The organism is Salinispora cortesiana (assembly GCF_000484695.1).
GTDB classification, from domain to species: Bacteria; Actinomycetota; Actinomycetes; order Mycobacteriales; family Micromonosporaceae; genus Micromonospora; species Micromonospora cortesiana.
In genome coordinates this window covers 57,672-108,186 of sequence record NZ_AXVR01000009.1, presented here as the reverse complement: position 1 = coordinate 108,186, position 50,515 = coordinate 57,672, and the positions used below count along the sequence as shown (strand labels likewise).

The following is a 50,515-nucleotide window of genomic DNA, read 5'->3' as shown; positions in this document are numbered from 1 at the left end:
ACACACCGACCGCGGGTCGCAATTCCGAAGCCGGAAATTCGTCCACGCCCTCCACCAGCACCACATGACCGGATCGATGGGCAGAGTCGGCGCCGCCGGCGACAACGCCGCCATGGAATCCTTCTTCGGCCTGCTACAGAACAACGTCCTCGACCGCCGAACCTGGACCACCCGCCAACAGCTCAGGACCGCGATCGTGACCTGGATCGAACGGACCTACCACCGCCGCCGACGCCAACGAACCCTGTCCCGGTTGACCCCTATCGAGTACGAGACCACCATGACCCCACCGGCCAGTCAGGCCGCGTAACTGGAACTGTCACCCATCGGTGCAGCAGACCCGTTCGAAGTGAAAGCCTCTCACATAGACAGTCACTCGAAGTCATCAAGAAAGCGGCGCAGACATGGACATGACAGGTGCCAAGTGGCACAAGTCGACTTACTCGGGTGCTAACGGCGGATCTTGCGTGGAGGTGGCAAACAACCTTCCCGGCGTCGTGTTCGTACGGGACACCAAGGACCGAGATGGTGGCAGCCTCCGTTTCAACCCCCAGGCATGGCAGGCATTCGTCGCGCAGCTCCCCGAGCAACACTGACCCACCGTCAGCACAAAGGCCCGACTCGCAGGGAGTTGGGCCTTTGCGCTAGCAGCTTCAGCTACTGTGGGCCCCCTCGGACAAGGGCCCAAAGCCCGCAGGTACAGATCACCGCAGTCCACCAGAATGCCTTGGCCAGTGGCGAAGCCTTGCGAATCACGGTCGACATCACGTCACCTCATCGCCTCCATAACCCAATGGAGGCTATCGGGCCCAACGTCTCCGATCGATCGACCATCCGGCGTCCCCGGGGCCCCGAACGGCCCACCTCCCCGTACCGTTCTGCGGCCCGACATGCACCAAGTCGAGCCGCTGCTAACCCAGATCGATGCGGCCCTCCGGCGGCGCTACCAGGCGAGGCTGCTCAGGCACCGGACCGTCGCCGGGGGACGTGTCGGCGGTAGGTGCTGACGGTCGGGTCACCGGCGATCCAGAACCGCCACGGCACGTCGTGCGCCCCGGTGACGCCGACCCGTGGCCCGGCCGCTACGGCCGCTTCCGGCACTGGTTCGAGGGGTGGACGCAGCCGGATTGTGCCGTCGCCGAGCAGGTACTGCCCGTACGCCGAGCGGTCAACGCCCAGTGCGGCGCAGAGCCGGGCCGGTCCCCGGGCGAGGTCGCGGTCGGATCGCGCCGTCTGACGGCGGGACCGGGCCTGGGCGTGGCCGGCGATCACCTCTCCCGCCCGCACCAGCACCGCCGAGGCCTCCCCCGCCGGGCCGGTCACCACGTTCAAGGCCCAGTGCATGCCGTACGTGAAGTAGACATAGACGTGCCCGGATGGGCCGAACATCGCCGCGTTGCGGGGAGTACGCCCTCGGTGGGCGTGCGAGGCCGGGTCCTGGGCGGTGCCCGCGTACGCCTCGACCTCGGTGATGCGCAGGGTGACCTCGCCGGCGCGGAGCTGGGCGCCGAGTAGGCCGCGCGCCGCCGGCACGACCGGGCCGGCGAGCAGGCCCGCCAGCTGCGCGAGACCAGCTGCGGGTTCGGGGTGCGCCGTCACAGCCGCGACGCTACCCCGGGAAGGTGTGGGCTGCCTGAGCAGGCAGCCCACACCTGCGGTGCGCTGGGTCAGCGGGGAACGACCTTTTCGGCGGCCCACTCCCGCCAGCCGGCGAGCTGGTCGGCGGCGGCGGCGAGCTGCTCGGCGACCGGTCCCGGGCCGGTGGAGCCGGGGGTGGTGCGGGCGGCGAGCGCGCTCTGGACCGACAGCACGTCGCGCACCGACGGGTCGAGGTGCTCGCTGACCGCGGCGAGGTCGGCGTCGGAGACCTCGTCGAGCGCGCAGTCCCGGGCCACGCAGAGCGCCACCAGCTGGCCGGTGATCTCGTGCGCCTCGCGGAACGGCACCCCACGACGGACCAGCCAGTCCGCCACCTCGGTGGCGAGCGAGAAGCCCTCCGGTGCGGCGGCGACCAGCCGGTCGGCCCGTACCGTCATCGTGGAGATCATCCCCGCGAGGGCCGGCAGGAGCAGCTCCAGCGTGTCCACCGCGTCGAAGGCGGGCTCCTTGTCCTCCTGCATGTCCCGGTCGTAGGTCATCGGCAGGCCCTTGAGCATGGTGAGCACGTTCACCAGCCCGCCGACGAGCCGGCCGGACTTGCCTCGGGCCAACTCGGCGATGTCCGCGTTCTTCTTCTGCGGCATGATCGACGAGCCGGTGGCGAAGGCGTCATCCAGCTCCACCCAGCCGAACTCCCGCGACGTCCAGAGCACCATCTCCTCGCCGAGGCGGGACAGGTGCACGCCGATCAGCGCGGTGGTGAAGAGGAACTCGGCGACGAAGTCCCGGTCGGCGACGGCGTCCATCGAGTTGGCGAAGGACGTGCGGAAGCCCAGTTCCCGGGCGACCGCCACCGGGTCCAGCGGCAGGCCGGAGCCGGCGAGGGCACCGGCTCCGAGCGGACTAATCGCGGTGCGATGGTCCCAGTCGCGCAGCCGCTGTAGGTCGCGCAGCAGCGGCTGCACGTGGGCGAGCAGCCAGTGCCCGAAGGTGACCGGCTGGGCGGGCTGCAGGTGGGTCATGCCCGGTGTCGCGGTGTCCACATGCCGTCCGGCCTGCTCGACCAACGCCTCGGCCAGCTCGACCAGCGCAGCGGCCACGCCCCGGGCGTGGTCGCGCAGGTAGAGCCGCAGGTCCGTGGCGACCTGGTCGTTGCGGGAGCGGCCGGCGCGCAGCTTGCCGCCGAGCCGGCCGAGCCGCTCCAGCAGCCCCCGCTCCAGCGCGGTGTGCACGTCCTCGTCGTCAACGGTGGGCCGGAACGTGCCGGCGGCGCAGGCTGCCTCCAGGTCGTCCAGGGCCGCCAGGATCTGCCCCAGCTCCTCGGCGTCCAGCAGGCCGGCACCGGCCAGGACCCGGGCGTGCGCCCGGGACCCCGCGAGGTCGTAGGGGGCGAGCCGCCAGTCGAACTGCACGCTCACCGACAGCCGGGCGAGCGCCTCGGCCGGGCCGCCGGCGAAGCGGGCTCCCCACAGGCTGGTCCGGTTGGTGGCTGCGCTCTTCTCGGTCAGGCTCTTGTCGTCCACCCCGCCCATTGTGGCAGCGCTCACTGCGCCCCACCCAGCCGGGCGTCCCGCGCCGCCGACATCTTGCTGGGCAGGCCCCACAGCTGCACGAACCCCTTGGCCAGGGACTGGTCGAAGGTGTCACCGGTGTCGTAGGTGGCCATGCCGAAGTCGTACAGGCTGGCGTCGGAGCGCCGGCCGGTAGCGGTGGCCCGTCCGCCGTGCAGGGTGAGCCGTACCTCGCCGGAGACGTGCTGCTGCGCGTCGTCGACGAAGGCGTCCAGCGCGTCCTTCAGCGGGGAGAACCAGAGGCCGTCGTAGACCAGCTCACCCCAGCGCTGGTCCACGCTGCGCTTGAACCGGGCGAGGTCACGCTCGACGGTGACCGCCTCCAGCTCCTGGTGGGCGGTGATCAGCGCGATCGCGCCCGGCGCCTCGTACACCTCGCGGCTCTTGATCCCGACCAGCCGGTCCTCGACCATGTCCAGCCGGCCGATGCCCTGCGCGCCGGCACGCCGGTTCAGCTCCTCGATCGCCTGGTACGGGGTGACCGGCTTCCCGTCGATCGCGACCGGGTTGCCGGCGTCGAAGGTGATGACGACCTCGTCGGCGTCCCGTGGCTGGGCCGGGTCGGCGGTGTACGAGTACAGGTCCTCGATCGGCGGGTTCCAGATGTCCTCCAGGAAGCCGGTCTCGACGGCCCGGCCCCACAGGTTCTGGTCGATCGAGTAGGGCGACTTCGCCGACACGTCGATCGGCAGCCCCTTCTCCTCGGCGAACGCGATCGCCTTGTCCCGGGTCCAGGCGTAGTCCCGGGCCGGCGCGACGATCCGCAGGTCCGGGGCGAGCGCCCCCAGGCCGACCTCGAAGCGAACCTGGTCGTTGCCCTTGCCGGTGCAGCCGTGCGACACGATGGTGCCGCCGTGCTTACGGGCCGCGGCCACCAGGTGCTTGACGATCAGCGGCCGGGACAGGGCGGAGACCAGCGGGTACCGGTCCATGTAGAGGGAGTTGGCCCGGACCGCGGGCAGGCAGTACTCGGCGGCGAACTCGTCGCGCGCGTCAACCAGCTCGGACTCCACGGCCCCGCAGTCGAGCGCCCGCTGCCGGATTGCCTCCAGGTCCTCACCGCCCTGCCCGACGTCGACCGCCACGGCGATCACCTCGGCGCCGGTCTGCTCGGCCAGGTACGGGATCGCGACGGAGGTGTCCAGCCCTCCGGAGTACGCCAGAACGACCCGCTCAGTCATGATGTGATGCTCCTTTCAGCGTTGTCTTCGCGGCGGGCCCAGCCGGCGAGTTGGTCGCCGAGCGCGGCTCCGCCGTCGGCCTCGCGGGCCACGACGAGGATGGTGTCGTCGCCGGCGATGGTGCCGACGACTTCGGGCAGGCCGGCGCGGTCCAACGCGCTGGCCAGGTATTGGGCCGCACCCGGTGGGGTGCGGAGCACGGCGATGTTGCCGCTGGCGTCCACCCCGTTGAGCAGCTCGCGCAGCAGGCGCACGAGACGCGCCGGCGCGGTCTCGGCCTCCCGCAACGGACGCTGGCCGTCCTCCGGGATCAGGTAGACCCCGCGGCCGTCGCCACCGCGCACGGTGACCGCGCCGAGTTCCTTGAGATCCCGGGAGAGGGTCGCCTGGGTGGCCTGGATACCGTCCCCGGCCAGCAGGTCGCCCAGCTCGGTCTGCGAGTGGATCGCCTTGTCCCGGATCAGCTCGACGATGCGGGCGTGCCGGGCGGCTCGGGTCAGCGGGGCGCTCATGCGCTCTGCCCGGTGGTGCTGCCCGACGCCGGCGCGTCCGGGGAGGTTCCGAGGAGGAACGTCAGCAGCGCCTTCTGGGCGTGCAGCCGGTTCTCCGCCTGGTCGAAGACGGCGCTCTGCGCGCCGTCGAGCACCTCATCGGTGATCTCGTCGCCGCGGTGCGCGGGCAGGCAGTGCAGCACGATCGCGTGCGGCGCGGCGTGTGCGAGCAGCGCGGTGTTGACCTGGTACGGGCGGAAGGGGGTGATCCGGTCCAGCCCGTCGGACTCCTGTCCCATCGAGGTCCAGGTGTCGGTGGCGACGGCGTCGGCGTCGCGGACCGCCGCCACCGGGTCGGTGCCGGTACGCACCGACCCGCCGGTGCCGGCGGCGATCTTCTCCGCCCGGGCCAGCACCGCCGGGTCCGGGCTGAACCCGGCGGGCCCGGCGATCCGGACGTGCATGCCGGCGGCGGCGCCGGACAGCAGGTACGAGTGGCACATGTTGTTCGCCGTGTCGCCCAGGTAGGCCAGCGTCCGCCCGGCGGTGCCGCCGAGGTGCTCACGGATGGTGAGCAGGTCGGCCAGGAGCTGGCACGGGTGGTACATGTCGGTGAGCGCGTTGATCACCGGCACGGTCGCGTGCGCGGCGATCTCGGCGATCCGCTCGTCCCCGTGGGTCCGCAGCACGATCGCCGCCACGTAGCGGGAGAGCACCCGCCCGGCGTCGGCGAGGGTCTCGCCCCGGCCGAGGTGGGTCACCTGGCTGTCCACCACCAGCGGATGCCCGCCCAGTTCGGCGATGCCGACGTCGAAGGACATCCGGGTACGCAGGCTCGGCTTGTCGAAGAGCACCGCCACCGATCGCGGGCCGGCCAGGGGGCGGTATCCGAAGCGGTCCGCCTTCATGCCGGCGGCCAGGTCGAGCACGGTCGCCTGTTCGGCGGGGGTGAGGTCGTCGTCCCGCAGGAAGTGCCGGATCATGCCCTGGCCTCCGTCGTGGTTGGGGTGGTCGGGGTCGGAATTCTGGCCGGTTGGGCCGGCGGGCTGGGGTTGCCCGGGCCCGCCGACCGGGGACCGGCGGCCGGGGTCGAGGCGGCGGCGGCGCGGGTCGGGTCGGGGCCGGCCGGGGTCGAGCCGGCGGCAGCGCGGGTCGCGTCGAGGGCGGCCGGCAGGGCGGCCAGGAAGGCGTCGGCCTGGTCGGCGGTGAGAATCAGCGGTGGGGCAAGCCGGATGACACCCGGCTGCACCGCGTTGGCCAGGAAGCCCGTCTCCCGCAGCGCCTCGACGGTGACCGCCGCGACCGGCGCGGTCAGCACGATCCCGAGCAGCAGGCCGGCGCCCCGCACCTCGGCGACCAGTGGATGGTTGAGCGCCTGGATGCCCCGGCGGAGCTGGTCCCCGACCCGCTCGACGTGGTCGAGCAGCCCGGTGCCGGCGATCGTGGACAACACCGCCAGCCCGGCGGCGCAGCTGATCGGGTTCCCCCCGAAGGTGGTGCCGTGTGAGCCGGGACGCAGCAGGTCGGCCGCGGGGCCGAAGGCGATGCAGGCGCCGAGCGGCAGACCACCACCGAGGCCCTTGGCGAGCGTCACCACGTCCGGTTCGATGCCCTCGGCCTGGTGGGCGAACCAGTGCCCGGTGCGGCCGATCCCGGTCTGCACCTCGTCGAGCACCAGCAGGGCACCGTGCTCGGCGGTGATCCGGCGGGCCTCGGCGAGGTAGCCGGCGGGCGGTACGACGATGCCGTTCTCCCCCTGGATCGGCTCCAGGATCACCATGGCGGTCGCGTCGGTGACGGCCGCCGCCAGTGCGGCGCTGTCGCCGTAGTCGACGTGGGTGACGGCGGTGGGCAGCGGACGGAACGGGTCGGCCTTGGCTGGCTGGCCGGTGAGCGCCAGCGCCCCCATGGTGCGGCCGTGGAAGCCGCCCCGGGTCGCGACGACCTCGGTCCGTCCGGTGAGCCGGGAGATCTTGAACGCCGTCTCGTTCGCTTCGGCGCCCGAGTTGGCGAAGAAGACCCGTCCCGGTCGGCCGGCGAGGGCGAGCAGCAGCTCGGCCAGGGCCACCGGCGGCTCGGCGACGTACAGGTTCGACACGTGCCCCAGCGTGGCGACCTGCTTGGAGACGGCGGAGACCACCGCCGGGTGGGCGTGGCCCAGGGTGTTGACGGCGATGCCGCCGAGCAGGTCCACGTACTCCCGGCCGGTCTCGTCGACCACCACGGCGCCGGCCCCACCGACCAGTGCGAGCGGCGGTGTGCCGTAGCTGTCCATCATGGATTCTTGCCAGCGGTCAAGGAGCGGGCTCATCCGGGAATCACCATTGTTCCGAAGCCTTCCGAGGTGAAAATCTCCAGCAAGGTCGAGTGCGCGACCCGCCCGTCCACGACGTGCGCGGCGGGCACGCCCCCGCGCACCGCCCGCAGGCACGCCTCCATCTTTGGGACCATCCCCGACTCCAGGGACGGCAGCAGCTTCGCCAGCTCGTTCGCGGTGACCTCACCAATCAGGCTGGACCGGTCCGGCCAGTTGGCGTACAGGCCCGGCACATCGGTCAGGACCACCAGCTTGCGCGCCCGCAGGGCGATCGCCAACGCCGCCGCGGCGGTGTCCGCGTTGAGGTTGTGCGGCACTCCGTCCGCATCCGGGGCCACGGTCGAGAGCACCGGGATCCGGCCGGCCTCGAGCAGGTCGGTCACCACCGAGATGTCCGCCGACTCCACATCGCCGACCTGGCCGACGTCGACCGGCCGCCCATCGACGTACGCCGAGCGTCGCACCGCGGTGAACAGACCCGCGTCCTCGCCGGAGAGCCCCATCGCGAACGGACCGTGCGCGTTGATCAGCCCGACCAGTTCCCGGCCGACCTGCCCCAGGAGCACCATCCGGACCACGTTCATCACCTCCGGCGTGGTGACCCGCAGCCCGCCCCGGAACTCGCTGTCGATGCCGAGTCGATCCAGCATCACCGAGATCTGCGGTCCGCCGCCGTGCACCACGACCGGCTTCAGGCCGGCGTAGCGGAGAAAGACCATGTCCGCGGCGAACGCCCGCCGCAGCTCCGGATCGGTCATGGCGTTGCCGCCGTACTTGACCACGACGGTCGAGCCCGCGAACCGGGCCAGCCACGGCAGCGCCTCGATCAGGGTGGCGGCCTTGGCCTGAGCGCCGGTGAGATCCGCGGTGGAGCTCATGCCCGAACCTGCCTTCCGTCTCCGGTTGCGGTGCCGCGCCACGCGGCGATCCTCGTGTTCACGACGAGTACGCCGAGTTTTCGTGCACGTACCCGTGTGACAGGTCGTTGGTCCAGATCGTCGCCGCGGCCGCGCCCGCCTGCAGGTCGATGCAGATCGTCACGTCCATGCCGCTGAGGTCGACCTTGGACCGGTCCTCGGCGGCGGCGCCGCCCCGGCACACCCACACCCCGTTCACGGCCACATCGACCTGCTCCGGCTCGAACGCCGCAGCGGTGGTGCCGACGGCGGCGAGGATGCGCCCCCAGTTCGGGTCGTTGCCGAACAGTGCGGTCTTGACCAGGTTGTTCCGGGCCACGCTCCGGCCCACCTCGACCGCGTCGTCCTCGCTCGCGGCGCCGACCACGTCGATCGTGATCTGCTTGGTGGCGCCCTCGGCGTCGGCGACGAGCTGCTGCGCGAGGTCGTGTGTGACGGCGGTGACCACGGCGGTCAGCTCGGCCTCGCTGGGCACGACGCCGCTCGCACCGCTGGCCAGCAGCAGCACCGTGTCGTTGGTGGACATGCACCCGTCCGAGTCGACCCGGTCGAAGGTCACCCGGCAGGCGGCCCGCAGCGCCGCGTCCAGGGTCTCCGGGTCAGCGACCGCGTCGGTGGTGAGCACGCTGAGCATCGTGGCCATCGCCGGCGCGAGCATGCCCGCGCCCTTGGCCATCCCACCCACGGTGAAACCCGCACCGTGCCCGACCGCGTTCTTCGGCCGGGAGTCGGTAGTCATGATGGCCTCGGCGGCGGCCGCTCCGCCGTCCTGGCTCAACGCCCCGACCGCCGTACCCACCCCGGGCAGGAGCAGGTCCATGGGGAGCCGCTCGCCGATCAGACCGGTGGAGCAGACGGCCACCTCGCCCGCGCCAAGGTCCAATCCGGGGGCGACGGCGGTCAGTACCGCCGCGGTGTGCTCCGCGGTGGCGTGGGTGTCCTGGAAGCCACCGGGGCCGGTGCAGGCGTTGGCACCGCCCGAGTTGAGTACCGCCACGCGAACCAGACCGCCCTGGACGACCTGCTGGGTCCAGAGCACCGGCGCGGCCTTCACCCGGTTGGCGGTGAAGACACCGGCTGCCCCGGCGTGCGGGCCGTCGTTGACGACCAGGGCGACGTCGGCGGCCCCGCTCTCCTTGAGCCCGGCGGACACCCCGGCCGCCCGGAATCCACGGGGAGTCGTGACGCTCACGGGGTAACTCCCCAGACGGACAGGCCGGTGGCCTCCGGCAGGCCGAGCATGACGTTGGCGTTCTGCACCGCCTGGCCGGCCGCGCCCCGACCGAGGTTGTCCAGGCCGCTGACCACGATCAACCGCCCGGCGTCAACGTCAACGGTCGCCTGCAGATGGCAGGAGTTGGAGCCGAGGGTCGCGGCGGTGTGTGGCCACCGCCCCTCGGGCAACACGTGCACGAAGGGCGCGTCCGCGTACGCCTCGGCGAGCACCGCCTGCGGGTCGACCTCGCGTACGGGCACGGCGGTGACGGTCGCGAGGATCCCCCGTGGCATCGGCGCCAGCACCGGGGTGAGCGACAGGCTGGTCGCCCCGGTCGCCTGCTTGATCTCCGGAACGTGCTGGTGCGCGCCGACCCGATACGGCGACAGGTCACCCATGACCTCGCTGGCGAGCAGGTGTGCCTTGGTGCCGCGACCGGCGCCCGAGGTCCCGGAGGCGGCCACCACCACCACGTCGGCGGGCTGGGCCGCGCCGGCGGCGATCAGCGGGGCAAGCGCGAGGATGATGGCGCTGGCGTAACAGCCGGGGTTGGCCACCCGGGTCGCGGCGGCGACCCGCTCGCGCTGACCCGGCAGCTCGGGCAGACCGTAGGTCCACTGCCCGGCGTGGGTGCCGCCGTAGTAGTTGGCCCAGGCGTACGGGTCGGCCAGCCGGTGATCGGCACCGAGGTCGACCACGCGCACCTCCGGCGGCAACTGCGCGGCCAGCGCCGCCGACTCACCGTGGGGCAACGCCAGGAAGACCAGGTCGGCATCGGCCAGGGCCGCCGGGTCGGTCTTGGCCAACACCAGATCCAGCCCGGTCAGCTGCGGGTGCACGGTGTCCAGCCGGTGCCCGGCCTGACTGTGTGCGGTGGCAGCGACCAGGTCGAACTCCGGGTGCCCGGTGATCAGGCGCAGCAGTTCGCCCCCGGCATAGCCGCTCGCCCCAGCGACCGCGACTCGGATCCCCATACCTACCTCCGTATAACAATGCAGGGAAGGTTAGCAGCGACTGCATGATCATACAAAGCATTGCATGGTGATAAGGCCGTGTTCTGAGTCACCGGCCGCCACCTACGGGAAGGGCCCGCGTCGCGATACGCGACGCGGGCCCTTTGAACTGCGGGAAGAGGCGAGGTCTGCCCTCACACGCCGCGGAGAGTAGCGCCGAAGCGCTCCGCGACACAGGCAACCGCTGCGTCCCGCGCCGCGACCGCCTCCTCCACCGTCAGCGTCCGGTCCGGCGCCCGGAAGGTCAGCTTGTACGCCAACGACCGACGACCCGCGCCGAGCTGCTCACCGGCGTACACGTCGAAGAGCCGAACCGACTCCAACAGCGCACCGGCCCCCGCCACCAGCGCCCCCTGCACCTCCGCCACCGGCACATCGGCATCGACCACCAGCGCCACATCGATCAGGGCAGGCGGGAAGGACGAAATCACCGGGGCCTGCCGCACCGGGGCCGCCGGGACCGCGTCCAGATCCAGCTCCATCGCAGCGGTACGGCGGGGCAGCTCCAGCTCGGCGATCACCGCCGGGTGCAGCTCTCCCGCGTACCCGACCGCCACGCCATCCACCACCAGAGACGCACAGCGCCCGGGGTGCCAGGGGGCGCGCTCCACGGCCCGTACCGCCACCCGGTCCTCGGGTATGCCGGCGGCGGTGAGCACCATCCGGGCCGCCGCGACCGCGTCCGCCCAGCCAGCCGGACGTCCCTCGCCCCACCAGCCACCCGGCTCGACCTCACCGGCGAGGACCACGGCGACGTGCCGCGGCTGCTCCGGCAGCACCGCGTCAGCGGCGGCGAACTCCGCGTCCGACGGCCGGTGCTCCACCCCCATCGCCGGCGGAGTGCCGACCTCTGCCCGCGAGTGGAAGACCGTGCCGATCTCGTACAGCGCGAGGTCCCGCTGGCCTCGACCCAGGTTCCGTCGGAGCACCCCGAGCAGCGGGCCGAGCAGCGTCGTCCGCAGCGCCGGCTCCTCCTCCGACAGTGGGTTGGCCAGCCGCACCGCCCGCCGCCGGGCATCATCGGCCGGCAGGCCCAGCTGGTTAGCCAGCTCGACTGCCACAAAGGGCGCGGAGAGCACCTCCACGTACCCCTGGTCGGCGAGCATCCTGGCCACCGCCCGCTGACGCCGCTGCTGCCAGGTCAGGCCCCGACCGGCGGGGGCCACCGGCAGCACCGCCGGTACCCGGTCGTAGCCGTCGAGGCGGACCACCTCCTCGACCAGGTCGGCCGGGTCGGTCAGGTCGGGTCGCCAGGACGGCGGGGTGACCCGGAACGACACCGCGCCACCAGCGGCGACGCCCACCTCACCCGGATCCGCGGCGAGCCGATCCGGGCCGGTCACGACCGTGCAGCCGACCTCGGTGAGCAGGGCAGCCACCCGGTCCGGCGAGTAGGCCACCCCGACCCGTCGAGCTGGCAGATCCGCCGGCATGACCACCGGGGTCGGCGACGACACATGATCAATATCGAGGATCTCCGCACCGGCCGCGCCACCACCATGCTCCACCAGCAGCTGAACCGCCCGGTCGATGGCGACCAACGGCAGGGCCGGGTCAACGCCCCGCTCCCACCGCTTGGCCGCCGCGCTGAACAGCCGGTGCCGGCGGGCCGTGCGCCCCACCATCACCGGGTCCCAGTGGGCAGCCTCGAACAACACGTTGCTGGTCTCCGCGACCACCTCGCTGCTCTCCCCACCCATCACAGCAGCGAGCGAGATCGGGACACCGGCGTCCGCGCCAGCAGCCGGGGCTGGGTTCGGCAGCCCGGCATCACAGATCACCATGTCCTCGGCGACCAGTGTGCGCGCCACCCCGTCCAGGGTGGTCAGCTGCTCCCCCGCCACCGCCCGGCGGACCACCAGCGAGCCGGTAATCCGGTCGGCGTCGAAGGCGTGCATCGGCTGGCCCAGCTCGAGCATCACGTAGTTGGTGATGTCAACCGGCAACGAGAGGCTGCGGATGCCGGCGGTGGTGAGCCGTTGGACCATCCAGGCCGGCGACGGCGCGGCCGGGTTGACACCGCGGACCATTCGCGCCGCGAACCGGTCACAGCCGACCGGATCCCGCACCTCCACCGGATACGCGGGAGACTCGGTTCCGGCCGGGGCGGACGCAAGCCCCGGGTCCCGAAACGGCACCCCGAACGCGTGCGACAGCTCCCGGGCGATCCCCCGCACCGACATCTGGTAACCCCGGTCCGGGGTCAGCTCCACCTCGACCACCACATCATCGAGGCCCACCACGGGGCGGGCGTCGTCGCCCGGCTTGGCGGGGCTGGAATCGGGCAGCACGATGATGCCGCCGTGGTCGTCGCCGAGGCCCAACTCCTTCGCCGAGCAGATCATGCCCTTGGAGTTACGCCCGTACGTCCGGCGCGCCCCGATGGCGAAGTCACCGGGCAGCACCCCACCGGGGAGAATCACCACCACCCGGTCGCCGACCGCGAAGTTGCGCGCCCCGCAGACGATCTCCTGCAACTCACCGGTGCCGTTGGCGTCACCCACGTCCACCCGGCAGAAGCGAATCGGCTTCTTGAAGCCGGTCAGCTCCTCAATCTCCCGCACCTCGCCGACGACCAGCGGCCCGGTGACCGTACCGGCCAGGTCCACCACGGACTCCACCTCGAGACCGAGGCCGACCAGGGATTGCTCGAGGTCGGCTGGGGTCAGGTGGGCCGGTAGGTCAACGTACTCACGCAGCCAACTGACAGAAACTCGCATGACTCAGATCACCGTCTCCGTAACTCGTGCCCGCGCCTACGCGCCGTACCCGAACGCCCGGGTGAACCGGACGTCCCCCTCCACCAGGTCCCGCATGTCGCCGACGCCGTGCCGGAACATGACCGTACGGTCGATGCCCATGCCGAAGGCGAATCCGGAGTAGACCGCCGGGTCGATCCCGCAGGCCCGCAGCACCCGCGGGTTCACCATGCCGCAGCCGCCCCACTCGACCCACTGCGCACCCTTGCGGTGCTCCGGGAACCAGACGTCGAACTCCGCCGACGGCTCCGTGAACGGGAAGTAGTGCGGCCGGAAGCGGGTTCGCGCCTCGGGCCCGAACATCGCCCGAGCAAAGTGGTCCAGCGTGCCGCGCAGGTGCGCCATCGTGATGCCGCGGTCCACCACCAGGCCCTCGACCTGGTGGAAGACGGGCGCGTGGGTGGCGTCCAACTCATCGGTCCGGTAGACCCGGCCCGGGCAGATCACGTAGATCGGCGGCGTGCGGGTCAGCATCGTCCGCGCCTGCACCGGCGAGGTGTGGGTCCGCAGCACCGTGCCGGAGTGCTCCGGCGCGACGTGGAAGGTGTCCATCAACCCCCGCGCCGGGTGGTCCGGCAGGATGTTGAGCGCGTCGAAGTTGGTCCACTCCAACTCGACCTCGGGGCCCTCGGCCACCTCATAGCCCATTCCGACGAAGAAGTCGGTGATCTGCTCCATCAACGTACTAACCGGGTGGCGGGCCCCCACCGGACGCCGGTCGGACGGCAGGGTGACATCCACCCGCTCCTCGACCAGCATCCGCTCGGCCTGCTCCCGCTCCAGTACCTGCGCGCGCGCGGCGTAGGCACTCTCGATCGACCGGCGGGCCTCGTTGACCCGCTTGCCGGCGTCGGCCTTGGCGGCCGGCGGCAACGCGCCGATCTCACGTCGAGCCAGCGACGCCGGGGCCCGGTCCCCGAGGTGGGCCGGGCGCAGCGCGGTCAGCTCATCCGGATTGGCGGCGGCGGCGAACGCCGCCTCGGCGGTGGTGACAGCCTCGGCCAGTGCGGCCGGGTCGAGCAGGGCGACCTGCTTCGGGTCGTACGGGTCGTTGCGGTAGGACATGGCTTACAGGCACTCCCTCACGGCGGCGCCGGCCTTGTCAGGCGGCGAAGCGAGTCTACGGACGCGCGGCTGTGCCGCAGCCCGCCGGTGGGAGTCGTGCGGAGAGCGGGTCAGGCCCGCCGCCCGCCGGCACCGGCGGGCTGGCTAAACGAACGCCGTTTCGCGTTCACGGGCGGCCGCTCTCCTTTGCTGCTGTCTCGATCGCAGTTGTGGCCTCGACCGGGCGCGGGGATGAGGGCCGGCGCTGCGCTCTCGCTGAAGCGTACAGGCACACCGCCGCCGCGGCAGCCAGGTTAAGGCTCTCCGCCCACCCATGCAGCGGTACCCGAACCCGGGCGTCGGCGGCCGCGGTCAGCTCGGCGGGCAAGCCATGCGCCTCGGAGCCAAAGACCCAAGCGGTGGGGGCGGCCAACCGGCCGGCATCAATCAGATCGTCCAGGTCGTCCGCGCCGTATCCGGTGGTGGCCAACACGGCGAGCCCGGCGGCCCGCAGGTCGGCGATCACCTGCAGCGGATCGGGTGCCCGCACCACGTCCACGTGGAACAGGCTGCCCGCCGACGCCCGCACCACCTTGCCGTTGTAGGGGTCCACGGCCGTACCGGCGAAAACCACCGTCTGGGCTCCGGCCGCGTCGGCGGTACGCAGGACCGTGCCGGCGTTGCCCGGATCGCGGATGTCAGCGAGGACGGTGACCAGCCGCGGCGCTCGCGCGAGAGCGGTGGCCAGTGGCAGGTCGAGGTGTTGACAGACGGCGATCAGGCCCTGGGGAGCGACGGTCTCGGCGAGCCCGGCGAGTGCCGCGTCGGTAACCTCGGAGACGGGTAGGTCAGCGGCGGTCGCCTGAGCGGCCAGATCCCGGTACCGGTCCAGGGCGGCCGGCGTACCGAAGAGTTCCAGGACCGTGCCCGGGCGAGCCAGGGCCTCGCGGACCGCCTGCGGGCCCTCGGCCAGGAACCGACCGGTGGCCTCGCGGTCACGGCGGCGGTGCAGTCGACGGGCCGCCACGATCCGTGGGGTACGGGGGGTGAGTGGTCCGGAGACGGCGTCGAGGCGCCTCCCGTGCGGTCGTGACTGCATGGGAGACGCCTCGCGCTGCCGTGGGTGGATCAGGCAGCCTGGGCCCCGGCGCCGCCGGTGCCCTGCTCCGCGACGGCCGCACGGGCCTTCTCGACGATCGCCGCGAAGGCGGCGGCGTCGTTGACGGCCAGGTCGGCCAGGATCTTCCGATCGACCTCGATGCCGGCCAGTTTGAGGCCCTGGATCAGGCGGTTGTAGGTGAGCCCGTTGGCGCGGGCACCCGCGTTGATCCGCTGGATCCACAGCTGCCGGAAGTCGCCCTTGCGGTCGCGACGGTCCCGGTAGGAGTACTGCATCGAGTGCAGCACCTGCTCCTTGGCCTTGCGGTACAGCCGGGAGCGCTGACCGCGGTAGCCACTCGCGGTCGCCAGCAGGGTACGGCGCTTCTTCTGGGCGTTCACAGCCCGCTTGACGCGTGCCATCTCAGCTCCTTCGTTGGTTCAGGTGGCGCGCGTCAGCGGCCGAGCAGCTTCTTGATGCGCTTGACATCCGGCTTGGCCACCTCGACCAGCCCGGTCAGCCGGCGGGTACGGGTGGAGGACTTCTTCTCCAGGTTGTGGCGCAGGCCGGCCTGCTGCTTCACGATCTTGCCTTTGCCGGTCACCCGGACGCGCTTGCCCATCCCGGTGTGGCTTTTCATCTTCGGCATGTGGAACGTCTTCTCCCCTGCTACTCGCCGGCAGTTCCGGCGGGTCCGGCCGCCTCGGCCGGCGGTGCTGCCGCGGCGGCACCGGACTCCCGCTCACCCCGCGGAAGCGCGCCGCCGCGGGCCGCTGTAGCGGCAGCCTTGGTGGCGCGGTGCGGTGCGAGCACCATGATCATGTTTCGACCGTCCTGCTTCGGCGCGGCCTCGACGTACCCCAGCTCCGAGATCTCGGACTCGAGCCGACGCAGGAGCCGGTAGCCCAGCTCCGGGCGGCTCTGCTCGCGACCCCGGAACATGATCGTCACCTTGACCTTGTCGCCCGCCTTGAGGAACCGCACCACGTGACCCTTCTTGGTCTCGTAGTCGTGCGGATCGATCTTCGGCCGAAGCTTCATTTCCTTGATGACGGTCTGCTGCTGATTACGCCGCGCTTCGCGCGCCTTCAGTGCGCTCTCATACTTGAACTTGCCGAAGTCCATGAGCTTGCACACCGGCGGGCGCGCCATTGGCGCAACCTCGACCAGGTCCAGGTCGACGTCCGCGGCCAGCTGAAGGGCGCGCTCCAGCGGGACGATGCCCACCTGCTCACCCTCGGGACCGACCAGTCGGACCTCACGTGCCCGGATCTGCTCGTTCACGCGTGGTTCGACGCTGATGGGGCCTCCTCGAGTCGAGTCTCCTGCATTGCCGACCCGGCGGCTCCCGGGTGGGAACCGACCCGGAAAGCAGAAGGCCCCGGCAGTTGCCGGGGCCCGCTCGACCGGTCGGCACGACCATATAGTCGCGCATCCGAGACCGAGACGTGCCCGGAATCGGGGACCGGACCCGGCCGCCGCGCGGCGACTCAGGTGGGAGCAGGCGCTCCGCTTTCAAGGCCACCTGCGAAGCCGCGGGTGGCCTGGTCGTTTCCCGTAGCCTACACCCCGCGCCGGTCCACCCCAAACCGGGCGTCAGCTCGCGCCGCGGTCCGCCGGGATCAGTGGCCGCCGGGATCAGTGGCGGCGGCACCCTCAGCCAGCCGGGCCTGATGCAGCCGGCGCAGCCTGCGAACCGCGTCCACGGCCAGCTCCTTGTCGGCGGCCTGGAGGGCAAGCATCGGCACCAGATCGTCATCGTGCAGCTCGAGGCTGGCCCAGGGCGCCCCGCGGTCGAACCGGATGCCACGGACGAGCTCCCAGGGCAGCTCGTACGAGCCGATCACGTTCTGCACCCGGACCCGCTGCGCGTCGGCCTCCACCCGCGGTCGGGTGAAGAGCAGGAAGGCAAGTGCGCCGAGCACGCCGAGGCCGACCATACCGAGTTGGTCGCCTCGCTGAAACGAGCCATAGCCACTGCCGGTCGCCCCGTGCAGCGACGTCGCCAGCACTGTGAACAGCAGCACCAGGGCAATCGCCGAGGCCCAGCAGACCAGCCGGATGCGCCGCGGCCGGATACGGAACGCTTCGGTTTCGCTCACCGCACCAGTCTGCCACCCACGCCCGGACGGCCCGCGCCCGGCACACAGCCGGGCGCGGCGAGGCTCCGCCGGGACGACGGGACGGCGGCCCGGCCGGGGAAGGAAGTCCCGGCTCCGCGCCACCGGCCCGGTTTCGTATTCCCGGCCGGATCAGAGGCGGCAGGCCTGAATACTCGTGACCAGGATCGCGCGGGCGCCGACCTGGTACAGCTCATCCATGATCCGGTGCACATCGTCGCGGAGCACCATCGCCTGCACCGCTACCCAGCCCTCCCGGTGCAGCTGAGAAACGGTTGGCGACTCGATGCCCGGAGTCAACGAACTGGCCCGAGTCAACAGATCGGCCGGGACGTCATACGTCAGCATCACATAGCGCCGCGCGACGAGCACGCTGTGCAGACGGCGGAGCAGCAGCTCACACTGCGGGTGGGGCGGCGCCGCGGAGCGGCAGACCAGAATGGCGGACGAGCGCAGCAGCGGCTCGCCGAAGACGACCAGGCCAGCCTGACGCAGCGTGGCACCGGTCTCCACCACGTCCGCGATCACATCGGCGAGGCCCAGCCGGATGGCGTTCTCCACCGCGCCGTCCAGGCGGATCACGTCGGCCTTGACGCCTAACTCGGCGAGGTGCCGCTCCACCAGGCCGGGGTATGCGGTAGCGACCCGACACCCGTCCAGGGCCTGCACCGAATCGATGTCCTCGGCTCGAGCGGCGAATCGGAAGGTGGCCTGGCCGAAGGCCAGGTCGACCACCTCAGTGGCGGGCGCGCCGGAGTCGACCAGTAGGTCCCGACCGGTGATGCCGACGTCCAGGTCCCCGGAGCCGACGTAGGTTGCGATGTCCTTCGGACGCAGATAGAAGAACTCAATATCGTTCGGATCGTCCCGGCAGACCAGGTCCTTCGGGTCGGTTCGCTGGCGGTAACCCGCCTCGCGCAGCATCTGAGCGGCCTTCTCGGCCAAGGTCCCCTTGTTGGGTACCGCGACTCGCAGCATGGCGGAATTGCTCCTTGTCGGAATGCGGGAGGATCGGCACGGCGCACTCACAGATGTCGGTAGACATCCTCAAGGTCGAGACCAGTAGCGAGCATCAGCACCTGCACCTGGTAGAGCAGCTGGGAGATCTCCTCGGCGGTCCGCTCGGGCCCCTCGTGCTCGGCCGCCATCCAGGACTCGGCCGCCTCCTCGACGACCTTCTTGCCGACGAAGTGCACCCCTTTGTCCAGGGCCGCGACGGTGCCCGAGCCGGGGGTGCCGGCAGCGGCCTTGGCCTGCAGCTCGGCAAACAACTCCTCGAACGTCTTCACCGGTCGATTCTCGCAACCAGCCGGCCACCGCGGCTTCACCGGGCTCGGAGTGTCCCACGATGCCGAAAGATCTCAGGCGCCGAAGCCCACCCGTGGGGTGACGCCCGCCAGGTCCCGAACCGCGAGCGCCGCGTCGAGGGCCGCGACGGTCGCCGCCCATCCCTTGTCCTCCGCTGAGCCGGGCAGCCCGGCCCGGTCCCGGGCCTGCTCGATCGTCTCCACGGTCAGCACACCCTGCCCGACCGGCTTCCCCTCGTCCAGGGCGATCCGGGTAAGCCCATCGGTGACCGACCGGCAGACGTAGTCGAAGTGAGCGGTGGCCCCCCGGACCACCACCCCGAGCGCCACCACCGCGTCACAGCGCCGGGCGAGCGCCTGCGCCACCACGGGTAGCTCTACCGAGCCGGCCACCCGGGCCACCGTGGCACCGGCCCCACACGCCTCGGCGGCGGCGACTGCCCGGTCGAGCATGTGGTCGGTGAGCTCGCCGTGCCAGCGCGCGGCGACCACCCCGACCGTCAGACCAGCAGCATCGACTGTGTTGACGCCCGGCTCCCCAAAACCCGCCATTCCTACGCTCCAATCCGATCGCCGAGGGGCCCGGCGCCTCGATATGCCTCGTCTCGCCTACTCCAGCAGGTGCCCCATGCGGTCCCGCTTGGTCTGCAGGTAGCGCGCGTTCTCCGCGTGCTGCCGAACCGGCAGCTTCAGGCGACCGGTAACGGTCACGCCATACCCTTCCAGACCGGCCTGCTTGGCCGGATTGTTGGTGAGCAGCCGCATCGACCGCACCCCGAGGTCGTAGAGGATCTGCGCCCCGGTGCCGTAGTCCCGCGCGTCCGCCGGCAGGCCGAGCTCCAGGTTGGCCTCGACGGTGTCCAGGCCCAGATCCTGTAACTGGTACGCCTGGAGTTTGTGCAACAGCCCGATGCCGCGCCCCTCATGCCCACGCAGGTAGAGCACGACTCCACGCTCCTCCCGGGCGACCAGCTCCAGGGAGGCGTTCAGCTGCGGCCCACAGTCGCAACGCAACGAGCCGAAGACGTCACCGGTGAGGCACTCGGAGTGCACCCGCACCAGCACGTCCCGACCGTCGCCGAGATCACCCATCACCAGCGCGACATGCTCGGCTGAGTCGTAGTCACCGCGGTAACCCACGATCCGGAAGAGCCCGTGCCGGGTGGGCAGTCGAGCCTCGGCGACCCGCTCGACCTGCTTCTCTGTCCGCCGCCGGTACGCGATCAGCTCCGCGATGGTGACCAGGACCAGCGAGTGCTCGGCGCAGAACCGCTCCAGGTCCGAGCCCCGCATCATGGTGCCGTCGTCGTTGACCAGCTCGCAGAGGACCCCCGCGGGGCGCAGCCCGGCCAGCCGGGTGAGGTCGATCGCGGCCTCGGTGTGACCGGGGCGACGCAGCACCCCCTCCTCGTGGCCCCGCAGTGGGACCACATGACCGGGCCGGGCCAGATCCTCCGGCGCGGTGCCGGAGCCGGCGAGCAGCCGGATCGTGTGCGCCCGGTCGGCGGCGGAGATGCCGGTGCTCACGCCCTCCCGGGCGTCCACCGTCACCGCGTAGGCGGTGCCGCGCCGGTCCTGGTTGGTGTGATGCATCGGCGGCAGGTCCAGTCGGTCGCACTCGCTCCCGGGTAACGCCGTGCAGATGTAGCCTGAGGTGTAGCGGACCATGAAGGCGACCAGCTCGGGCGTGGCCAGCTCGGCCGCGAAGATCAGGTCACCCTCGTTCTCCCGGTTGGCGTCGTCGACCACGACGACGGGCCGGCCGGCGATGATCTCCGCCATCGCTCGCTCGATCCTGCCAAAGGTGGTCACGCCGCAGCCTCCGCATAGCTCGTTGGGATCGGTACGAGGTCGGTACGGGCGGCACGCGACGTCCGCCACCAGGCGGCGAGCCCCCAGACGCAGAAGGCGCCGTAGACGAGGTACATGGCCGCAGAAGGGTAGAACCCGCCACGCAACAGCAGCGGCAACCCGACCACGTCAACGGCGATCCAGATCAGCCAGAAGTCCACATACCCACGAGCCATGCCGTACGTGGCGAGCAGGCTGCCGGTCAGGATCCAGGCATCCGGCAGCGGCCCCCACGAACCCAGGGCGGCGAGGATCGGGTAGCTGACGGCGGTGCCGACAACGGCGGCCGCCAGCAGACCGAGCCGCTCCCGCCCGGTAGCCCAGCGGGGCTCCACCGCGGCGGCAGTACCGTCGCCGCCCCGGCGACGGTTCCGCGACCAACGCCACCAGCCATAGAGCCCGATCCCGAAGAAGAAGACCTGCCGGCCGGCCTGGCCGTAGAGGTCATGTGCCTGTGGGGTGGCGAACGCTCCGCCGAGGAAGACAGTGAACAGCAGCGCGTTGCCGATCATGCCGACCGGCCAGGCCCACACCACCCGGCGCAGGCCGAACATCGCAGCGGCCAGGCCGAAGACGTTGCCGACGATCTCACGGACCAGGACCGGGGAGCCGGCGAGGCTCACCTGCGCGTCGAGCAGCCAGCCGAGCGGCCCCATCACGCCGGACCACCCACCGGCACGGCACCGGGCAGGCTAACAGCGGCGGGCAGATCGTCCGCGGCGGGCAGGTCGTCCGGCCTGGCCAGCTGACCCCCGCCGAGCAGCCGCTCGACGTACTTGGCCAGGACGTCAACCTCGAGGTTGACCCGGTCACCGACGCTACGGGAGCCCAGCGTCGTCAGCCGTAGGGTGGTGGGGATCAGGCCCACCTCGAACCAGTCGGGCCCGACGCTGGCCACGGTCAGGGACACCCCGTCAACGGTGATCGACCCCTTCGCCACCACATACCGAGTCAGGTCGGTGGGCAGACGGAAGCGGACCGTCTCCCACCGCGCGGCCGGTTCCCGGGCCAGCAGCTCGCCGACGCCGTTGACATGCCCCTGAACCAGGTGGCCGCCGAGGCGGCTGCCCAGGGTGACGGCCCGCTCCAGGTTCACCGGGTCACCGGGGCGCAGCCCGCCAAGCGCGGAGCGGCGCAGCGTCTCGCCCATCACGTCGGCGGTGAAGGCCCCACCGGCGAGTTCCACCACGGTCAGACAGACTCCGTTGACCGCGATGGAGTCACCGGGCCGGGCGTCGGTGACGACCAGTGGGCCATTGATGGTGACCATCGCGGAGTCCTCCGCGGTCTCCGCGATGTGGATGACCTCACCGAGTTCCTCGACGATGCCGGTGAACATGTCAGCCCTCCCTCTTCCGGGGCAGTGCGGTAATCCGCAGGTCGGGACCGACCTGGGTAACGTCAACGACCTCGCAGTCGATGGCATCGGTGATCGTGGTCACCCCCGTGTCTGCCAACGCGGTGGGGCCAGCGCCGAGCAGCCGGGGCGCGACATAGCCGACGATCTTGTCGACCAGCCCGGCGGCGAGGAAGGCACCGGCCAGCCGCGGCCCTCCCTCCAGCAGCGCGGCGCGCACCCCGCGCTGGTGCAGCGCGGCGAGCAGCGCCGGCAGATCGACCCGGCCCGCCGAATCGGTACCAACCTCCTCGGCGGTGGCGATCCAGGTGGACGCGGCGTCGTCGCGGACCCGCGCTCCGGCCGGCGTTTGGCCCGCCGAGTCCACCACCACCCGCAGCGGCTGCCGGATGGCGAGGCTGCCGTCGCGCAGATTCCGAACGGTCAGGCGCGGGTCGTCGGCGAGCACGGTGCCCACCCCGGCGATGACGGCGTCCACGGTGCCGCGCAGCGCGTGCACATCCATTCGGGCCGCCTCGGAGGTGATCCACATGCTGGTGCCGTCAGCGGCAGCGGAGCGTCCGTCCAGCGTCGCTGCGTACTTCCAGACGAGGTATGGCCAGCCCCGACGCGTTGAGGTCAGCCACGCGATGTTGCCCGCCTCCGCCTCAACAGCCCGTACGCCCAGGTCGACCCGGACCCCGGCGGCGCGCAGCGTGGCGGCGCCACCGGAGGCGGCCTGGTTCGGGTCGGGTACGGCGATCACCACCCGGGCGACGCCGGCCTGCACCAGAGCGGTGCTGCACGGGCCGGTACGGCCGGTGTGATCGCAGGGTTCCAGCGTGACCACGGCGGTGCCGCCCCGCGCCCGCTCCCCCGCGTGGGCGAGCGCGACGATCTCGGCGTGCGGCCCACCGGCGTACGCGTGGAAGCCCTCACCGACGACCTGACCGCCCGGGTCGAGCAGCACGCAGCCGACAACCGGGTTGGGGCTGGTGGTACCGAGGCCGCGCGCGGCAAGTTCAACTGCGCGACGCATCGCCTCATCTACGGAGACGCCGGCCATGCCCTGCCCTCCCGCCCGCCCGCCCGCCGATCGGTGCGCGGGCGGCGATGGAAGCGGCGGCATCGGGCCGCGGGCGTGCGGTGGCGGAGATCCGGGAACGGCACAGCCGCCCCAGGAGGACCGCACGGCACGCCGACACCGGCGGCCGGGCACGGCCCATCCGTCCCGCGCGCTGTCTCCCATCCGGACTGTCTGGATGCGGGCATGCCCGCACCCAACCGTCGGCCCCGGATTTGCACCAGGTCCACCGGGCGGACGAACCGCTCCCGGGTCGCGGGCTTACCACGGTCAGGCCGTGGATCACCGCCGGTTCGGAATTACACCGAGTCCCGCCAGCGCGTGGTGGGTACTACCCGAAGTCTTACACGCCCTGGGGGGTCAACGGCTACCTACAGCGTGCTACTTCACAGAACGATGACTCGAATCCGACACTCCGCGACGCCGGTCCACCGCCACGTACGATCCCGGCTGACTCTTGGCCACCGACTTCATCTCGGAGGCGATCGTCATCGCCGCCAGCGGATTCGTCAGCCGTTTGTCGGCATCCGAGACCGAGACGCCGATCGAGAGGGTGACCAACGCGGCCCGGCGTAGGTTGCCCCGCCGATCCTTGAGCTCCACGTAGCCGCGGGCGGCGTCGGACGGGTCGTACAGCGCGTCGGCCGCCTGCTCGAAGTCCGCGGAGACCTGCGAGGTCAGCTGCCGGACCTGTTCCGGCGTGCTGACGAAGATGAAGTCGTCGCCGCCGACATGCCCCAGGAAGGCCGACGGGAGCCCCACCGAGACGACCGCCCGGTGCAGGCTGCGGGCCAGCGCACAAATGAAGTCGTCGCCGCGAACAAACCCGTAAACGTCGTTGACACTCTTAAAGCGGTCAATGTCGATATAGCCGACCGCGTAGTCGGATCCGACCCGAATCCGGTCGGCGATCTCCCGGCGGATCCGGCTGTTGCCGGGCAGCCCGGTCAGCGGTGAGACCTCGCGGAACTCCTTGTTCCGACGCAGCGTGGAGCTGACCCGGGCCACCAACTCGGCGGTGTCGAAGGGCTTGACCAGGTAGTCGTCGGCGCCGGCGCTGAGGCCGTGCACCTTGTCCACGGTCATCCCCTTGGCAGTCAGCATGATCACCGGCAGGGCGGCGGTCATCGGGTTGGCCCGGAGTCGCCGGGTCAGCTCCAACCCGTCCATCCGGGGCATCATCAGATCGACCACTGCCAGGTCCGGACGGTGCCGAGCAATCACCTCGAGCGCCGCCTGGCCGTCCTCGGCATGGATCACCTCGTAGCCGTGCAACCGCAGGTTGAATTCGACGAACCGGGCGATATCCTCGTCGTCGTCAACGACCAGAATGACATCCTGGCGGTCCCCGTCGGGCTCCACGTCAGGCCCAGGGCGTCGCGCACCGGGCCAGGGACCGCAGCCGACGTACCGCCTCGGCCGGGTCGTCGGCTCCGAAGACCGCGGTGCCGGCGACGAAGGCGTCCGCGCCCGCCTCGGCGGCCTCGGCGATGGTGTCCACGGCGATCCCACCATCGACCTCGATGCGCAGCTCCAGGTGACCGGCGTCGACGTGTCGACGGGCCGTGCGCACCTTGTCCAGCAGGTTCGGGATGAACCGCTGCCCACCGAACCCCGCCTTGATCGTCATGATCAACAGAGTGTCGAAGCTGGGCAGCAGGTCCAGGTACGGTTCGATCGGAGTGTCCCGGTCGATCGCCAACCCCGCCTTCGCACCGGCCGAACGGAGGTCCTTGGCCAACGCGACCGGGTCGTCACAAGCCTCGGCGTGAAACGTCACGTTGTACGCTCCGGCGTCGGCGTAGCCGGGCGCCCACCGCCGCGGATCCTCGATCATGAGGTGCACGTCAAAGGGGAGTCGGGTGGCGGCCCGCAAGCTCTGCACGACCGGCAGCCCGATCGTCAGATTCGGCACGAAGTGGTTGTCCATGACATCCACGTGCACCCAGTCGGCGGTGTCTTCGATGGCTCGGACCTCGTCGGCGAGACGGGCGAAGTCGGCGGCCAGAATGCTCGGTGCGACGATTGGCAGCGGTTCGGTCACGAGGCCAGTGTACGAACGCAGCCCCCCATCGCCACCGGCGCGGCACCGACCGAGGCGGCCGGACGCCCCCGCGGCCACCCGCAGGGAACTGACCATAACGGACCCGGGGACGCCACCGTGCGTCGCTCCACAGAGGTCACGGACGAACTGGCCCGGCGGCAGCGGGCCACGAGCTGGGAGCTGGGAGCGCCGGACTGCGCCCGGCGACCGCCCCGATGTCGATGGCCCACCGGAACCGGCTTGCCACGTGCCGTAAGCTGCCGCACCGTGGCGTGTTCGACGCCATACCTACCACACCCGGGAAGGTCGCCGGATGAAACGAGTCACGCTCTGCGCCACGCTGGTGACCCTGACACTCGCCGGATGCGCTACCGCACCCCCGCCGGGGATCGACGGCGATTTGGTTGACGACTGGGCCCCCATCGCCGCCGCGACGGGTTTCGCCCCCGAAGCGGGCACCTGCCATCCCACCGTGACCAAGATCGGCCACCGCAGCTCGTACGCGCCGACTCCATGCGACCAGCCGCACGTGGTGGAGACCCTGCATGTCGGCACGGTGACCGGGGACGAGGCGACGGATTCCACGCCACCGGAAGCCAAATCGGCTGGGATGCGGACCGCCTACGCCACCTGTGAGCGGGAGGTAAACCAGGCCTTGGGCGCCGACTGGCGCAGCGGACGGATCAGTCTGTCCATCGTCCTGCCGTCGCAGGCCGGATGGGAGGGCGGCTCCCGCTGGTTCCGCTGCGACGTGAGTGAGGAGAAGAGCCTGGACGATCCGAGCGCGGTGTCCCGCACCGCCAGCCTCGCCGGAGGGCTCAAGGGCGACTCCCCGCTTCGGCACACCTGCTTTGAGCCGGTGCTCGACGATGACAAGGTCTCGAAGATGAAACCGGTGGCGTGTACGAAGAAGCACCACGCCGAGTTCGTCGGCGTCTGGACCGCACCGGACACCGACTTCGCCGACTTCGAACAGGACAAGGACCAAACCCGCGGGGGCTGCCTCAAGCTGATCGCCGACTACGCCGGGGTGCCACGCAGCGACGTGCGGTACCGCTCCGGCTTGATCTACTACGAGCCGGCGAAGGAGCAGTGGCTCAACGGCAACCGGGGCGTGCAGTGCTTCCTCTGGATTGACGACCGGAACCTGACCCGGTCGATGAAGGGCGCGGGCAAGGCGGGCCTGCCGATTTAGTGTCGCCTGGCCTCCGGGGCGATCAACGGAACGCCCCGGACGCCAGACGAGGGAACAGGTCAGCCGCGGCGCAGCACCGCCAGGGTCAGCCGCGGCGCAGCACCGCCAGGGTCAGCCGCGGCGCAGCACCGCCAGGAACATGGCGTCGGTGCCGTGCCGGTGCGGCCACAGCTGCACCGTCGGCCCGTCGCCGAGCCCTGGCATTCCCTTCGGCAGCAGCGGACGGGCGTCAACGAAGTCGACCGGCACCGCCGCGCGGCGCGCCGCCTCGGTAACCGTCACGTGCGTCTCGACGACGTGCGGCGAACAGGTCACGTACGCCACCAGCCCACCCGGGCGGACCGCCCGCAGCCCCGCGCTGAGCAGTTCCCGCTGTAACCGGGTCAACGCCGGCAGGTCCGACGGCTGCCGACGCCAGCGCGACTCGGGCCGCCGACGCAGTGAGCCCAGACCGGTGCAGGGTGCGTCAACGAGTGCCCGATCGAAGTGCCCCTCCGCGAGCTTCGGCGTCGCCCCGACGGTGCGACCGTCAGTGTTGAGCACAGTCACCGGCAGGTCGCGGGTGGCCTGCCGGACAAGACGGGCACGGTGCTCGGACACCTCCACGGCGGTCAGGCGCGCGCCACGCTGGGCAGCGACGGCACCGAGCAGGCCGGACTTGCCGCCCGGCCCGGCGCACAGGTCCAGCCAGCGACCGTCCGGGCCGTCCAGTGGCGCCGCCGTAAGAGCGTCGGCCACCAGTTGGGAGCCCTCGTCCTGGACGTGGGCCCGCCCCTCGGTGAGCGCCGGCAGGTCGCCGGGGGCACCCCCACCGGAGTAAACCGCGTATGGGGAGAAGGCGCCCGGGGCACCGCCGACCTCGTCGGCCATTGCCACCGGGTCGGCCAACCCCGGTCGGGCGCAGAGGTGCACCGGCGGACGTTCGTTGTCCTCGATGAGCAACCGGGTTGTCTCACCGAGATCGCCGCCGAGCGCCTCGGCGAATGCCCGCACAATCCACTGCGGATGGCTGTACGCGAGCGCCAGGTGCCCGATCGGGTCGGTCTCCAGCGGTGGGGCGAGCCGGGCCACCCAGGCGTCGGCATCCCGGCTGGCGACCTCCCGGAGCACCGCGTTGGCGAACCCGGTCGCCCCCGCCCCGACCGATCGAACCAGGTCAACAGTTGCCGAGACAGCGGCGTGGGCGGGCACCCGGGTGTACAGCAGTTGGTACGCACCAAGCCGCAACGCGTCCCGAACCGGCGGGTCGATGCGGGCCACATCCCGCCCAGCGGCCTCGGTGAGGATCGCGTCGAGGGTTCCGAGCCGACGCAGCGTCCCGTATGTCAGCTCGGTGGCGAAGGCGGCGTCCCGGCCGACCAGATCCGCGTCGCGCAGGATCGCCGGGAGCACGAGGTTGGCGTACGCGTCGTCCCGGTTGACCGCGGCTACCGCTTCATACGCGGCGTGCCGGGGGAGATCCACAGCGCTCCGGCCGGCGGGACGGCCGCGCCCGCCAGCCGTCGGCCGTTGGCCGCCACGGCCCCGCCGCTCCGGGCGACGCTCCGGTCCGGCACCGGAGTGACCGCGGCCGGCGGCGGGACGACCGCCCCGGAAACCACCGGCCCGATCCAGGTCCTGACCATCTACCGGGCCCGTCATGTGAGCACCTCCCCAGCGGTGACCCGGACACCGCGCGCCCAGTCACTCGCCGGCATGGCTCTCTTGCCCGCCGCCCGGATCTCACCGAGCGCAACCGGGGTGGTGGCGGTGCCGGCAAGCACCCGGGTCTTCTCCACCAACAGCTCGCCCGGCTTCAGCTCGGGGCCATCCGAGACGAGGGTGACCGGGCCAAGCTTGACCCGCTCGTCGCGGAAGGTCGTCCACGGGCCGGGGGCCGGGGAGCAGGCACGGACACGCCGGTCCACGGCGAAGGCGGGGTCACCCCAGCGCACCCGGGCATCCGCCGCGGTGAGCTTCGGCGCCAGGCTCACCCCGTCGTTCGGTTGCGGCTGCGCCCGCGCGCTGCCCTCCTCGATCGCGTCCAGCACGGCGATCAACAGCTCGGCGCCGGAGTGCGCCAGCCGCTCCAGCAGGTCGCCCGAGGTGTCGGTGGGCCGAACCTCGTCGGTGACGGTGCCGTACACCGGGCCCGTGTCCAGGCCCTCCTCGAGCTGGAAGACGCTGGCGCCGGTCAGCTCGTCGCCGTGCAGCAGGGCGTGCTGCACGGGAGCCGCGCCACGCCAGGCGGGCAGCAGGGAGAAGTGCAGGTTGACCCAGCCATGCCGCGGAATCTCCAGGGCGGCCGGCGGGACCAGCGCGCCGTAGGCGACGACGGGCACACAGTCCGGTGCCAGGGTGCGCAGCCGGTCGAGGAACTCCGGCTCCCGCGGCCGGGCCGGGGTGAGGACCTCGACCCCGTGCTCGTCGGCCCAGGCGCCCACCGGGGAACGGGACAGGCCACGGCCCCGGCCGGCCGGAGCATCCGGGCGGGTGAGAACCGCTACCAGCTCATGACGGGAGGCGGCCACCGCGGCGAGGGTGGGGACGGCGACGGCCGGCGTACCGGCGAAGATCACGCGCATCGGCCGGTCACCGCCCGAGGCCGAACGGGTTGTTGGCGGCGTGCGGGCTGAGCTTCACCGTCGGCGGGGCCCCCGGGTCATACCACTCGGCCCGGCGGATCTCCTTCATCGCCGCCTTGCGGCCGGCCGGGTCGAGTCGGTCGATGAACAAGACTCCGTCGAGGTGGTCGGTCTCGTGCTGCACGCAGCGGGACATCAATCCGGTGCCGACGATCTGCACCGGATCGCCGTACCCGTTGAAACCCTTGGCGACCACGTTCTGCCGGCGCTTCGTGTCGAAGTACAGGCCCGGCAGCGATAGGCAGCCCTCCGGGCCGTCCTGCTCCTCGGCGTCGGGGAACTCCAACACCGGGTTGACCAGGTGACCGACCACGTCGTCCACGTCGAAGGTGAACACCCGCAGGCCCACGCCGAGCTGCGGCGCGGCCAGACCGGCACCGCCCTGCTCACGCATCGTGTCGATCAGGTCAGCGACAAGCTTGCGCAGTTCGACATCGAAGTCGACCACCGGGTCGGCCGGCGTGCGCAGCACCGGGTCGCCGAAGAGGCGGATGGGCTGGACGGTCACGCGGATTGGCTCCTTCGTGGGCTTGGCAACGGGCGTGCCGTACCAGTCTACGGAGTGCCCAGAGCGGCCCCGGCCGGCGTACCGTGATCAGCGGATACGGCACCGACGGTCACCGGAAGCGTCTCGTAGCCGCGCAGAGTCAGCCGGTTCCGGCGGGTGGGCTCGCCGGCCAGCGCGAGCTCGGGCAGCCGGCGCAGCAACAGCGGAAAGGCGACCTGGGCCTCCAGTCGGGCCAGCCCGGCGCCCAGGCAGTAGTGCGCGCCGGCGCCGAAGGACAGCGGGGGCGACTGGGCCCGACCTGGGTCGAATCGGGTCGGATCAGTAAAGCGCGCCGGGTCGCGGTTGGCCGCGCCGAGCAGAATCAGCAGCCAACTCCCCGCAGGCAGCTCAACCCCGGCGATGGGCACCGACTCCCGGACTGTACGGGTGGTCAATTGCACGGGTGAGTCGTACCGCAGAAGCTCATCCACGTAGCTGGGAGCGAGCTCGGGCTGATCCCGCAGGGCGGTCGCCGAATCGGGGTGGGTCAGGAGCACGACCAGACCGTTGCCGAGCAGGTTGGTGGTGGTCTCGAAGCCCGCGACCAACAGCAACACGAGGTTGGCCAGCAGCTCCTCGCCGGACAGCCGGTCACCGTCGGCGTCGTGCTCCTGCACCAGGGCGGTGGTCAGATCATCGGCCGGGGCCCGGCGGCGCTGGGCGACCAGCTCGGTGAAGTAGTCGCGCAGCTCGCTGGCACCGGCGTCGGCGACGGCCAACTCCTCGGAAGTGATCTCCGGCTCCAGGACGCCGGTCAGATCGCTGGCCCAGCGCCGAAACTGAGCCCAGTCGGCCGCCGGCACCCCGAGCAGAGCGCAGATCACCGTAACCGGCAGCGGGTAGGCGAAGCCGCCCATGAAATCCACCGGAGCGCCGCCCCGACCGGCCCGGATCATCTCGTCAACCAGCCCGTCGGCCTGGGCGGCTACCACCTCGCGGAGGGCGGCTATCCGGCGCGGGGTGAACACCCCCGCGGCCAGGCGGCGCATTCGGCTGTGGTCCGGCGGATTGGCCCGAATCATCGACCGGGAGATCGACATCATCGCCGGGCTGTCCTGCCAATGCGGGAAGACATCGTCCCGCTCTTTGTCGTCCATCACCCCAAACCGGGGGTTTCGCAACACCGTGTCAGCCTCGGCGTACCCGGTGACCACGAAGAAACCGGCCGCCGTCGACACCACCGGGCCGTGCGCGCGCAGCCGCTCGTAGGTGGGATAGGGGTCGAGCCGGCCCGGCGGTGACATCAACAGTGCGACTGCCTCAGATGCGTCCATTCGCCACCTCCTATGTCAGGATCAGGTGGCCAATCATGCACGCTCAGTCGACAGACCGTAACCCCCTGCGCCGGGGGTTGACGGGGACGGCGGGATGGCGCTCCGGCACCAGCGGCCGAGCGTGATGCTCAGGCGCCGGCGCCCGGCTCCCCCGCCAACACCGCACCGCCGCCCAACAGAGCCGGTTCGGGCAGCGGCAGCTCGATCCCGTGCGCGGCCGACCAGTCGTGGACCATGCTGGGCCGGACCTGGGCGGTGAAGTAGTCGATCGCGCTCATCCCACCGACGACGGGCTCGTCAACCTCGGCGACGAGCCGGGCGGACACCAGCCGACGCCCGTCCTGCAACGCGGCGCTGAGTCGACGGTGCCCGTCCACAACGAAGAAGTGCTCGCCCGTATAGCCGATCCGCAGCGGCTCCAGCGGCTCGTCGTCAGCTGCGGCGGCATCGCCGGCGGGTTGGGTGTCCCACTGGCCGCGGAGGGCGACGATGTCCTCGGTCGGGTATACCCGGGCCGGGTCGAGCAGCAGCAGCGGCGGAGCCTCCCGCAGCACTTCGGGACAGAGCCGCCCTTCGTACGCGGCGACGATGTGCTCGATCACCTCCGCGGCGCCGGCCCGGGTGGTGTCGCAGATCAGGTCGTAGTTGCGCAGCTTCGCCTTGTCCACCCCGTAGCGAATGATGAACCGGTTCCGCTCACTCTCGCTGCGCTCCATGAGTCGGGCCTTCGCCTCCACCAGGGAGGTGTACTGCTCAGCGGGGCCGGACGGACGCAGCAACACTCGCCGGGCGGCCTCCCCGGGCTCAGTGATCATGTGCACCTTGAGCGCGTCGGTGAAGAAGTGCCAGGCGAGCCGCGAGTCCATCACCAGGCGCTCGCCGGAGGCCGCGATATCCCGTTGGAGTTGGTCAACGTAGCCGTCAACAGCCTGGTCCAGCTCGGCGTGCAGGTTGAGCTGGAGGGCGGTCATCTGCCGCTCCTGGGCCATCTGCCGGTAGAGATCACCCACGCTGACCCGACGCATGCCGAGGCGCTTGGCGATCTCCACAGAGACGGTGCTCTTGCCGCTGCCGAGGTCACCGTTGAAGACAATCGATTGAGGAACGGTCACGACTGGTCCACCTATGATTGCGGGCTGTTAACACTCGTCGGCACCGCGCCACCCGACGCGCTCCGTCGCCATCGCCGCCGAACCGGCACCGACTCCGGCCGAGGCGTATCGAACGACACACCATGACCTGAGCCTTCGTCCGGCCCGACATGAGGGGCGATGCTATCACCCGGACCCGCCCTCTTCCCCACACAACGTGTCCGTCCCGCCAGCTTCAGTAACTCACGGTAACTGACCGTAACCGCTGGGTCGTCGGATCAGAAGAGGGTCAGCGGGTCGACCTGGAGCCGGAGTGGATCGGCTGCCTTCCGGGCGGCGCGCACCCCCGCCGCGGCGTGCAGGGCAGTGGCCAGGGCGGCGGCCCGGGCACGGGGAACCCGGACCAGCATCCGTTCCCGATCACCGTCGGCGGGCACCGGCCCCAGCAGCTCCGCCTCCGCCGGTAGCCGGGACTCGGCGAGCAGCTCGGCGACGGCGGCCGGCGGCCCGGTGACGCTCGCCATCCGTACCGCCGGTGGAAAGCCGAGCTCCCGGCGTTCGGCGAGTTCGCGGGCCGCGAACCAGCCAGCGTCCCAGCGGAGAAGCGCCTGCACCGGGGTGAGCGCACCGTCGGCCACCACCACCACCCGGCCGCCGGCCGGCCCGGGGCGGGCCAGGGCGGCGGCGGCGAGCCAGCGCCGCAGCGCCTCCTCCCCCGCCCGCAGGTCGGCCCGGGTCAGCAGGGCCCACGAGTCCAGCAGCAGCACCGCCCCGTAACCGCCGTCGGCTACCGGCTCGGCGCCCGGGGTGGTGATGACCAACCCGGCGCCATCGGGGACGGTCGCGAGGACCTCCTCCCGCCCGGAGGTGCGCACCGGCACGCCGGGGAAGGCCCGACCCAGCTCCTCTGCCGTCCGCCGGGCACCGGTGACCGCGGCGCGAAGCCGCCGGCCCCGGCACTCCGGGCAGGCGTACGCGGCGGCGACCCGCGCACACCAGCGGCAGACCGGTGCCCCCCGCGCCGAGGGCAGCGCGAGCGGGCCGGCGCAGTGCGGGCAGCGCGCCGGAGCCCGGCAGGTGGCGCACGCCACCGCAGGCAGGTAGCCGCGCCGGGGCACCTGGACGAGGACCGGTGCATCGGCGGTGAGGGCATCGCGCGCCACCGTCCAGGCCAGGCTGGGCAGCCGGGCGGTAGCCGCACCCGGGTCCCGGGCCAGCTGGGGGTCGTCGCCGGTGGGGGCGATCGCCGGCATCCGCGCCCGGACGGCGGCGCGGGCGGCCGTGACCTCGCGGGCCCACCCAGTCTCCACGAGCAGCTGCGCCTCGGCGGTACGGGCATAGCCACCGATCAGGGCAGCGGCGCCCGCCAGCTGGGCGCGGGTCAGCAACACCTCGCGGGCGTGCGGGTAGGGGGCGCGGGGCTCGGCGTGTAGGTCGTCACCGTCATCCCAGATAGCGACAAGGCCCAGTCGAGCAACCGGCGCGAACATGGCGGCCCGGGTGCCGATCACCACCGGCACCTGGCCCCGCCGGGCGGCGAGGAACGCCCGGTACCGGCGGGCCGGACCGAGCGCGGCGGTCAGCTGGACGTGCCGGCCGGGGCCGAGCGCGGCGGTCAGCGCCGAGTCGAGCCGGTCGAGGTCGCGGGCGTCGGCGACGACCACGACCGCGCTCCGGCCGCCGGCGACGGTCGCCGCGACCGCCTCGGCGTAGCGGGCGGGCCACTCCTCCCCCGGCAGGGCCGACCAGACCGCGCGGGGGGCACGGCCGTCGGCGAGGGCCCGCAGGAGGGCTGGGCCAGTCGGGTAGCCGGACCAACCAACCGGGCCGGCGGGCCCGTCTCCCGCATCCGGCGAGGCCGAACTGGCCGCCGCGGATGGTTGCGGCTCCTTCTCGACCCGAGCGTGCCGGGGCGGAACAGCGAGGCGAAGCACGTCGGCGAGGCTGCCGGCGTACCGGTCGGCGACGGCGCGGGCCAGGCGGGCGATCTCCGGCGCGAGGGCCGGCTCCGGGGAGACAACCTTCTCCAGGTATGCAAGCCGGGGGTGGGCGGATTCACTCACCCGCTCCAGCAGCCAGCCATTGACGAGTTGGCCGGCGAAGCGGACCTTCACCCGGGTGCCGGGGACAGCATCGGCGTCGAGGGCCTCGGGCACCAGGTAGTCGAAGGGCCGGTCCAGGTGGGCTAGCGGAACGTCCACGCAGACACGAGCGACCGGCGACCCGTTGGCAGGCCGCCGGTCGCTACGCGGGGTCTTACTCAGGCGCCCGCTACCGACTTGAGGTCGGCGGCGCGGTCGGTGCTCTCCCAGGTGAAGTCAGGAAGTTCTCGACCGAAGTGTCCGTACGCCGCGGTCTGCGAGTAGACCGGCCGCATCAACTTCAGGTCCCGGATGATCGCCGCCGGACGAAGGTCGAACACCTCCGTCACCGCCTTCTCGATCCGCTCCACCGACACCGTCTCCGTGCCGAACGTCTCCAGGAACAGGCTCACCGGCTGCGCCTTGCCGATGGCGTACGCCACCTGCGCCTCGCACCGCTCCGCCAGCCCGGCCGCCACCACGTTCTTGGCCACCCACCGCATCGCGTACGCCGCAGAACGGTCCACCTTGGACGGGTCCTTGCCTGAGAACGCCCCGCCGCCGTGCCGCGCGTACCCGCCGTAGGTATCCACGATGATCTTCCGGCCGGTCAGACCCGCGTCTCCCATCGGGCCACCAACCTCAAACCGGCCCGTCGGGTTCACCAGCAGCCGATAGTCTTCGATGTCCAGCCCCAACCCGAGACCTTCCACCTCGGGTGCGATCACGTGCTCCCGGATGTCCGGCGTCAGCAGCGACTCCAGCGACACATCGGCCGCGTGCTGAGACGACACCAGCACGGTGTTCAGCCGCACCGGCCGCAATCCCTCGTACTCCACCGTCACCTGCGTCTTACCATCCGGACGCAGGTACGGCACCACACCGTCCCGCCGCACCTGTGCCAGGCGACGCGACAGCCGGTGCGCCAACGCGATCGGCATCGGCATCAACTCCGGGGTCTCCGAGCAGGCGAACCCGAACATCATCCCCTGGTCACCTGCGCCCTGCGCATCCAACACGTGCTCGGATGCGCCGGTGCGCAGCTCAAACGCGTTGTCGACCCCCTGGGCGATATCTGCCGACTGCGACCCAATCGACACACTTACCCCGCAGGACGCCCCGTCGAAGCCCTTTCGCGACGAGTCGTAACCAATATCCAAAATCGTCCGACGCACGATCGACGGGATGTCGGCGTAGGCCTTGGTGGTTACCTCGCCCGCAACATGCACCTGACCGGTTGTGATCAGCGTCTCCACTGCAACCCGGCTACGCGGGTCCTCTGCCAGCAACGCATCGAGGATCCCGTCACTGATCTGGTCAGCAATCTTGTCAGGATGACCTTCGGTGACCGATTCGGAAGTGAAGAGGCGGCGTGTCACGGCACTCCTAAGTCAGGGAAACTCGTTCCGCGGCAGTTTAGTCACTCGAGTCCGGTACCGGAGCCCCCTATCGTGCACTGATCCAGCTATCCGGGACGGCCGGCCAGCCGGGAGACGATGAGGTCCCAGACACCGTCGGCGAGATCTTCCTTGGACTGCTCGGGCATCCGGCTGGCCGATCCGTCCGCACCGATGACGGTCGCCGCGTTCGTGTCGGCGCCAAAAACCCGGTCCGGGCCGACCTCGTTGATGACGATGAGGTCCGCTCGCTTGCGGGCGAGCTTGGCTCGGCCGTTGGCCTCGGCGTCACTGGTCTCCGCGGCGAACACCACCAACACCTGCTCCGGGCGACGACGTTTCCCGAGCTCGGCGGCGATGTCCGGGTTGGCGACGAGCTCAATGGTGGGCGCGCTGCCGTCGTCCGACTTCTTGATTTTGCCAGTCGCGTACGTCGCGGGGCGGAAATCGGCGGGAGCCGCCGCCATTACCACCGCATCCGCGCGGTCGGCAGCCGTCAGCGTGGCTTCGCGAAGCTCGGCGGTCGTGCCGACCCGCACCAGGTCCACGCCGGCCGGATCGGGCAACGCGACGTTGGCGGAGACCAGGGTGACCCGGGCTCCTCGCGCCACCGCGGCGCGGGCGAACGCATACCCCTGCTTGCCGGAGGAGCGGTTACCGAGAAACCGGACCGGGTCGAGCGGCTCCCGGGTGCCCCCGGCCGTGACCAGCACACGCTTCCCGGTGAGGTCAGCTGGGGCGGCGGCGCCGCGAGCGAGAACGCGTCGGGCCACGGCGAAGAGCTCCGCCGGGTCTGGTAGCCGTCCCTTGCCGGTGTCCGTCCCGGTGAGCCGACCGACCGCCGGCTCGACGACCCGCACCCCCCGGGAGCGCAGCGTCGCCACGTTGGCCACCGTCGCCGGATGTTCCCACATCTCGGTATGCATCGCCGGTGCCAGGACGACCGGGCAGCGGGCCGTCAGCAGAGTGTTGGTGAGCAGGTCGTCCGCCAACCCATGAGCGGCCCGGGCGAGCAGGTCGGTGGTAGCCGGAGCCACCATGACCAGGTCCGCCTGCTGACCCAGCCGCACGTGTGGCACCTCGTGCACGTCGGACCAGACGTCGTCGGCGACTGGTTGACCGGAGAGCGCCGACCAGGTCGCGGCTCCAACGAAGTGGAGCGCCGATGCGGTCGGCACGACCCGGACCCGGTGACCGGACTCGGTGAAGAGCCGTAGCAACTCGCAGGCCTTGTACGCGGCGATCCCGCCACCGACCCCGAGGATGATCCGGGGGGACATCGTGACTACGCGCTACGGCTGGTCGGTGGGCTCAGCGGTGAGCAGGCCCGAGTTGATCTCGCGCATGGCGATCGAGAGCGGCTTCTCCTGTGGGGTCGTCTCGACCAGCGGGCCGACGTACTCCAGCAGGCCCTCGCCGAGCTGGCTGTAGTAGGCGTTGACCTGACGGGCCCGCTTGGCGGCGAAGATGACCAGCGCGTACTTCGAGGTGGTCTTCTCGAGGAGCTCGTCGATCGGCGGGTTGGTGATGCCTTCGGGGTTGGTGGCGATGGATCCCACGTGTTGACCTCTGCGTCTGTGACACCGCTCGCGGTGCTGGCGGTCAACCGCGCACGCGCGGTCGCGCCGGAGCTTTGAATGACGAACCGAACAATCCTACCAGCTCGTCCACGACCTGCACAGTCCGGCCATGCACGATGGTATGTGTGAAATGCGGCTCGGTGACCGGATCGGCCACGTAGCCGGGCGGGTGCAACAGCACCAGCTGGACCGTCGGCAACACGGCCCGCAGCCGCAGCGCCCCGGCCAGGTCCATCGAGAGCAGAGCTGACGCCCCGGCGGCCAGTCGGGACCGCAGTGGCTGCCCCGGCGTACCGCGGCGGTACCGGCCGATCTGACTCCATTCCAGCAGACCGCCGGCGGCCAGCAACTGGTCGAACTCGGCCGAGTCGAGGAAGACCCGGTCAACCCCGGCCACCTCACAGTCCCGCCGAGGCCGGGTGGTCACCGGCACCGGCGTCCACACGGTGGGCAAGCGCGCCCGGACCAACCCGACGACACCATCCCGACCGGAGCCCGAAGGTCCGGTCAGGATGGTGAGCCGGCCTGCCGGGCGCGCCTCACCATCCGTGCTCACTGCTCGTTTCTACACGGCTGCCACCTCAGTTGGCGGCGAACTCCCCAAGCAGGGCCTTGCGCTGCTGCTCGCCGAGGCCACGCAGGCGCCGGCTATCGGCGATCTTGAGCTTCTCCATGATCTGGGTCGCCCGGATCTTGCCGATTCCCGGCATCGCCTGCAGGACAGCGGATACCTTCAGCTTGCCGACGACATCGTCGGACTCGGCCCGCTCGAGAACGGCTCCGAGAGTTGTCTTGCCCTGCTTGAGCTGCTCCTTCAGCTCAGCACGGGCCTTGCGGATCTCCGCGGCCTTCTCCAGCGCTGCTGCGCGCTGCTCAGGGGTCAGTGACGGGAGCGGCACCAGTTCTCCTCAGGTCCCTATCGCGACGGGCGAATGCACCGCCGCACTGTGAAACGTGGTGTCGCTGCGAACCAGGGAGGCCCATGGTTCCCAGCGCGGGGAAAACTAGCGGTCAACGGCGCATTCGGCAACGTGGGCACGCGAAGATCGCCGGAAAGTGACCGAGCCGTCAGTCAGTCACGAACCGGTCAAAGCCGCCCGGCAGTCGGCCAACACCCGGTCCGCAGCGCCCCGCAGGGCAGTCAGATCGGGCCCCGCGGCCAATACCTCACGGGAGTACGTGGGGAGCACCGCGGGCAGGCTGGAGCCGAAGACCACCCTTAGGTCGGCGGCGCTGGCGCCCTGCGCTCCCAGGCCCGGAGCGAGCAGCGGACCGTTGACCGCGCTGAGGTCGTGACCCGTCTCACCGATGGTCGCCCCCACCACCAACCCCATGCTGCCCAGTGGTTGCGCACCCGCGTTGAGCTGGGCAATCTCGTCGATCACCAGCTGCGCGACGGTCCGCCCGTCGGCGGTGCGAGCCCGCTGCACCGCGGCGCCCTCGGGATTGGAGGTGAGCGCCAGCACGAAGACCCCGCCGCCCTGCGCGGCGGCCAGCTCGAACATCGGGGCGAGCGCGCCAACCCCGAGATACGGGCTCACAGTCACCGCGTCGACATGCAGTGCACTCGATGGGTCAAGGTACGCGGAGGCGTACGCGGCGACCGTTGAGCCGATGTCGCCACGCTTGACGTCAAGGAGGACGAGCGAACCAGCCGCCCGCAACTGTCGGATAGTTGACTCTAGGACCGCCACGCCCCGAGACCCGAACCGCTCGAAGAAGGCCGACTGCGGCTTGACCACCGCGACCCGGTCACCCAACGCCTCCACGACCGTGCCCGCGAACCGCTCCAGACCGCGAATATCGTCATCGAGGCCCCACCGCGCGAGCAGACCCGGGTGCGGGTCGATGCCGACGCAGAGCGGACCCCGCTCGCCAACCGCCCGGTGCAGGCGGGCACCGAAGCTCTCCATCGCAGACCTCCCTCTTGCGTGCCACGCACGCATCGTCTCGGCGGACGGCTGATGCCGCCCCCCACCCGGCGGGCTCCACACCGCCCACCCTCCGCCCCAAGCCGGCGGATCAGCCCGCCCGAGCCGCAGCGGCGATCCCGGCGGTGATCCGGGCCAGATCGGCGTCTGCGGTGATGTACGGGGGCATGGTGTAAACCAGGTCCCGGAACGGTCGCAGCCAGACCCCGGCGGCGACCGCGGCGGCGGTCGCCGCCGGCAGGTCCACCTCATGGTCGAGCTGCACCACACCGATCGCACCGAGCACCCGGACGTCAACGACGCCCGGCACCGCCCGTAGCGGCTCCAGACCGGCCCGCAGACCCCTCTCGATCCGCGCCACCTGCGCCGGCCAGTCTCCGGACCGCAGCAGGCCGAGAGAGGCGTTCGCCACCGCACAGGCGAGCGGATTACCCATGAAGGTCGGACCGTGGGCGAGCACACCGGCTGCGGAGATCCCACGGGCGATCTCCGCGGTGCAGAGCGCGGCGGCCAGGGTGAGGTACCCCCCGGTGAGCGCCTTGCCCACACAGAGCACGTCCGGTGTCACGTCGGCGTGCTCGGCGGCGAACATCGCCCCGGTCCGACCGAACCCGGTAGCGATCTCGTCAAAGATGAGCAGAATCCCGTGGGCACGGGTGACCTCCCGCAGCACCTGCAGGTAGCGCGGGTGGTGAAACCGCATGCCACCGGTCCCCTGGACGACCGGCTCGACGATGACCGCGGCCAGCTCGTGGGCGTGCCGGGCGACCGCGTCCGCCAGGGCCGCCTCGTATGCCGGATCCGGGGCTGCGGTGAACCCTGCCGGCGGCACCGGCGCGAAAACCTGCCGGGGCAGCAGATCCCCCCAGAGGTGGTGCATACCCCCCTCCGGGTCACAGACACTCATCGGGTGGAACGTGTCGCCGTGGTAGCCACCCCGCCAGGTACCCAGCCGACGGCGTTCCGGCCGACCGATGGCCCGCTGGAACTGCAGGCACATCTTGACGGCCACCTCGACACTCACCGAGCCGGAGTCGGCCAGGAAGACATGCTCCAACCCCTCCGGTGCCAGCTCGACGAGGCTACGGGCCAGGGTGACGGCCGGCTCGTGGGTAAGCCCACCGAACATCACATGGCTCATCCGGCCGAGCTGGTCGGTCACCGCCGCGTCCAGCACCGGGTGCCGGTAGCCGTGGATCGCCGCCCACCACGACGACATCCCGTCAACCAGTTCCCGCCCGTCAGCCAGCCGCAGCCGCACCCCGGCCGCGCTCTCCACAACGTACGGCGGGGTCGCCGGGGGCAGCGCCGCGTACGGATGCCACACGTGGGCCGCGTCTGCGGCGCTGATCTCCTCCGGGGTCAACGACGTCGCCTCCTCACTAGCCGGTCACCGCGTCAACCGGCCCTCGGGTCCGGGTAGCCCGGCCGGTGAGGAGGCGAGCGGGCCGCAGCCACCGGGCGAGTACCACCCGCACGGTGTCACGGCGTCCGGGCCCCCACCGCAGCAGCCCGCACCAAGGCCGGCCCCCGGTAGATGAAGCCGGTGTAGAGCTGCACCAACGACGCGCCCGCGTCGAACATGCGCTCGGCGTCATCCGGAGTGAGGATGCCGCCGACGCCGATGATCGGCAGCCGGCCACCGGTCTCGGAGTGTACAAAGGAGACCACCTCCCGGGCCCGGTGCGCCAGCGGCCGGCCGGAGAGCCCTCCCGCCTCGGCGCCACCGGCCTGATCGGTGGGGGCGAGGCCGGCTCGGGAGAGCGTGGTGTTCGTGGCGATCACCCCCGCCGCGCCTCGCGCCAGGCAGACCTCCAACAGCTCCGCGATGGCCGAGTCCGGAAGGTCTGGGGCGATCTTCACCAGTACCGGCTTCTCGCCGACCAGAGCGGCCAAGAGAGCGTCCAGGTGCGCCCGGTCCTGCAGTGCACGTAGCCCCGGCGTGTTCGGCGAGGAGACGTTGACCGCGAAGTAGTCGCCGTACTCGCGCAGGGCCTGGTACGACGCCTGGTAGTCCGCAACCGCCTCCTCGAGCGGGGTGACCTTGGACTTGCCGAGGGAGATACCCAGCGGCACCCCGAACGGGCGGGGCAGCGCCGCCAACCGCGCCGCGAGCGCGTCGGCGCCGGCGTTGTTGAAGCCCATCCGGTTCACCACCGCCCGGCTGTCGGGAAGCCGAAACAGCCGCGGCCGTGGGTTGCCCGGCTGCGGGTGCGCGGTGACCGTGCCCACCTCAACGAAGCCGAAGCCCAGGGCCGGCCAGGCCGGCAGCGCCACCCCGTTCTTGTCCATCCCGGCGGCCAGCCCGACCGGGTTCGGGAAGCGGAGGCCGAACACCGTTCGGGGAGCCGAAACGCCGTACCGGGCCCGGAGCACGGCCAACGCCGCGGGCACCCGAGCCAGACCGGCCAGCCGCCGCACCGTGAACTCGTGCGCCGTCTCCGCGTCCCCGCCCCCCAGCCGGAACAGCCGTGGCCGCACCACCCGTTCGAAGATCACGCCATCCTCCCCGGCCGGGCGAGCCACATCGGCCCGCCCGGGCTCACCGGGCGCTCCGCAGCGAGGCGTGCAGCGCCTGCAACGGACGGACCCGCATGTCGCCACGGATCCGGGCCTCGACCGCCATCACCACGGCGGCAGCGCCCGGAACGGTCGTGATACAGGGAATGTCCGCCGTCACGGCGGCACTGCGGATCTCGTAGCCATCCGAGCGGGCGCTCGCTCCCGAACCCTGCGGGGTGTTCACCACGAGCACCACCTCGCCAGACCGAATCAGCGAGACCGCGTCCTCGCTCTCCCCCGACTCGTAGTGCTTGCGGATCTGCTCGCAGGCGACGCCGTGCCGGCGCAGCACCTCAGCGGTGCCCGTGGTGGCGATCAGCTGGAAGCCCAGGTCGGCCAGGCGCTTGATCGGGAAGATCATGCCACGCTTGTCCCGATTGGCGACCGAGACAAAGATCTTCCCGCCGGTCGGCAGGGAGCCGTACGTGGCCGACTGCGACTTGGCGAAGGCGTACCCGAAGGACGTGTCGATGCCCATCACCTCGCCGGTGGACTTCATCTCCGGCCCGAGCAGCGAGTCGATCCCCTTCCCGGTCGGAGTGCGGAACCGCTTGAACGGAAGCACCGCCTCCTTGACCGCGATCGGCGCGTCCGCGGGGAGGGTGCCGCCGTCGCCGTCGACGGGGAGCAGGCCCTCGGCGCGCAGCTCGGCGATGGTGGCGCCGAGCGCGATCCGAGCCGCCGCCTTGGCCAACGGCACCGCGGTGGCCTTGGAGACAAACGGCACGGTCCGGGACGCACGCGGGTTGGCCTCGAGCACCCAGAGCTGGTCGTCCTTGAGGGCGTACTGCACGTTGAGCAGGCCCTGCACGCCGATACCTCGGGCGATCTCCTCGGTGTACCGGCGGACCTCGGCGACGTGGGAACCTGCCAGGGTGATCGGCGGCAACGCGCAGGAGGAGTCGCCGGAGTGGATACCGGCCTCCTCGATGTGCTCCATCACGCCACCGAGGTAGACCGCACCGGCGGCGTCGCAGAGCGCGTCCACGTCGATCTCGATGGCGTCATCGAGGAACCGGTCCACCAGCACCGGATGATCCGGGGAGATGTCGGTGGCCCGGCCGATGTAGTCACGCAGCGTGGCGTCGTCGTAGACGATCTCCATGCCCCGACCACCGAGCACGTACGAGGGACGGACCAGCACCGGATAACCGATCTCGGCGGCGATCGTCTTCGCCTCGTCGTACGAGATGGCGGTGCCGTGTGCCGGCGCCCGCAGCCCGGCACGGGCCAGCAGCGCGCCGAACGCGCCCCGCTCCTCGGCGAGGTGGATCGACTCCGGGGAGGTCCCGACGACCGGTACCCCGGCGTCCTTGAGCCGCTGCGCCAGCCCCAACGGCGTCTGGCCACCGAGCTGCACGACCACCCCGACCACGCCGGGGCCACCGGCCGCCCGGCCGGAGGAGTCCTCCGCGTGCCACACCTCGAGGACGTCCTCGAAGGTCAACGGCTCGAAGTAGAGCCGGTTCGCGGTGTCGTAGTCGGTGGAGACGGTCTCCGGATTGCAGTTGACCATGACCGTCTCGTATCCGACGTCCCGCAGCGCCATGACGGCGTGCACACAGGAGTAGTCGAACTCGATTCCCTGCCCGATTCGGTTCGGCCCCGAGCCGAGGATCAGCACCTTGGGTCGGTCCGACCCGACCACCTCGGTCTCCGCGTCGTAGGTGGAGTAGTGGTAGGGCGTCATCGCCTCGAACTCCGCCGCGCAGGTGTCCACGGTCTTGTAGACCGGCCGGACGCCCAACCGGTGCCGCAGCGTCCGCACACCGTCCTCGGCGGCCAACTCCGGGCGCAACGCGGCGAGCTGCCGGTCGGAGAGTCCCGCCCGCTTGGCCCGGCGCAGCAGGTCGCCATCGAGCACCGGGGCGTCCACGATCTCGGCTCGCAGCTCAACCAGGCCGGCGATCTGGTCGAGGAACCACGGGTCCATCCCGCCGGAGGCCGCCGCCACCTCGGCGATCGAGGCACCGAGCCGCAGCGCCCGCTCCACCGTGTAGAGCCGCCCGTCGTGCGGCACCCGCAGCGCCGCGAGGGTGTCCTCGCGGGTGGCACCGGCCGGGTCGGGCACGGTCCAGAAGCCGGCCGCCTTCGTCTCCATCGAGCGCATCGCCTTGTTCAGCGCCTCGGTGAAGTTGCGGCCCAGGCTCATCGCCTCACCGACCGACTTCATGGTGGTGGTCAGCTCCGGGTCGGCGCCGGGGAACTTCTCGAACGCGAAACGCGGGATCTTGACCACCACGTAGTCCAACGTCGGCTCGAACGCAGCCGGCGTCTTCAGCGTGATGTCGTTGGGGATCTCGTCGAGGGTGTAGCCGATGGCCAACCTCGCGGCGATCTTCGCGATCGGGAACCCGGTCGCCTTGGAGGCGAGCGCCGACGAGCGGGAGACCCGGGGATTCATCTCGATCACCACGATCCGGCCGTCGGCCGGGTTCACCGCGAACTGGATGTTGCAGCCCCCGGTGTCCACCCCGACCTCGCGCAGCACCGCGATGCCGAGGTCGCGCAGGCGCTGATACTCCCGGTCGGTGAGGGTCATCGCCGGGGCCACGGTGACGCTGTCCCCGGTGTGCACGCCCATCGGGTCGACGTTCTCAATCGAGCAGACCACCACGACGTTGTCGTGCCGGTCGCGCATCAGCTCGAGCTCGTACTCCTTCCAGCCGAGCACGCTCTCCTCGATGAGCACCTCGTGCACCGGGCTGGCGGCCAGGCCGGCACCGGCGATGCGTTCCAGGTCCGCATCGGTGTGGGCCATGCCGGAGCCGAGGCCGCCCATCGTGAACGACGGTCGGATCACCGCCGGCAGGCCCAGCTCGGCGACAGTCTCGCGGACCTCGTCCATCGAGTGGCAGACCCGGGAACGCGGCACCAGCGTCGCGGGGTCCTCGATCCCGATCCGAACCGCCGCCTTGGCGACGACGTCCTTGAACAGCTGCCGGTCCTCGCCGCGACGAATCGCGTCGATGTTCGCGCCGATCAACTCGACGCCGTACTTCTCCAAGACCCCGGACTCGTGCAACGCGACCGCCGTGTTCAGCGCGGTCTGGCCCCCCAGGGTGGGCAGCACCGCGTCCGGCCGCTCCTTGGCGATGACCAGCTCGACGAACTCCGGGGTGATCGGCTCGACGTACGTGGCGTCGGCGAACTCCGGATCGGTCATGATCGTCGCTGGGTTCGAGTTGACCAGGCTGACCCGGATCCCCTCGCTGCGTAGTACCCGGCACGCCTGGGTGCCGGAGTAGTCGAACTCGCAGGCCTGCCCGATCACGATCGGCCCGGAGCCGATCACCAGGACGTGTTTGAGGTCGGTCCGCTTAGGCATTCGTGCGCCCCCCGCTGTGGTTGCGACCCTCGATGAGCTCGGCGAAGCGGTCGAACAGGTAGTCCGCGTCGTGCGGACCGGCCGCCGCCTCCGGGTGGTACTGAACGGTGAAGGCGGGCACGTCGCGCGCCCGCAGCCCCTCGACCACGTTGTCGTTGAGGCAGACGTGCGAGACCTCGATCCCGCCGAACTCGGTCTCGACCACCTGGTCCGGCACAACGGCCCCCGGCTCGGCGCCGGGGAACGCGACGGCGAAACCGTGGTTGTGGCTGGTCACCTCGACCTTGCCGGTAACCCGGTCGAGCACCGGCTGGTTGATCCCGCGGTGGCCGTAACCGAGCTTGTACGTGCCGAAGCCCAGCGCCCGACCAAGGATCTGGCTGCCGAAGCAGATACCGAAGAGCGGCACCCCGCTGGCGAGCACCGCGCGCGCCAGGGCCACCGGCCCGTCGGCGGTCGCCGGGTCACCGGGGCCGGGCGAGAGGAAGATCGCATCCGCGCCGGTGGCCCGTAGTTCGTCGATGCCCGAGTGAGCCGGCAGGACATGGGTGGTGACACCCCGCGCCGCGAGCCGCCGGGGCACGTTCCGCTTGATGCCGAGGTCCAGGGCGGCGACGGTGAACCGGTGCTCCCCCTCGGCCTCAACCACGTACGGCTGCGGGGTGGTCACCTCGGTGGAGAGGTCCGCGCCGACCATCTGCGGAGCCTGCCGGACCCGGGCCAGCAGCGCCTGCGGATCGGTCTCGACGCTGGACACCCCGACCCGCATCGCGCCCCGCTCCCGCAGGTGCCGGGTGAGCGCCCGGGTGTCCACACCGCTGATGCCGACCACCCCCTCGGCGGTGAGCCGGTCCTCCAGACCACCGGTGGCCCGCCAGTTCGAGCCGATCCGGGCGGGATCACGAACCACGTACCCGGCGACCCAGATCCGGCCGGACTCGTCATCCTCGCCGTTGACCCCGGTGTTGCCGATGTGCGGAGCGGTCTGCACCACCACCTGCCGGTGGTAGGACGGGTCGGTGAGCGTCTCCTGGTAGCCGGTCATTCCGGTGTTGAAGACCGCTTCGCCGAAGGTCTCCCCGACGCTGCCGTACGCCTCGCCGTGGAACGTGCGCCCGTCCTCCAGGACGAGAATCGCCGGTCGCCGCCTCACGCCACGCACCCCACGCTCCGGGCCACACGGCACTGCCCCACCGCACTCCGTACTCGAATCACTTCACTGCCTTTCCGTCCAGAACCGTCGCCTCGCCGCGCAGGAAGGTCGCCACGATGCGACCCGGCAGCGTCATGCGGGCGTACGGGGTGTTGCAGCTGCGACTGGCCAACTCGGTCGGCTCGATGACGCGACGCGCCGCCGGATCCACCAGGGTCAGGTTCGCCGGTGCGCCCGGCGCCGGGTCGTGGCCGTGTTCGGTGAGGCCAGCGATCCGGGCGGGGGTGCGGGACATCCGCTCGGCGATGAGGTCCCACTGCGGGCCGAGCACGTCCAGCGTGATGGAGAGCGCCGTCTCCAGGCCGAGCATGCCCGGCCGGGCGTACGCCCACTCGCACTCCTTGTCCTCCACGGCGTGCGGGGCGTGGTCGGTGGCGACGATGTCCACGACCCCCTCGGCCAACGCGGTGCGCAGCGCGGCGACATCGGCGGCGGTCCGCAGCGGCGGGTTGACCTTGTAGACCGGGTCGTAGGTGACCGCCTTCTCGTCGGTCAACAACAGGTGGTGCGGGGTGACCTCGGCGGTGACCTGAACACCGCGGGCCTTGGCCTGCCGCAGCACCCCGACGCTGCCGGCCGTGGAGACGTGGCAGATGTGCAGACGGCTCCCCACGTGCTCGGCGAGCAGCACGTCCCGGGCGATGATCGCCTCCTCGGCGACCGCCGGCCAACCAGTCAGCCCGAGGCGGGTGGAGATCTCCCCCTCGTGCATCTGGGCGCCCTCGGTCAGCCGTGGCTCCTCGGCGTGCTGGGCAACCACGCCGTCGAACGCCTTCACGTATTCCAGGGCCCGGCGCATCAACCGCGGGTCGGCGACGCAGTGTCCGTCGTCGGAGAAGATCCGGACCCGGGCGGCCGAGTCGGCCATCGCGCCCAACTCGGCCAGGCGCTCGCCGGCCAGCCCGACCGTGACGGCGCCGATCGGCTGCACGTCCACCAGCCCGGCCTCCCGGCCCAGCCGCCAGACCTGCTCGACCACCCCGGCGGTGTCGGCGACCGGGGAGGTGTTCGCCATCGCGCAGACCGCCGTGTAGCCACCGAGCGCCGCGGCCCGAGAGCCGGTCTCGACGGTCTCGGCGTCTTCCCGGCCGGGCTCACGTAGATGGGTGTGCAGGTCCACCAGGCCGGGCAGGGCGACCAGACCGGTGCCGTCAACCACGACCGCGCCGGCGGCCGTCAGCCCCACGCCGGTCTCGGCCACGACGCCGTCGCGGATCAGCAGGTTGGTCGGCGCGGCGCCGAGGACGCTCACGTTGGTGATCAGATACGCGGTCACCGGTTGTTCCCTCCGAGTAGCAGGTAGAGGACGGCCATCCGGACGGAGACGCCGTTGGCGACCTGTTCGACAATGGTGGAGCGGGGCGAGTCGGCCACCTCGGAGGTGATCTCCATGCCCCGGTTCATCGGGCCGGGGTGCATCACGATCGCGTGCTCCGGCAGCCGCCGCATCCGTGAGCCGTCCAGGCCGTAACGGCGGGCGTACTCACGGGCGGAGGGAAAGTAGGAGTCGTTCATGCGCTCCCGCTGTACCCGCAGCATCATGACCACGTCCGACTGCGCCAGCACCGAGTCCAGGTCGTAGCAGACGGTGGTGCCGGGCGCGAGGGCCGCGGCGATGTCCACCGGGATCAGCGGGGGCGGGCCGACCAGGGTCACCTTGGCGCCGAGGGTGGAGAGCAGCAGGACGTTGGAGCGCGCCACCCGGCTGTGCAGCACGTCACCGACCACCGCCACCGACAGGCCGGCGAGCCGGCCCAGCCGGGAACGCATCGTGTACGCGTCGAGTAGCGCCTGGGTGGGGTGCTCGTGCGTACCGTCGCCGGCGTTGACGACCGAGCCGTCAACCCAGTCGGCCAACTGGTACGGGGCGCCGGAGGCGGGATGCCGGACGACGACGGCGTCGGCGCCCATCGCCTGAAGGGTGAGCGCGGTGTCCTTGAGGCTCTCGCCCTTGGCGACGCTGGACCCCTTGACCGAAAAGTTGATCACGTCGGCGCTGAGTCGCTTGGCGGCGGCCTCGAAGGAGATCCGGGTCCGGGTGGAGTCCTCGTAGAAGAGGTTCACCACGGTCCGACCGCGCAGCGCCGGCAGCTTCTTGACCTCCCGCCCGGCCACGGTCGCCATCTCGGCGGCGGTGTCCAGGATCTGGAGGGCGGTGCCAGCGTCCAGGTCGGCGCTGGAGAGCAGGTGACGGATCATGCGTCGAGCTTCCTTCCGGTCGCGACCAGCAGGCGGCGCCGCGCCGCGCCCCGCGGCCTCACCGGTCACCGCCGTAGAGCCGGACCTCGTCCACGCCGTCGGGCTCCGCCAGGGTGACCCGGACACTCTCCGCGAGGGCGGTCGGGATGTTCTTACCCACGTAGTCGGCGCGGATGGGCAGCTCCCGGTGGCCCCGATCGACCAGGACGGCGAGCTGGACCGACGCTGGGCGGCCGACGTCGTTCAGCGCGTCGAGCGCCGCCCGCACGGTTCGGCCGGAGAAGAGGACATCGTCGACGAGGACGACTCGTCGACCGTCGATACCGCCGGCGGGAACGTCGGTGGGGCCGACCGCGCGGGTGGCGTGCTGACGCAGATCGTCCCGGTAGAGGGTGATGTCGAGCACCCCGACCGGGACGTCCACCCCCTCAAAGGCGCTGATCCGGGCGGCGAGCCGCCGGGCGAGCGGTACTCCCCGGGTGGGGATCCCGAGCAGGACGGTCTGTTGGGCGCCCTGGGTCTTCTCGAGGATCTGGTGGGCGATGCGGTCCACCACGCGCTGCACGTCGGCGCTGGTGAGTATCACCTTCACCGAGGGTTGCTGGGTGGTCGACGAGTGGGCAGCCGGTGGGTATGCCACGGCAGACCTCCTTCCCCGCCTCACGGGACGGGTCGTTAAAGGATGTCGGGGTACCGGCGCGGACCGCGAACGGACCGGGCCGGGGCTTCGGGCAACGTTACCAGTGGTCACCGTCTCGACCGTCGCCGGCCGAGGGCCCGGCAGCAGAACGGCGAAACTGGGACAACTCCCCCAGGATGAAACAGGAAAGTTCACGACCACTTGACCGACTGTCCCAATCCCCGTACCGTCACGCTCCGTAGCGATCGACGGGAGAACCCCGAGCAGCACTGGGAGTGTCCGAATGCCCTCTGAGTACGCCAAGTCGCTGGGCGCCCGCCTGCGCTCCATTCGCCAGCAGCAGGGCCTGTCCCTGCAGGGCGTAGAGGAAAAGTCCAACGGACGGTGGAAGGCCGTCGTGGTTGGCTCGTACGAGCGCGGTGACCGAGCCGTCACCGTGTCCCGCCTGGCCGAGCTGGCCGACTTCTACCGTGTTCCCGTCTCCGAGCTACTGCCCGACGGCAGTGGCGTCCGCCACGAGCCAACCAGCAAGATCGTGCTGGACCTCGAGCGGCTCTACGACGAGGCCTCGGAGGACCTCGCCTACGTCGCCCGGTACGCCCGTGCGATCCAGCAGCAGCGCGGCGACTACAACGGCCGAGTGCTGTCGATCCGCGCCGACGACCTGCGCGCCCTGGCGATTGTCTACGACGCCTCGCCGTCTGGCCTAATCGAGCGGCTGAACGAGCACGGCGTCCTCGTCGCCGACCCCCGGGCGTTCTTCGCCTCCTGAGTAGTGCCACCCGAAAGGGCCCGTGCCGATCGGCACGGGCCCTTTCGACTATCCGGTCCACTTCCGGTGGCCAGCTCGCTTCCGAGCCAGAATCCTCCGGGTGGCGGCTACCGGGTGGCGTACTCCGCGATCCGGCCGAGGATGCCGTTGAGAAACCGCGGTGAATCATCGGTCGACATCTGCCGGGCCAGCTCCACCGCCTCGCTGATCGCCACCGCATCGTCGATCTCGTCCACGTAGAGCAGTTCGTAGACCGCGATCCGGGCGAGGTTCCGATCAACGGTCGGCATCCGGTCCAGCGTCCACCCCTCGGCGTAGCTGGCGATCAGCTCGTCCACCCGGTCCAGGTGGGCAGCGACCCCCTCAACCAGGCCAACCGCGTAGCCCAGATGCTCCGGTCGGGGCTTCTCGATCCGCTCCACATAGCCGGCGAGCACCTCAACCGGTGGACGGCCCCGCAGGTCCGCCTCGAAGAGCACGTCCAGCGCCCGTTTGCGCGCCTTTCGGCGCGCCGGCATCTGCTGCTTGGGCCCCTCGGCCATCAGGCGCGGCCGAGGTAACGGCCGTCGCGGGTGTCGACCTTGATCTTCTCGCCGGTGGTGATGAAGAGCGGCACCTGCACGGTCGCGCCGGTCTCGACCGTGGCCGGCTTGCTACCACCGGTCGAACGGTCTCCCTGGAGGCCCGGCTCGGTATACGTGATCTCGAGCACCACGCTTGTCGGCAGCTCCACGTAGAGCGGCACCCCCTCGTGGGTGGCGACCGTCGCCTCGGCCTCGGGCAGCAGATAGTTCGCGGCCTCGCCGACTGTGTCGCCGAGCACATTGATCTGGTCGAACGTCTCCAGGTCCATGAAGACGAAGTCCTCGCCGTCGGCGTACAGGTACTGCATCGTACGCTTGTCAACGGTCGCGGTCTCGACCTTGGTGCCCGCATTGAAGGTCTTGTCGACCACCTTGCCGGAGAGCACGTTCTTTAGCGTGGTGCGCACGAACGCACCACCCTTTCCGGGCTTGACGTGCTGGAACTCGACGACGGCCCAGAGCTCACCGTCGAGGTTGAGTACCATGCCGTTTTTCAGGTCGTTGGTGGTGGCCATTTCCTGCCTTGATCATAAGGTGGCGGACAGACC

At 71.1% G+C, this 50,515-nt stretch carries 50 protein-coding genes and 1 riboswitch; of the genes, 4 read left to right on the top strand and 46 right to left on the bottom strand.

The features are described from left to right. Positions 1-310: integrase core domain-containing protein (locus tag K228_RS0106955; protein WP_025617772.1), on the top strand; the 310-nt coding region annotated here is incomplete at its 5' end. Positions 311-410: 100 nt separating this feature from the next. Further along, entirely contained in the window at positions 411-596 is a 186-nt protein-coding gene (locus tag K228_RS0106950; protein WP_025617771.1) for a DUF397 domain-containing protein, read from the top strand. A gap of 364 nt (positions 597-960) precedes the next feature. Here the strand turns inward: K228_RS0106950 and K228_RS0106945 are convergent, their stop codons facing one another. From K228_RS0106945 to rpe, 25 genes are all read right to left on the bottom strand, one after another. Then, on the bottom strand, positions 961-1,599 hold the full coding sequence (locus K228_RS0106945; protein WP_029723394.1) for a DNA-3-methyladenine glycosylase: 639 nt from the start codon (positions 1,597-1,599) through the stop codon (positions 961-963). Between the two features lie 68 nt (positions 1,600-1,667). Further along, entirely contained in the window at positions 1,668-3,131 is a 1,464-nt protein-coding gene (argH, locus tag K228_RS0106940; RefSeq protein WP_025617770.1) for an argininosuccinate lyase, read from the bottom strand. Positions 3,132-3,142: 11 nt separating this feature from the next. After that, positions 3,143-4,351 (bottom strand): argininosuccinate synthase, encoded by a 1,209-nt coding sequence (locus K228_RS0106935; protein ID WP_025617769.1) that lies wholly within the window; start codon positions 4,349-4,351, stop codon positions 3,143-3,145. Beyond that, positions 4,348-4,863, bottom strand: a complete 516-nt coding sequence (locus K228_RS0106930) for an arginine repressor (protein ID WP_025617768.1) — start codon at positions 4,861-4,863, stop codon at positions 4,348-4,350. The genes K228_RS0106935 and K228_RS0106930 overlap by 4 nt, the downstream gene beginning before the upstream one ends. Then, the gene (gene argF, locus K228_RS0106925) at positions 4,860-5,825 is read right to left on the bottom strand and encodes an ornithine carbamoyltransferase (protein ID WP_025617767.1); all 966 of its coding nucleotides are present in this window, start codon (positions 5,823-5,825) and stop codon (positions 4,860-4,862) included. The genes K228_RS0106930 and argF overlap by 4 nt, the downstream gene beginning before the upstream one ends. Then, positions 5,822-7,153 carry an acetylornithine transaminase gene (locus tag K228_RS0106920; protein ID WP_025617766.1) on the bottom strand — a complete coding sequence of 444 codons (1,332 nt, stop codon included), beginning with the start codon at positions 7,151-7,153 and terminating at the stop codon, positions 5,822-5,824. The genes argF and K228_RS0106920 overlap by 4 nt, the downstream gene beginning before the upstream one ends. Next, complete coding sequence (argB, locus tag K228_RS0106915; protein WP_025617765.1) at positions 7,150-8,037, bottom strand: acetylglutamate kinase; 888 nt, start codon at positions 8,035-8,037, stop codon at positions 7,150-7,152. Before argB ends, K228_RS0106920 begins: the two co-directional genes overlap by 4 nt. Positions 8,038-8,095: 58 nt before the next feature. Next, entirely contained in the window at positions 8,096-9,268 is a 1,173-nt protein-coding gene (gene argJ, locus K228_RS0106910; RefSeq protein WP_025617764.1) for a bifunctional glutamate N-acetyltransferase/amino-acid acetyltransferase ArgJ, read from the bottom strand. Beyond that, a complete protein-coding gene (gene argC, locus K228_RS0106905; protein ID WP_025617763.1) occupies positions 9,265-10,266 on the bottom strand; it encodes an N-acetyl-gamma-glutamyl-phosphate reductase in 1,002 nt (333 codons plus the stop codon). Before argC ends, argJ begins: the two co-directional genes overlap by 4 nt. Before the next feature lie 173 nt (positions 10,267-10,439). After that, entirely contained in the window at positions 10,440-13,025 is a 2,586-nt protein-coding gene (pheT, locus tag K228_RS0106900) for a phenylalanine--tRNA ligase subunit beta (RefSeq protein ID WP_025617762.1), read from the bottom strand. Positions 13,026-13,061: 36 nt separating this feature from the next. Beyond that, the gene (gene pheS / locus K228_RS0106895) at positions 13,062-14,129 is read right to left on the bottom strand and encodes a phenylalanine--tRNA ligase subunit alpha (RefSeq protein WP_025617761.1); all 1,068 of its coding nucleotides are present in this window, start codon (positions 14,127-14,129) and stop codon (positions 13,062-13,064) included. Positions 14,130-14,295: 166 nt separating this feature from the next. Continuing rightward, positions 14,296-15,207, bottom strand: a complete 912-nt coding sequence (locus K228_RS0106890) for a TrmH family RNA methyltransferase (RefSeq protein WP_025617760.1) — start codon at positions 15,205-15,207, stop codon at positions 14,296-14,298. A gap of 29 nt (positions 15,208-15,236) precedes the next feature. Beyond that, positions 15,237-15,629 (bottom strand): 50S ribosomal protein L20, encoded by a 393-nt coding sequence (gene rplT / locus K228_RS0106885; protein ID WP_018215009.1) that lies wholly within the window; start codon positions 15,627-15,629, stop codon positions 15,237-15,239. A gap of 32 nt (positions 15,630-15,661) precedes the next feature. After that, positions 15,662-15,856, bottom strand: a complete 195-nt coding sequence (gene rpmI, locus K228_RS0106880; protein ID WP_011905775.1) for a 50S ribosomal protein L35 — start codon at positions 15,854-15,856, stop codon at positions 15,662-15,664. A gap of 20 nt (positions 15,857-15,876) precedes the next feature. Then, positions 15,877-16,491, bottom strand: coding sequence for a translation initiation factor IF-3 (infC, locus tag K228_RS0106875; protein WP_011905774.1), 615 nt, complete (start codon positions 16,489-16,491; stop codon positions 15,877-15,879). A gap of 338 nt (positions 16,492-16,829) precedes the next feature. After that, entirely contained in the window at positions 16,830-17,309 is a 480-nt protein-coding gene (locus tag K228_RS0106870) for a PH domain-containing protein (RefSeq protein WP_025617759.1), read from the bottom strand. A gap of 150 nt (positions 17,310-17,459) precedes the next feature. Next, positions 17,460-18,305: an ATP phosphoribosyltransferase gene (gene hisG, locus K228_RS0106865; protein ID WP_025617758.1), complete on the bottom strand. Its 846-nt coding sequence runs from the start codon at positions 18,303-18,305 to the stop codon at positions 17,460-17,462. A 47-nt stretch (positions 18,306-18,352) separates the two neighbouring features. After that, positions 18,353-18,616: a phosphoribosyl-ATP diphosphatase gene (locus tag K228_RS0106860; protein WP_018215006.1), complete on the bottom strand. Its 264-nt coding sequence runs from the start codon at positions 18,614-18,616 to the stop codon at positions 18,353-18,355. Between the two features lie 72 nt (positions 18,617-18,688). Beyond that, positions 18,689-19,186, bottom strand: a complete 498-nt coding sequence (gene ribH, locus K228_RS0106855; protein ID WP_025617757.1) for a 6,7-dimethyl-8-ribityllumazine synthase — start codon at positions 19,184-19,186, stop codon at positions 18,689-18,691. A gap of 57 nt (positions 19,187-19,243) precedes the next feature. Further along, positions 19,244-20,446, bottom strand: a complete 1,203-nt coding sequence (locus tag K228_RS0106850) for a bifunctional 3,4-dihydroxy-2-butanone-4-phosphate synthase/GTP cyclohydrolase II (RefSeq protein ID WP_029723393.1) — start codon at positions 20,444-20,446, stop codon at positions 19,244-19,246. Then, complete coding sequence (pnuC, locus tag K228_RS0106845; protein WP_029723392.1) at positions 20,443-21,141, bottom strand: nicotinamide riboside transporter PnuC; 699 nt, start codon at positions 21,139-21,141, stop codon at positions 20,443-20,445. The genes K228_RS0106850 and pnuC overlap by 4 nt, the downstream gene beginning before the upstream one ends. Further along, complete coding sequence (locus K228_RS0106840) at positions 21,141-21,824, bottom strand: riboflavin synthase (protein ID WP_025617755.1); 684 nt, start codon at positions 21,822-21,824, stop codon at positions 21,141-21,143. The genes pnuC and K228_RS0106840 overlap by 1 nt, the downstream gene beginning before the upstream one ends. Before the next feature lies 1 nt (position 21,825). Then, on the bottom strand, positions 21,826-22,887 hold the full coding sequence (gene ribD / locus K228_RS0106835; RefSeq protein ID WP_025617754.1) for a bifunctional diaminohydroxyphosphoribosylaminopyrimidine deaminase/5-amino-6-(5-phosphoribosylamino)uracil reductase RibD: 1,062 nt from the start codon (positions 22,885-22,887) through the stop codon (positions 21,826-21,828). 167 nt (positions 22,888-23,054) lie between these two features. Beyond that, a riboswitch (FMN riboswitch) is annotated at positions 23,055-23,228 on the bottom strand. A 58-nt stretch (positions 23,229-23,286) separates the two neighbouring features. Beyond that, entirely contained in the window at positions 23,287-24,267 is a 981-nt protein-coding gene (locus tag K228_RS0106830; protein WP_025617753.1) for a GGDEF domain-containing response regulator, read from the bottom strand. Position 24,268: 1 nt separating this feature from the next. Beyond that, positions 24,269-24,949, bottom strand: a complete 681-nt coding sequence (gene rpe / locus K228_RS0106825; protein WP_025617752.1) for a ribulose-phosphate 3-epimerase — start codon at positions 24,947-24,949, stop codon at positions 24,269-24,271. Between the two features lie 313 nt (positions 24,950-25,262). On the opposite strand from rpe, the gene K228_RS0106820 reads away from it, so the two are divergent. After that, the gene (locus tag K228_RS0106820; RefSeq protein ID WP_025617751.1) at positions 25,263-26,144 is read left to right on the top strand and encodes a septum formation family protein; all 882 of its coding nucleotides are present in this window, start codon (positions 25,263-25,265) and stop codon (positions 26,142-26,144) included. Positions 26,145-26,255: 111 nt separating this feature from the next. Here the strand turns inward: K228_RS0106820 and K228_RS0106815 are convergent, their stop codons facing one another. The 19 genes from K228_RS0106815 to pyrR all read right to left on the bottom strand — a co-directional run bounded on the left by K228_RS0106815 (position 26,256) and on the right by pyrR (position 48,611). Next, positions 26,256-27,785, bottom strand: a complete 1,530-nt coding sequence (locus tag K228_RS0106815) for an RsmB/NOP family class I SAM-dependent RNA methyltransferase (protein ID WP_025617750.1) — start codon at positions 27,783-27,785, stop codon at positions 26,256-26,258. After that, positions 27,782-28,708 carry a methionyl-tRNA formyltransferase gene (fmt, locus tag K228_RS0106810; RefSeq protein WP_025617749.1) on the bottom strand — a complete coding sequence of 309 codons (927 nt, stop codon included), beginning with the start codon at positions 28,706-28,708 and terminating at the stop codon, positions 27,782-27,784. The genes K228_RS0106815 and fmt overlap by 4 nt, the downstream gene beginning before the upstream one ends. A 7-nt stretch (positions 28,709-28,715) precedes the next feature. Further along, positions 28,716-29,276, bottom strand: a complete 561-nt coding sequence (def, locus tag K228_RS0106805; RefSeq protein ID WP_025617748.1) for a peptide deformylase — start codon at positions 29,274-29,276, stop codon at positions 28,716-28,718. 47 nt (positions 29,277-29,323) lie between these two features. Continuing rightward, positions 29,324-30,589: a cytochrome P450 gene (locus tag K228_RS0106800; protein WP_025617747.1), complete on the bottom strand. Its 1,266-nt coding sequence runs from the start codon at positions 30,587-30,589 to the stop codon at positions 29,324-29,326. A gap of 128 nt (positions 30,590-30,717) precedes the next feature. Continuing rightward, on the bottom strand, positions 30,718-31,701 hold the full coding sequence (locus K228_RS0106795; RefSeq protein ID WP_025617746.1) for an AAA family ATPase: 984 nt from the start codon (positions 31,699-31,701) through the stop codon (positions 30,718-30,720). A 257-nt stretch (positions 31,702-31,958) separates the two neighbouring features. After that, positions 31,959-33,881 carry a primosomal protein N' gene (locus tag K228_RS0106790; RefSeq protein ID WP_050580953.1) on the bottom strand — a complete coding sequence of 641 codons (1,923 nt, stop codon included), beginning with the start codon at positions 33,879-33,881 and terminating at the stop codon, positions 31,959-31,961. 59 nt (positions 33,882-33,940) lie between these two features. Then, positions 33,941-35,140, bottom strand: a complete 1,200-nt coding sequence (gene metK / locus K228_RS0106785; protein ID WP_025617744.1) for a methionine adenosyltransferase — start codon at positions 35,138-35,140, stop codon at positions 33,941-33,943. A gap of 86 nt (positions 35,141-35,226) precedes the next feature. Continuing rightward, positions 35,227-36,438, bottom strand: coding sequence for a bifunctional phosphopantothenoylcysteine decarboxylase/phosphopantothenate--cysteine ligase CoaBC (gene coaBC / locus K228_RS0106780; RefSeq protein ID WP_025617743.1), 1,212 nt, complete (start codon positions 36,436-36,438; stop codon positions 35,227-35,229). 12 nt (positions 36,439-36,450) lie between these two features. Then, positions 36,451-36,717, bottom strand: a complete 267-nt coding sequence (rpoZ, locus tag K228_RS0106775) for a DNA-directed RNA polymerase subunit omega (protein WP_025617742.1) — start codon at positions 36,715-36,717, stop codon at positions 36,451-36,453. Positions 36,718-36,760: 43 nt separating this feature from the next. Continuing rightward, the gene (locus tag K228_RS0106770) at positions 36,761-37,294 is read right to left on the bottom strand and encodes a nucleoside/nucleotide kinase family protein (RefSeq protein ID WP_025617741.1); all 534 of its coding nucleotides are present in this window, start codon (positions 37,292-37,294) and stop codon (positions 36,761-36,763) included. 25 nt (positions 37,295-37,319) lie between these two features. Next, positions 37,320-37,637 (bottom strand): integration host factor, actinobacterial type, encoded by a 318-nt coding sequence (gene mihF, locus K228_RS0106765; RefSeq protein WP_007458370.1) that lies wholly within the window; start codon positions 37,635-37,637, stop codon positions 37,320-37,322. A 177-nt stretch (positions 37,638-37,814) separates the two neighbouring features. Then, positions 37,815-38,651: an orotidine-5'-phosphate decarboxylase gene (pyrF, locus tag K228_RS0106760; RefSeq protein ID WP_025617740.1), complete on the bottom strand. Its 837-nt coding sequence runs from the start codon at positions 38,649-38,651 to the stop codon at positions 37,815-37,817. A 109-nt stretch (positions 38,652-38,760) separates the two neighbouring features. Next, complete coding sequence (locus K228_RS0106755; RefSeq protein ID WP_025617739.1) at positions 38,761-40,035, bottom strand: adenosylmethionine--8-amino-7-oxononanoate transaminase; 1,275 nt, start codon at positions 40,033-40,035, stop codon at positions 38,761-38,763. 116 nt (positions 40,036-40,151) lie between these two features. Continuing rightward, entirely contained in the window at positions 40,152-41,168 is a 1,017-nt protein-coding gene (locus tag K228_RS0106750; RefSeq protein WP_025617738.1) for a quinone-dependent dihydroorotate dehydrogenase, read from the bottom strand. A gap of 43 nt (positions 41,169-41,211) precedes the next feature. Beyond that, positions 41,212-44,559: a carbamoyl-phosphate synthase large subunit gene (gene carB / locus K228_RS0106745; protein ID WP_025617737.1), complete on the bottom strand. Its 3,348-nt coding sequence runs from the start codon at positions 44,557-44,559 to the stop codon at positions 41,212-41,214. Beyond that, positions 44,552-45,712, bottom strand: a complete 1,161-nt coding sequence (gene carA / locus K228_RS0106740) for a glutamine-hydrolyzing carbamoyl-phosphate synthase small subunit (RefSeq protein WP_025617736.1) — start codon at positions 45,710-45,712, stop codon at positions 44,552-44,554. The genes carB and carA overlap by 8 nt, the downstream gene beginning before the upstream one ends. A 58-nt stretch (positions 45,713-45,770) precedes the next feature. Then, positions 45,771-47,048: a dihydroorotase gene (locus K228_RS0106735; protein ID WP_025617735.1), complete on the bottom strand. Its 1,278-nt coding sequence runs from the start codon at positions 47,046-47,048 to the stop codon at positions 45,771-45,773. Then, on the bottom strand, positions 47,045-47,971 hold the full coding sequence (locus K228_RS0106730; RefSeq protein ID WP_025617734.1) for an aspartate carbamoyltransferase catalytic subunit: 927 nt from the start codon (positions 47,969-47,971) through the stop codon (positions 47,045-47,047). Before K228_RS0106730 ends, K228_RS0106735 begins: the two co-directional genes overlap by 4 nt. A gap of 58 nt (positions 47,972-48,029) precedes the next feature. Then, complete coding sequence (gene pyrR / locus K228_RS0106725) at positions 48,030-48,611, bottom strand: bifunctional pyr operon transcriptional regulator/uracil phosphoribosyltransferase PyrR (protein WP_025617733.1); 582 nt, start codon at positions 48,609-48,611, stop codon at positions 48,030-48,032. Positions 48,612-48,894: 283 nt separating this feature from the next. Between pyrR and bldD the strand changes: the two genes are divergently transcribed. Beyond that, on the top strand, positions 48,895-49,383 hold the full coding sequence (gene bldD, locus K228_RS0106720) for a transcriptional regulator BldD (protein WP_011905744.1): 489 nt from the start codon (positions 48,895-48,897) through the stop codon (positions 49,381-49,383). Positions 49,384-49,490: 107 nt separating this feature from the next. Here bldD and nusB read toward each other — a convergent pair whose 3' ends face one another. Beyond that, positions 49,491-49,901 (bottom strand): transcription antitermination factor NusB, encoded by a 411-nt coding sequence (nusB, locus tag K228_RS0106715; RefSeq protein WP_180199258.1) that lies wholly within the window; start codon positions 49,899-49,901, stop codon positions 49,491-49,493. Between the two features lie 23 nt (positions 49,902-49,924). Further along, entirely contained in the window at positions 49,925-50,482 is a 558-nt protein-coding gene (gene efp, locus K228_RS0106710) for an elongation factor P (RefSeq protein WP_011905742.1), read from the bottom strand. Positions 50,483-50,515: the final 33 nt, after the last annotated feature.

Coding starts and splice junctions, on each gene's coding strand:
- bldD (WP_011905744.1), top strand. CDS start 48,895: ATGCCCTCTGAGTACGCCAAGTCGCTGGGCGCCCGCCTGCGCTCCATT.
- ribD (WP_025617754.1), bottom strand. CDS start 22,887: ATGGCCGGCGTCTCCGTAGATGAGGCGATGCGTCGCGCAGTTGAACTT.
- K228_RS0106820 (WP_025617751.1), top strand. CDS start 25,263: ATGAAACGAGTCACGCTCTGCGCCACGCTGGTGACCCTGACACTCGCC.
- argB (WP_025617765.1), bottom strand. CDS start 8,037: ATGAGCTCCACCGCGGATCTCACCGGCGCTCAGGCCAAGGCCGCCACC.
- pheS (WP_025617761.1), bottom strand. CDS start 14,129: ATGTCCTACCGCAACGACCCGTACGACCCGAAGCAGGTCGCCCTGCTC.
- K228_RS0106800 (WP_025617747.1), bottom strand. CDS start 30,589: ATGGACGCATCTGAGGCAGTCGCACTGTTGATGTCACCGCCGGGCCGG.
- K228_RS0106920 (WP_025617766.1), bottom strand. CDS start 7,153: ATGAGCCCGCTCCTTGACCGCTGGCAAGAATCCATGATGGACAGCTAC.
- pheT (WP_025617762.1), bottom strand. CDS start 13,025: ATGCGAGTTTCTGTCAGTTGGCTGCGTGAGTACGTTGACCTACCGGCC.
- K228_RS0106840 (WP_025617755.1), bottom strand. CDS start 21,824: ATGTTCACCGGCATCGTCGAGGAACTCGGTGAGGTCATCCACATCGCG.
- ribH (WP_025617757.1), bottom strand. CDS start 19,186: ATGGCGGGTTTTGGGGAGCCGGGCGTCAACACAGTCGATGCTGCTGGT.
- efp (WP_011905742.1), bottom strand. CDS start 50,482: ATGGCCACCACCAACGACCTGAAAAACGGCATGGTACTCAACCTCGAC.
- rplT (WP_018215009.1), bottom strand. CDS start 15,629: ATGGCACGCGTCAAGCGGGCTGTGAACGCCCAGAAGAAGCGCCGTACC.
- coaBC (WP_025617743.1), bottom strand. CDS start 36,438: ATGTCCCCCCGGATCATCCTCGGGGTCGGTGGCGGGATCGCCGCGTAC.
- pnuC (WP_029723392.1), bottom strand. CDS start 21,141: ATGGGGCCGCTCGGCTGGCTGCTCGACGCGCAGGTGAGCCTCGCCGGC.
- rpmI (WP_011905775.1), bottom strand. CDS start 15,856: ATGCCGAAGATGAAAAGCCACACCGGGATGGGCAAGCGCGTCCGGGTG.
- argC (WP_025617763.1), bottom strand. CDS start 10,266: ATGGGGATCCGAGTCGCGGTCGCTGGGGCGAGCGGCTATGCCGGGGGC.
- K228_RS0106950 (WP_025617771.1), top strand. CDS start 411: ATGACAGGTGCCAAGTGGCACAAGTCGACTTACTCGGGTGCTAACGGC.
- K228_RS0106815 (WP_025617750.1), bottom strand. CDS start 27,785: ATGACGGGCCCGGTAGATGGTCAGGACCTGGATCGGGCCGGTGGTTTC.
- hisG (WP_025617758.1), bottom strand. CDS start 18,305: ATGCTGCGAGTCGCGGTACCCAACAAGGGGACCTTGGCCGAGAAGGCC.
- K228_RS0106935 (WP_025617769.1), bottom strand. CDS start 4,351: ATGACTGAGCGGGTCGTTCTGGCGTACTCCGGAGGGCTGGACACCTCC.
- carB (WP_025617737.1), bottom strand. CDS start 44,559: ATGCCTAAGCGGACCGACCTCAAACACGTCCTGGTGATCGGCTCCGGG.
- K228_RS0106930 (WP_025617768.1), bottom strand. CDS start 4,863: ATGAGCGCCCCGCTGACCCGAGCCGCCCGGCACGCCCGCATCGTCGAG.
- nusB (WP_180199258.1), bottom strand. CDS start 49,901: ATGCCGGCGCGCCGAAAGGCGCGCAAACGGGCGCTGGACGTGCTCTTC.
- K228_RS0106890 (WP_025617760.1), bottom strand. CDS start 15,207: ATGCAGTCACGACCGCACGGGAGGCGCCTCGACGCCGTCTCCGGACCA.
- argF (WP_025617767.1), bottom strand. CDS start 5,825: ATGATCCGGCACTTCCTGCGGGACGACGACCTCACCCCCGCCGAACAG.
- fmt (WP_025617749.1), bottom strand. CDS start 28,708: ATGCGCGTGATCTTCGCCGGTACGCCGGCCGTCGCCGTCCCCACCCTC.
- K228_RS0106730 (WP_025617734.1), bottom strand. CDS start 47,971: ATGATCCGTCACCTGCTCTCCAGCGCCGACCTGGACGCTGGCACCGCC.
- argH (WP_025617770.1), bottom strand. CDS start 3,131: ATGGGCGGGGTGGACGACAAGAGCCTGACCGAGAAGAGCGCAGCCACC.
- pyrF (WP_025617740.1), bottom strand. CDS start 38,651: ATGGAGAGCTTCGGTGCCCGCCTGCACCGGGCGGTTGGCGAGCGGGGT.